This is a genomic window from Cupriavidus sp. SW-Y-13, from assembly GCF_009793345.1.
Taxonomy (GTDB): Bacteria; Pseudomonadota; Gammaproteobacteria; order Burkholderiales; family Burkholderiaceae; genus Cupriavidus.
Map to the genome: position 1 here is coordinate 343,747 of NZ_WHLX01000003.1, position 57,671 is coordinate 401,417.

The following is a 57,671-nucleotide window of genomic DNA, read 5'->3' on the forward strand; positions in this document are numbered from 1 at the left end:
GAAACGCGTCGTTGGGCAGAGGTTATCAAGGCGGGCGGCATCGAGCAGGAATGACACCTGCCAGCGCATCGCAGGCGTTACGCCTCATGCGCCAATCCAGGTTGCTCCGGGCCAAGCTCCGCCAAGAACAAGGCGCCGCATCAGTGCAACCAGCTCCCCGGCGACGAAGCTGCTCGCTGGGGAGGGGCGGCGACTGCTCGCCTGGGCGATGACGATGCGTCGAGAGAGATTCGGGGAGACGATGGGTGCCCCAGCGAGCGTGCCCGCTTCCAGTTCCCCGGATATGGCGGAACTGGGCAACACGGAGTAACCGAAACCTTGTGCAACGAGGGCCTTCTGTACGCTAAGCGCATTCGTTTCCATGGCCACCGTTGGCGTGATGCCTGCCACTGCGCATGCGTGCTCGACCACGCCTCGCAATCCGTGATGAGCGTTGGGTAAGACGAGGGGGATGTCCTTCAGGCCTTCGATCGTCTGCTCGCTACCACTCAGCGTTCCCGGTGCGCCGATGAGATACAGCTGCTCATCGAGCAGCGGTTCGACGGCAAGGTTCGAAGACACTATGGTGTCGTAGAGCAACGCGACTTCGACGTCGCCAGCCTCCAGCCACTCCAGTACGTTGCCTGCATACCCGGCGTTGATTCGGACGACCAATTGTGGGTGTTTGGCTTTCACCGCAGAGACGAGTTCCGTCGCGAGGAGCTCGCAGGTGCTGGGAAGCAGACCAATAGCCGCAGTGCCCGATAATTCGCGGCTTGCGGGCTTGATTTGCGCCTTCGCGCGGTCGAGTTCCTGGATGGCGCGACGACCGTACTCCGCCATCGTTCGACCGGCCTCGGTGAGCACCATGCCATGCCGCTCACGTTCAAACAGCTCCACGCCCAGCTCTTCTTCCAGGAGGCGCACATGCCTCGACACTGCGGGCTGAACGATGCGCAAGAGGTCTGCTGCCTTGGTGGCGCTACCCGTCTCGGCAATCGCAAGGAGGGCGCGCAGTTGCTTGATATCCATGGGGTCCCGTCCTATTCAGAATCGTGATGCTGGCATCAAATAATTGTATTTCATAGTCATCCACCAACAAAACTATGATAGCAGCGTTGTCCCCCTTATGAGTACCCACTGCCCACTATGACCAGTCCCAACTCCGAGCCGCTTGAGTGGCATGAGGCCATCTTCCAGACCCTCAAAGAAAACAATGTCCAACAGGTCGCGTATGTGCCCGATGCTGGCCATTCGCATGTCATCAAACGTGCCAAGGCTGACCCGGATATCCGGGACATCGTGCTTACCACTGAGGAAGAGGGCGTGGCTGTGGTCAGCGGCGCATGGCTCGGCGGTCAGCGAGCTGTGCTGCTGATGCAGAGCAGCGGCGTAGGCAATTGCGTGAACATGTTCTCGCTTCTCGATAGCTGCCGTTTCCCGTTCTTCACGCTCGTGACGATGCGAGGCGAATACGCCGAGTTCAACCCATGGCAAAACTCGATGGGACTCGCGACGGAAAAGGCGCTTGAGCTCATGGGTATCACGGTCTACCGAGTGAACTCCCCAGACGAGGCGGCGGAAATTGTGGACGCTGGCCTCGTGTCCGCGTTCGATGCCGGCAACCGCGTTGCAATCCTTCTGTCCCAGAGCCTGATTGGCCGCAAAAAGTGGATGCGCTGAACATGACGACCTCTTCCCCCAAGAACGGTATCGACCGCCGCAAGTTCGTGGCAGAACTTTTGAAGCAATTTCCCGAGGCGCTGGTCGTCTCCGGTCTCGGCTCGCCTTCCTACGATGTGTTTGCCGCCGGTGACCGCGCCAGCAACTTTTACCTGTGGGGTGCGATGGGTGGCTCCACATCCCTGGCGCTCGGCCTGGCCGTGGCGCAGCCCGAGAAGACCGTGATTGCCATCACGGGCGATGGTGAGCAGCTCATGGGTATCGGCAGCCTGGCCACGGCCGCGGCGCAGCGTCTCAACAATCTCTCTGTCGTTATCCTGGACAACGGACACTTCGGCGAAACAGGAATGCAGCAGAGCCATACCAGCCTGGGTACCAATCTCTCGCAAGTCGCAAAGGCTGTTGGTGTTCCGAAGACACTCGAGATTTCCGACATCGAGGAGTTGGACTCCCTGGTTGGTGAAATCCGGAAAGCAGATGGAATGACGGTCGCGCAGGTCTACATTTCGACCGAAGAACCCCAGCGCGCTCTGCCGTCGCGGGATGGTGTCTACGTCAAGAACCGCTTCCGCGAGCATCTTGGTTTGGCCCCTTTCTAAATATCAAGGCTGAAGAGAGCAAAGTGCCATGAAGCAGTATCCAATGTTCATTGATGGAGCCTTCGACAATGCGGCGGACGGCCGCTGGTTCGAGACCCACAATCCGTACACCGGGCAACCCTGGGCTGAAGTGGCTCGCGGAGGGACCGCAGATGTCGACCGTGCCGTGCGGGCGGCGGACAGGGCTTTCCGCTCGGGGCCGTGGGCGGAGATGACGGCTACGCAGCGTGGCGCTTTGCTTCGGAAACTCGGGGACCTCATCGCCGAGAATGCTGACCGCCTGGCCGAGTTTGAAGTGCAGGACAACGGCAAGCTGTTGGCGGAGATGGGCGCCCAGTTGAAGTATCTGCCACAGTGGTTCTACTATTTCGGCGGTCTCGCCGACAAGGTTGAAGGGGCGGTTATCCCCTTGGACAAGAAGGGCTACTTCAACTACACGCGCAAGGAACCCCTTGGAGTGGTTGCCGCCATCACGCCATGGAATTCGCCGCTGATGCTTTTGGCGTGGAAGATTGCGCCAGCGTTAGCCGCTGGCTGCACGGTTGTTGTCAAGCCTTCGGAGTTCACGTCGGTCTCTGCGCTCGAACTGGCAGTCCTCTTCCAGGACGCAGGATTTCCGCCGGGAGTGTTCAACGTTGTGACCGGGTTTGGCGGGGAGGTTGGCTCTCCGCTCGTGACGCATCCGTTGGTGAAGAAGGTGACGTTCACGGGCTCTGACGCAACGGGCAGGGTCATCAACCAGCAATGCGCTGCACAGTTCAAGCATGTGAGCCTGGAGTTGGGGGGCAAATCGCCCAACATCGTCTTCGAAGATGCCAATCTCGATGACGCCGTCAATGGCGCTGTTTCCGGCATTTTTGCTGCCAGCGGTCAGACGTGCATTGCGGGCTCTCGCCTTCTTCTCCAGGAAGACATTCATGACGCCTTCGTCGAGAAGCTCCTTGCATTGGCTAAGACTGCGAAACTGGGGAATCCGATGGAGGCCACGACGCAGGTTGGGCCAATTACGACAGCGGCGCAATACGAAAAGGTTCTGTCCTACATCGAGATTGCCAAGGCGGAAGGAGCAACGCTCTTGCTAGGTGGAAAGCCGGCAAGTCGTAGTGGTTGGTTTGTCGAGCCAACGATATTCTCCGATGTCGAGCCGAAGATGCGAATCGCTCAAGAAGAAGTGTTCGGCCCGGTCCTGTCGATTCTGAAATTCAGGACCGAAGACGACGCGGTGGCGATTGCGAATGACAGTTGCTACGGACTCGGCGCAGGCGTCTGGACACGTGACATCGGCCGCGCGTTTCGCATGTCAGAGCGAATTCAAGCCGGCACCGTCTGGGTCAATACGTATCGCGCTGTGAGCTTCATGTCGCCGTTCGGCGGCTACAAGGACTCTGGCCTTGGCCGGGAGAATGGGCTCTCGGCAATTGAGTCGTATCTTCAGACGAAGAGTGTATGGGTCAACACTGGCGCGCCCACCGGGAACCCATTCACGATTCGATAGAAAAAGCGCGACGGGGACGATTGTCAGTCCCCGAGTGCGCTACGGGGTCATCTGCGCTCCGCCAGCGGACTCCGCAGCTTCAATTAGCGTATCGATGAGAGCCTTCGCGCAGCTAGGCAAGCCCTCGAGCTCACGCACAATCACAGCACGTTCACGCACTGCCCACGCTTCGGGAAGCTCGACAATCGCGAGCTTCATCGTTCGGCGATGACGCAGAGCCGCTGACAGAGGAAGTACACCCACTCCGACGCCTGCTTCAATCATTCGGCAGGCCGCTTCAAAGCTTCTTACCTGAATGCGGATTTGCAGCTTGCTGCGTTGGTCGCGCACCAGGTCGGTAAGAAACGCATGTAGCGTGCTGCCTTCATGAAGGCTGACGTGCTCGAACTCAAGCGTATCTTCGAAGCGGACACCGCTCTTCTTCGATAGGGGGTGCCCGACGGGCGTCACGAGAACCAGCTTGTCCGTGCTGAAATGAATAACCTCCAGGCCTTCTGCCGTCATCGGGCCGGAGATGATGCCCAAATCGGCGCTGCCATCCAGTACACCTCGGACGATGTCTTTAGTGAGGCGTTCCTGCAGGTCTACGGTGACAGCATGCCGCTCGGCCATGAACCGGGCAAGGACCTCGGGCATGAATTCCGTGACCGCAGTGGTGTTGGCAAAGATGCGGATATGGCCGACGGAGTCTTTCGAAAACTCCTCGAACTCGCTCCTCACATGCTCAAACTGCCGTTCGATGACTCGGGCGTGGCGGAGAAGACGCTCTCCGGCAGGAGTAAGGGATAGGCCTTTGCTCTCTCGGTAGAAAAGCCGAGTTCCGAGTTGGTCCTCAAGCGCTTTCAGCCTTGCACTCGCTGCGGCAGGGGACAGAAATGCTTTCTTCGCCCCGCGGGACAAATTTTCCTCTTCCGCTATGCGCGCGAAGAGCCTTAGGTCGGCAAAGTCAAAGTGCATTGGTTCTCCTCCGTCGACACTTTACCAAGCGGCTGACGTGGTGCAAAGAGCGCCGCCCACTGTTTGTTCGGTTGCATTCGTTACAGGCGAATGACCGATTCGAAAATGCGAGATTTACCTGGGGCGGCAACGCTGCCATCCTGACTCGCATCGAACCGTTAGTGGCTGCATGCGCAGCGCTGAGCGTCACAACCTCTTGAAAAAGGCTGCTATGCGACCCCTTGATGGCATCACCGTCGTTTCACTGGAACATGCGATTGCTGCTCCGTTCTGTACGCGCCAATTGGCTGACCTTGGTGCGCGCGTCATCAAGGTTGAGCGGCCTAAAGTGGGAGACTTCGCTCGCGGATATGACGAACGGGTGGACGGCATCTCCTCTCATTTCTCGTGGACGAATCGCTCGAAGGAAAGTCTTGCCCTCGACCTGAAGCATCAGGAGGCGCCGGCCATCCTCGAGAAAATCCTCAACCAAGCCGACGTCCTGGTGCAGAACCTTGCCCCTGGCGCCGCTGACCGCCTTGGGCTGTCCTATGAGGCGCTGTCGCAGCGCTATCCGGGGATTATCGTGTGCGATATCTCGGGCTATGGCAATGACGGCCCATATCGCGACAAGAAAGCCTACGACCTGCTGATTCAGGCCGAGTCGGGCTTCATCTCTATCACCGGCACGGAAGAGGGCCCGTCGAAAGCCGGCTGCTCGATTGCCGACATTGCAGCCGGTATGTACGCCTACACCAGCATCCTGGCTGCCCTCTTGCAACGAGGAAAGACTGGCAAGGGTTCGCACATCGATGTGTCGATGCTGGAAAGCATGACGGAATGGATGGGGTTCCCGTTGTACTACGCTTTCGATGGCGCACCACCTCCGCCTCGGGCTGGCGCCTCGCACGCGACTATTTTCCCCTACGGACCTTTCCCCGCAGGCGACGGCAAGACCGTCATCCTGGGGCTTCAGAACGAACGGGAGTGGGAGGCCTTCTGTCGCGTCGTACTCCAGACGCCAGAGCTGGCCAAGGATGAACGATTCGTGATGAACTCGCTGCGCAGCAAGAATCGGTCAGAACTCACGCAACTGATTGTCGAAGCGTTTGCCCATCTGACCGTGGAGCAGGTCATCGCTCGTCTGGAGGAAGCGCAGATTGCAAGTGCACGTCTGAACGAGATGAAGGATGTGTGGGACCACCCGCAACTCAAGGCTCGTGAACGGTGGACGTCGGTGGAGTCGCCGGTTGGTGCGATTCCAGCATTGTTGCCGCCCGGCCTCTCGAATGCCTACGAGCCGAGAATGGATGCCATCCCCGCGTTGGGACAGCACAGCGAAAGCATTCTGCGTGCGCTGGGCTATACGACCGATGACATTGGCCGTCTCCAGGCAGAGGGCGCCATTTAGTTTTCTCCAGTATTGACCCTGCGGGTCTCCATCGCGCGTTCCGGGCGATGGAGACCTTTGCGGTTTCAGATTGCATTTGCAAGGATGCTTAAGTTGACCATTGCTCGCTCATATCTGTTCGTCCCCGGCAATCGCCCCGAACGTTTTCTGAAGGCTCATCATTCGGGCGCTGACCGTGTGATTCTTGATTTGGAGGATGCCGTAGCAGAGGCTGACAAGGACGATGCACGCAGGCAGGTATCCGAATACTTGGGGGCGGGAGGGACCGGCATCGTTCGAATTAATGCAACTGAAGACCGCTGGCTGGACGATGTGCTGGCCTGCGTCAAACCTGGGTTGCAAGGTCTCGTCTTGCCGAAAGCGGAAAGCAGCGAGCATGTTTCGCGCATCGTCAGCCAGCTTCCGTCCACTGTCAAAGTGCTGCCCCTCATCGAGACGGCTCACGGCATGAACCGAATCAATGAGATTGCGGCAACGCCGGGAGTCGAGCGGCTCGTGTTCGGTACTGTCGATTTCAGAACTGAGCTCGGCATTGAGGGCGATGACGAGTCGCTGCTGTACTTCCGTTCGATGATTGTGTTGGCATCGAAGGTGGCAGGAATTGCGGCACCGATTGATGGGGTGACAGTAGCAATCAATGACAAGGGGGAACTCGAGCGGGCTGCTACACGCGCTCGCCACCTTGGTTTTGCTGCGAAGCTTTGCATCCACCCGTCTCAGGTGGAGGACGTCAACAAGGCGTTTCGGCCGTCCGACGCTCAGCTCGCCTGGGCCGAGAAAGTGGTGCGGCTAGCAAAATCATCTCCCGGTGCCTTCAAGGTGGACGGCGAGATGGTAGACGCCCCGGTCATTGCCCGTGCTGTCGAGCTTCTCAAGCAGGGCGGCTGTTCGTCAATCTGAAGATATGTGGCGCTGGCTGTTGTGGCCGCATTCCACAGCAGCCTAACCCTACTCAGAGATACGTCCAATGACGTCGAGGACCGTCCCGTCGCGGTACTCGACGATGCCGACGATGTCGTCCGAACGGGACGGACTCGCTTCCCTCTTCTCTACCCCGCGGCTTGCCAAGTCAAACAGGTGCTGGATAGAAACGACACGCAATCCTGCGGAAAGCAGACGGTCGCGAATGTCGGGGCGAAGCGGATTGACTGCGACACCCGCCTCCGTGACCACCACATCGATGCTCTGACCAGGCGTCGTCGCGGTTCGCACGCGCTCGACGATTTTGGGAACAAGTCCTGCGCGCAGACGAGTAGTGACGATGGCGAGCGCCGCGCCTGCGGCCGTATCGCTATGTCCGCCTGACCCGCCGATGATTCGTCCGTCGCTCGCAGTGGTCACGTTCACATTGAAGTCGAGGTCTACCTCGGATGCGCCCAGAATCATCGCGCTCAACTGGCTTACGACGGCACCTTTGTTCCAAGGGTTGGCATACATAGAGGCAGACATCGCCTCGTGTCGTGGATTGTCCCGAAAGGAGTCGACTGCGCGCAAATCGAAACACTGAACGTCGAATAGGCTCCGAAAGAGACCCTTTTCGAGCATATCAACCAGGTAGCCCGTGATTCCGCCAGCAGCGAAACTGCCGGTGACTCCCTTGCGAAGCATGATGTCACTAAGAGACGCTGCGACGGCGAGCGAGATGCCGCCAGCGCCGGTCTGGAACCCGAAGTTCTCGTTAAGTAAGTCTGTCGCTTCAATGACTTTGGCGGCGGTGGCCGCGATTTCCAGTCCAATAGGTTCGTCGGTCGGTCGGGTAGTGCCAGACACAATTTGTGTGCGGTCGCCTATGGAGGCGACCGGTACAACATAGTCCACAAAGTCCTGGCTGATAGCGATAGGACAAGCGGGGTAGGGCACGAGGTTGTCCGTGACAGCAACAACCGTCGAAGCATAAGCAATATCGGTAAATGCGTAGCCCATCGCTCCGCATGCCGACGGTCCTTGAACGCCATTCAGGTTCCCCATGGCGTCCGCCGTCGGGGCTGCGACGAATGCTGCATCGATACGTAGGTCTCCGGACTCTATCAGCCTCGCGCGACCCCCATGCGTATGCATCACCATCAACGAGGAAAGCGCCCCGCGGCCCACCGCGTCGGCTACCGGCCCCGCAGCGTATGCGGTGTAGATTTGGCTGATGACGCCTGCCCGGATGAGTTCGACCCAAGGCGCGTGGACCGGAAAAATCGAGCTGGCGGCGACGGTGAGACCACGTAGTCCCATGGCCGCTGCCTCCGAGAGAACAGCGTTGGCCACAGCGTCGCCATTTCGGAGGTGATGATGGAAGGATATGACCGACCCATCTCGCACACAGGCGGCGTCAAGACCCTCGCGAATCGAGCGAAGCAGCTTTGGCGTGCCTCTCGGGAACACTCGCAGGCTCGCAGGTGCTCGTCGATGGACCTCTGGCGTTGCCGTGAGGCCGTTGAATGGTCTCAGACGATTGCCATTGGCCCATTCAGGGACAGACCGTCCGATGCTGTTTCTCATGGTCTCTCCCATTACCAACTGGATGCTCGAAGACGAGCCACGGTATCCAGAGATACGCCAAACCAATCTTGGAACGTTGCCTCAAGGTCCTTGTCTGCCCCCCATCCAACGCGGCGCTTCAAGTCTGCGACTGACAAATCGAGCTGGAAGGCGTCGAACAACGCTCTCATGAGCCGCTGCGTGCGGCAGAGGTGAGTCAGTGCGTCGCCTTGGGCGAACAGCGCTGCACGAATTTTGCGTGGCGTCGTATGCATCATGCTGGCGACGCGGTTCGCGCTCCACGTCTCCTGGGGATTCTGGAAAACGGTTCCAGAAATCAGAGCCCGGATTTGGTGAAGTTCCATTCTGGCGGTGTGGTCTATCCAGCCAATGCACGGATGAGCGCTTGCCGTGACTTCTTCGTCTCCGAGCGCAAGAACGCATGCTGTCGGCCGAAACAGGCTTCCGGTCAGAAGCAGGTCCACCTGCTCGAATGCAGGCACCGCAATCCGCTGCCCGACTCGCAATGTGCGGACATAGCCTCGCCGGGTCAACGACAGTTCGCCGCTGTCCGCGGTGATAGACATTGGGAAGGCGGGCACCAGGCGTTGGAGTGATACCCGGGAGCGGCAACGAATCTGTACTTGCATGGGCCTGGATGTGCGCGTTGTCATAGCTACATGCTGGTGGCGCAAGGCCTAGGAGTAAATCCGCGATTTCCGAATGCTGCATTCGGATTCCTTCGACTCACAACTGCTTTCCGTCCGGCCGAACGGCACGTTCCGAACTTTCGAATTTTCGTGAACACGTGCCGCGTGCATAGTGGAGTCCGAGCAGTTCTACCTGAGGAAAGCCATGGACGTTGAGCATTTGAAGCAGTGGGTCGGAAGGACGACGGAATCCCAAGACGAAATCACTGCATTTCCTGTTGCCGCACTATCTGCGACGCTCGACTACGACGTCCCATCGGTACGCCGAGGGCAAGCGATTTCTCCTCTCTGGCACTGGCTGTACTTTCTCCCTTTGCATCGCCGCTCCGAGATTGGTGCCGATGGTCATGCCAGTCGCGGCGGCTTCCTGCCTCCGGTGCCGTTGCCTCGCCGTATGTGGGCGGGTGGTCGTCTCACCTTCCATCAACCACTTCGCATCGGAAATCTCTCGAACAAGGTTTCGACGATTCTGGATGTCAACGCGAAATCTGGCCGTACCGGCTCGCTGGCTTTCGTGACAGTCGAGCACAAGTACTACGGACCCTCCGGCCTTGCCATTACGGAGGAGCACGACATCGTCTATCGGGAAGCCGCCGTTCCGGGCGCACCGGCTGCGGAGGCGGTGGCAGCTCCCACGGATGAGGACTGGGTGCAGCAAGTGGAGACGGATGCGGTTCTTCTGTTCCGCTACTCCGCACTCACATTCAATGGTCACCGCATCCACTACGACAAGCCGTACGTCAGCGATGTTGAGCACTATCCCGACTTGATTGTCCACGGCCCGCTGCAGGCTCTTCTGATGCTGGAACTGATCCGTCAGAATCTCCCGGATGAGACCGTCAAGACCTTTTCGTTCCGTGGGGTCCGCCCGACGTTTGTGCCGCAACGCATCGCCGTGTGTGGAAAGCGCTCGGAAGATGGCAAGACCATCCAACTCTGGATTCGTCATGAAGACGGAGCGCTCGCCATGACCGCGTCCGCAGAACTGGCTTAACTTTTTACAAGATTGGAGACAACCGTGCTCAACACCGTCGACGAATATCAAGAAATCCGTGAAGCCGTCCGCGACCTCTGCGGCCAATTCTCAGCTGAGTACTTCCGTAAAATTGATGAGGCTCGGGGCTATCCAGAGGAGTTCGTCAATGCACTGACGGAAGCTGGCTGGCTTGCTGCCCTCATTCCAGAAGAGTATGGCGGTTCCGGGCTTGGCCTGACGCAGGCTTCCGTGATTATGGAAGAAATCAACCGCGCGGGCGGTAACTCTGGCGCGTGCCACGGCCAGATGTACAACATGGGAACGCTGCTGCGCCACGGCTCCGCCGAGCAGAAGCAGTTGTACCTTCCGAAAATTGCCAGCGGCGAACTGCGTCTGCAGTCGATGGCCGTGACCGAGCCGACTACCGGAACGGACACCACGAAAATCAAGACCACCGCTGTACGCAAGGGCGACAAGTATGTCGTGAACGGTCAAAAGGTCTGGATTTCGCGCGTACAGCACTCGGACCTGATGATTCTCCTGGCGCGGACGACGCCGCTCGACCAAGTGAAGAAGAAGTCGGAAGGCATGTCAATCTTCGTGGTGGACTTGCGAGACGCGATTGGTAACGGCATGACCGTCCAACCCATCCTCAACATGGTCAATCACGAGACCAACGAACTGTTCTTCGACAATCTGGAGATTCCTGTCGAGAATCTGATTGGCGAAGAAGGGAAGGGGTTCAAGTACATTCTGGACGGCCTCAACGCCGAGCGCACCTTGATTGCAGCCGAGTGCATCGGCGACGGCTACTGGTTCATCGACAAGGTGACCAAGTACGTCAATGAGCGCGTAGTGTTCGGCAAGCCCATCGGGCAGAACCAGGGCGTGCAGTTCCCCATCGCTCGAGCTTTCGTGAATGTGGAAGCCGCCAGCCTGATGCGCTTTAAGGCGGCGAAGCTGTTCGATGCCCATCAGAACTGCGGCGCGGAAGCCAACATGGCTAAGCTCCTGGCTGCAGATGCCTCGTGGGAAGCTGCCAACGCCTGTCTGCAGTACCACGGTGGCTTTGGCTTCGCGGCCGAGTACGACGTTGAGCGCAAGTTCCGCGAGACGCGCCTCTATCAGGTTGCTCCCATTTCTACCAACCTGATTCTCTCGTACGTGGGCGAGCACATCTTGGGCATGCCGAGGTCATTCTGAGTTTTATAAACGTTGTTGTTTTGACCATTTTGGGACCTGCGGTAGGGCAGGTCCCTTTTCTGTTTACGGCACACATCAATCGGTCTGGAACATTCGGCTGAAATCGCATGTGCTCTGCGCCAACTCGATGATGGAAGAGAGCAGCACGCTCTTCCTCTCAATCTTGCAGACTGCGGCGTAATTCGCTGGCGGAAGCGCTGGGCTGATTTGAAGTACTTCAAGCGCGCCAGCTTCGACCATCGGGGCAAGGCAAGCCTTGGGAAGGTAGCTGACGCCCATCCCCGACACGGTCAGTCCTATGATTGCAACGACGCTATTGCTGTACAGGACGTTCTCCGATGTAACACCCTGGGCATGTAGCCATCTGTTGTAGAGTTGGCCCGTCCCCGAGCGGCTGTCCTGAGCCAGCAACCGCTGTTGAGCCAGTTCATGCATCTGATGCCGCTTGCGGCGGGGTACCAAACCGGGCTTGCACATCCAGGCGTTTTCCACAGCGCCGACGCGTGTCGCTGCAAATCGGTGGTCGTCAAAGACTTCAGGAACCACCATGAGGTCGACCTCGTCCGCGAGTAGTTTGTCGCGGAGCACCACGCTCACATCGACATGCGGCTCGATGATGACTCTTGGGTACGTTTCCTGAATCGCGCCAATGAGGCGCGGCAGCCAGGTCATCGCTGTCAGTTCCGTGACGCCCACGCGTACGTGGCGCTCCAGTACTTCGGGACGCTGGAACTGCTCGACTGCGGCATCTCTCTCCTCCAGTAACCGTTTCGCCAACAAATACATCTCTTCCCCCTTCTCGGTGAGTCGGGCTGAGCGCATCGAACGGTCGAATAGAGGGGTGTCGAATAGTGCTTCCAACTCCTGGATGCGTTTCGAAACTGCGGACTGGGTCGTGTGCATTCGGTTAGCGGCCTGGGCAAATCCGCCCAGATGCACCACCCAGTAAATCGCTTCGAGTTGCTTGAATGTCACATGTCGTCTCCTGAAATTTTCCCGGATACATCGCAAAAAGGAATGTTTATGGATTCCAATTTATCGCTTTTTCTTCCACAAATCGAGTACCAAAATGCATCCATACCTCGACTGCCTGCGATGGCGGCCCAAAAAAGAAGGTGCTCCCCACACAGCTGTGTCGATGCAGAAACACTTGGCATCACGTTGGTCATCCGTGGGGCTGCACGCGACGATTTCAATCCGCGGATAGCTTGGCTTCCCGGGCCCCATAGGCCGCAACTGCGGTAGGGGAGAACACGGAGACATCGGTATGTTGCTGACTGAAGAAGAAACTCAGATGTTGAATGGGGACAAAGGTCCCGCCGTCAAAAAGGCCATGGAAATCTTGGTGGCCTTGGGCGAGAGCTTCGGAGCCGCCCGGCTCATTCCGGTCAACAACGTACACATGGCTGGCTCTTCCGTGCTAGTCGCCGAAGAGGCGGGCACGCGATTCGTGGAAGACATCCGCAAGCAAGGCGGTACCTTTGTCACCCGCGTCACCACCAACCCGACGGCCGTCGACCCGACCCAATGGAAAGACATCGGCATTCCCGAGTCGGATGCAGTCCTGCAGACGCGGCTCACGGATGCCTACGCCGGCATGGGCGCGAACACCTGCAACACCTGTATTCCCTACCTGACCGGCAACTCGCCGCGTTTCGGTGAGCACATGGCCTGGGGCGAATCGTCGGCAGTGGTCTACGCGAACTCCGTCTGCGGTGCGCGCACCAACCGTGAAGGTGGTCCGAGCGGACTTGCATCGGCGCTGACCGGCCGTACGCCTGAATATGGCTTTCACCTGAAGGAAAACCGCTACGGTAAGTTCCTCATCAAGGTCGAAGTGCCTCTCAGCGATATGACGGACTACGGCACGCTCGGCTACTTCGCCGGCAAGATTGCTGGCCAGGACACTCCGGTGTTCACTGGCATCCCGACCACGCCGACGCTGGAAGAGCTCAAAGCGTTGAGCGCGGCGCTGGCCGCCTCGGGCGCAGTGAGCATGTTCCACGCGGTGGGCGTGACGCCGGAAGCCCCGACGCTCGAGGAAGCGTTCGGCGGCGGCGAACCAGAAAAGGTGCTGGTGTTCGGCCAGGCAGAGAAGGAGCAAGCTGAGGCCGCACTGAACAAGGAGCCTACCGACCACGTGGACTGGATTCTCGTTGGCTGTCCCAATGCGTCGGTCCAGGAAATCCGCGAAGTTGCAGAAGCGCTGGAAGGCAAGACGGTTCACAAGGACATCACCCTGTGGGTCACCACGGCGGGTGCGATGTACGCGATGGCTGAGCGCATGGGCTACATCAAGGCCATCGAAGATGCAGGCGGCGTCGTGGTGCGCGAAACCTGCCCGTTCCTGGCACGCAGTCGCGTGATTGCACCCGCAAAGGGCTACAAAACGCTCACGACCAACTCCGCAAAGATGGCGTTCTATGCGCCGGGTCAGTTTGGCCTGCCCACGCACTACGGGAATCTGCAACGAGTCATGAACGCCGCCGTCGCTGGCGTCTGGAGGTAAGCATCATGACGACCACGAAATTTGTCTTGCAGGGCCGCAAGATTGTCACTGGCAAGGCCAAGGGTGAAGCGGTGGTGACGAGCGAAGCCATCAGTTTCAATGGAGGCGTAGACAACTATACGGGCGTTGTCACGGAACCTGGACACGAGCTCGAAGGCGTGAACATTGCTGGCAAGGTGCTCGTGTTCCGCACCGGCAAGGGTTCCACGGGCGGCTCGTACAAGATTTACGACATGGTTTCTCGCGGCACCGCGCCTGTGGCATTCATCCAGGTGGACCCCGAGCCCATCACAACGATTGGCGCGATTATCGGGAGCATTCCCGTTGTTGCCGGCTTGGACCAGAACCCGACAACGGCAATCGCAACCGGCGACTACATCGAACTCGATGCCGACGCAGGCACTGTCTCTGTGACCAGCGAACGTGAGTAGGAGAAGTCCGAACGTTCCGCAGTTTTAAGCACCATTGCGACCCCCAATAACAAGCGATGGGCTGGCATTAAAGCCGATTTGCGGATGCGCTGACCTCTCAGCGCATTCGTAAAGAAAAAACCACCAATGGAGACAACCATGACTCGACGTTTCACCCACGTCGCTGTCGCCGCTTGCGCGGCGATTGCGAGCCTGACCGCAAATGCCAACGAATGGCCCGCTCAGAAGCCCATCACGCTGGTGGTGCCCTTGGCTGCTGGCGGCAGCACCGACTCGACCGCACGCCTGCTGGCCGAGAAGCTCGGCAAGGAAATCAAGCAGCAGATTATCGTGGAAAACCGCGCCGGTGCCGGCGGCAATATCGGCGCAGCCTACGTTGCGAAGGCGAATCCGGATGGCTACACGCTGTTGATGGCAACGAGCACGATTGCCTCCAACGTGACGCTCTACAAGAACATGGGTTTCGACCTGCGCAAGGACCTCATTCCGGTTTCGCAAGTTGCTCTGATTCCGAACGTGCTTGTGGTGAGCAACAACGTCCCAGCGAAAACGTTGCCTGAGTTCATCGAATACGTGGAGAAGAAAAAGGGGCCGATTACCTATGGCTCCGCGGGCAATGGCACTGCCTCCCATCTGTCGGGCGCGTTGTTCAATAGCATGGCCCATGGCGACATGCTGCACGTCCCTTACAAAGGTGGCGCACCGGCGAATGCTGACCTGATTGGCGGTCAGATTCAAGCCGTGTTCGCACCGATGGTCGAAATCCTACCGTTCATCGATGGTGGAAAGTTGCGTCCGCTAGCTGTCACCACGAAGAGCCGCTCGGCACGCCTGCCCAATGTGCCGTCCGTTTCGGAATCGTTACCTGGCTTCGAGGTGACGCTGTGGAACGGCGTTTTTGCTCCGGCCAATACGCCGCAGGCCATCGTCGACAAGCTGGCCGCCGGCATTCAGAAGGTGCTGCAAGACCCGGTAGTGCGCAAGAACCTGACGGACCAGGGCTCCACTCCGGTCGGCAATAAGCCGGCCGAGTTCAAGAAGATTGTTGATTCGGAAATCGACAAGTGGGGCAAGCTCGTCAAGCTGTCCGGCGCGAACATCGAATGACGAAGAGGCGACCAAAATGTCCCACGTCTCGATGATGTTCCCGCGCTATGCCCTGGTAGTCGTCGCAGTAGCGGCCCTGGCGGCCTGCGCGACTACGCCGTCAACGCAGAAACAGGCTTCGTACTACCTGTCGGTGCAGGACGGCCGCGCAGGCTTGAACGACGGCAAGCCGGTTGTTCGGAAGGCAGACGACTCCCTGGCGGTCGTTGAACTGTCCGGAGGTCAATTGCGGGTGGCGCAGCAAGTGACCATGCCGACATCGCTGGTGGGGCCGCCGAGCTCCATTGCCATCGCCCTTGGCGGGCGTGTAGCGCTGGTCAGTGCATCGACCCGTCGTGACCCGGCCGATGCGTCGAAAGTGGTGACCTACGACCTGGTGTCTATCGTGGCGCTAGACCCTAGCGGCGCTACGGGTCCGCGCGTCGTTGGAAGCGTCCACACCGGCGCCGGCGCATCGGGCATTTCCATCAACCGGGCGGGCAATCTAGCGCTTGTGGCCAATCGCACCGAGGGGTCGGTGTCGGTCCTCTCCATCGAGGGCGAGAAGGTGGAAGTCGTTGGCAAGGTTCAACTGGGGGAGAAGGCCGGTCCGGCACACGTCGCCTTCACGTCGGACGGACGTCGTGCGCTGGTTAGCCGGGACGGTGACAACCGGGTCAGCCTGCTGGCAATCGATGGCCGCTCGGTCACGCTGGAACAGCGCGAGGTCTACGCCGGCCTTCGTCCCTATGGGTTAGACATCTCGCCGGATGGTTCCTGGGCTGCGGTGACCAACCTTGGTGGCGGCCAGGGCGATGCCGACACTATCAGCCTAATTGACCTGCGAGCCAAGCAACCGCGCGTCGTCGACACGGTGACGGTCGGCCAGACACCGGAAGGCATCTTCTTCTCCCCTGATAGCCGGTCGCTTGGCGTGACGGTCATTGACGGCAGTAACAAGCCGCAGAACTCGCCTTTCCATGGGACTGCGCGCTACCGCTTGTTCACCATCGAAGACAGCCGCCTGCGTCCGACGGCACAGGTCGTCGGCGGGCAATGGCTGCAGGGCCATGCCTTCTCGCCGGACGGGAGCGCCGTGCTGGTGCAAGACGCTGCCAACCGTCAAATCCGGCTCTACCGCAACACGAGCGGGACGCTGGCCGATAGCGGCGAGCGACTGCAAATGTATGCGGCGCCTTCGGCACTGAAGCTCTGGCGCTAAAGGAACGGCACTGCAAATGGGCAATGTGTCCCGAGGCAAGAGCAACTACCTGGAACTGCTAATCAATAGAGGAACGAAAGTGAAGAGCAACCCTTCCTTGCTCGAGCGCCTTGCGCGGCTCGACACCAATACCGTCTCGGACGCACTCGACTTTCTGGGGATGCCCGGCGCCACGCATGGCCTGCGTCCGCTGTGGGACTGCCCGAAGATTGTCGGCCGTGCCAGCACGATTCAGCTCGGCCCGAAGGCTGACGCCAAGCCGACGGTCCACCTGATTTCTCCAGTCATCGACGCGGTGACGACTGACGACCGCATTCTCGTGATTTCAGGCGGCATCGACGGAATTTCCTGCTGGGGGGACATCCTTGCCAACGCCGCCGTGTCGAAGAAGGTTCGCGGTTCTGTCATCGACGGTTTCAGCCGTGACATCGAGGGCAGCGAATCGATTGGCTACCCGGTGTATGGCCGCGGTATCACGATGATTAGCGCGCGCAACCGCGTCATCCAGACCGGCTCCGGTGAGCCTGTGGAAGTTCGTGGCGTGACTGTGCACGAAGACGACTACGTCATCGCCGACCGCTGCGGCACGGTCTTCGTCCCGGCCGCACGTATCGAGGAAGTGCTCGACATGGGCGAGCGTATTGCCCGTCGCCAGGACGGCATGGTGGAAGCTGTGCGCGCAGGTCGCTCTGTCGCCGAAGTCATGCACGACAAGGAATTCGAAGCTATCAATCAAGGGGACACGAAATGAGCGCACCTGCCATGAATGCAGAAGACAAGGAGCTGATTGCTCTGTTCGAAGGTCTGGACACGCCGGGCGTGTCGGATGCTATGGACAAGCTGGGCCTTCCTGGCCAGTGCCTCGGCATTGCGCCGCTGGACAACTACAAGGGCACCATCATCGGCCCGGCTTTCACCGTCAAGTACGTTTCGGCAACAACCCCGGCTGGCTCGGTTGGCGATTTCATCGATGACGTGGCAGAAGGCGACATTGTCGTGCTGGACAACGATGGCCGCACCGACTGTACCGTGTGGGGTGACATCATGACCCAGTACGCCGGTCTGCGTCGCATCCGCGCCACCGTCATCGACGGCGTGTGCCGCGACGTGTCGAAGGCGCTGGGCGACAACTATCCGTTGTTCACGCGTGGCCGCTTCATGCGCACCGGCAAGGACCGCGTCCAGGTTGAAGGCGTGAATGTGCCTGTGTCTATCGGCACCGCTCGCGTCGCCGCACGGGATATCGTCGTCGCTGATGCCAATGGAGTGGTTGTGGTCCCGCGCGGTCGCGCCCGTGAAGTCGCGGACGTTGCTCGCGGCATCGAAGGTGTGGAATCGAAGATTCGCGAGCAAATCGCTCAAGGCAAGACCCTCGGCCAGGCGCGTGAAGCACTGGGCTACCACACGCTGCAAAGGAAGGCATGATGTCCGCATCGCAAAATCCCTACAGCGCCGCTCAGCTGGAGCAGGCACGCAAGCTGGGTACATCGACCCTGTTCGAAGCCTCCGGCATCGCCACGGCGTCCGTTGACCCGCTGGTCCGCACGATTTGGCCTGGAGCCTCCGTGGCTGGCCCTGCATATCCGCTGGAATGCTCGCCGGGCGACAACTTGGCCATTCACGTGGCTATGGAGAAGGTGCCGCGTGGTAGCGTACTGGTCGTGAAGACGGGCGGTTTCGTGGCCGGCTACTGGGGCGAGGTTCTGACGGTTGCCGCCGAGGCAGCTGGCGTAGTGGGCCTGGTTATCGATGGAGGTGTCCGCGACATTGCGGCGCTTACCGCCCGTCGGTTCCCCGTGTTCTCCCGTGGTATCTCGGTCCGCGGCACCATCAAGGCCAGCGTTCCGTCGGTCGGCCAGCCTCTGAGCTTCACTGGCACGCCTGTTGCGATTGGTGACCTCGTGGTCGCCGACGACGATGGTGTGGTGGTTATCCCCGCAGCGCACGTGAATGCAACGCTGGATAGCGGGCAGGGCCGCTTCGACAAGGAAGCGCGCATCATGGACGAGTTGACCAAGGGGCGTACGACGCTCGAGCTTCTGGGTCTCTCGGCTTGGAGGCAGGGCGCCTAATTCTCGGCCCCGCTAATATGAGCATTGGCCGCACTTTGAGCTCTGGCCAATGCTCGCGCTCTCCCTCAAATCGAGAGTGGGGCGTCCATGAGTACACTCGCTCTCAGTCGTCGTATGCGCGAGTCGACGAAGTACCCGCCGCCCTCTACGTAGCGTAGATATGCACGCTCGCAAACCTCGCACTCCGAGACGGTGCAGCGGTTGTAAGGAAAGTAGAGGGGAGCAATAGGAGCTTCGGCTGACCAGAGAGTGGTGCCCTGAGGGTGATATTCCTCATAGGTTGCTTCGGTGTATGCGTCTCGGACCAGGGTGCCGATGACGCGAAGCTGCTGCTCTGGGAAGGAGACGGGTACCGAAGTCCATTCATCGAGCTCAGGTGCACCGCACGCACAGTCTGCTGTTACGGCATCTGTGCGACGGGCGAGGGCTTGCAGGGCGTCGAACTGCAGGTAGGTTTCGTTTTCCACGGGGCGTTACGTAGAGGGACAGGCTTCTCGAAGCCAACCGAAGCATCATACCGCCGCTGCGGGAATCAACACAGTACTCTCCGCCCTGGCTGCCCACTGCGAAGCAGTTCCAGGTGAGACTATTGCGTTCGGATGTAGGCGTAGCGGATAGGTACGCGAGGGTTATTCCGGGAGCAAAGTGTAAGCTAAGAAAGAGGCTCAAGAAATAACCTAAGCATATCCTCATGTAGGGATATAGATATGATTTTGTGAGGATATCTTTCCTTCAGATATGAAAGGAATAGCCGCAGGCCCCTCAGCACGCTAAGCGCATCTGCTCCTTCCGTCATACCTAACTTGGATGATTCCGACAGTCATTCGAGTCACGCACTATCTTCGCCTGCGTGCCGGTCCTCTCAACTCTTCCCCACAGTGACCGGGTTTCCCTCCATCGCTGTCGTCTTCAGCCGACCAATGGAGCGGTCATCCCAACAGCCCCCTCTCTTGGAGGGCTGGCTACACGCCGGGTCGCCGTTGTGGTCGGCCGACGGATGACAGTTGAGTATATCGCCGGGAGTTAACTATATCTAATATTGATTTGGAATAACGATTTAATAAATTTTAGAAAATAAAATATTAACGAAAATTATATTATCAAGGTCGGCAGTCCAATACGTTTTACCGTTCCGCGAGAAGGGAGGGTGATTCACGCGATAGACAGAAGAGACGTAAGACGAATCAATACCAGAAAAGCTAGTATTTTTTCAAAAAAATGGCGTCCGGTCGCTTTGGAGACTTCACTCCCCGGACGCCTTCTGAAACTTTGAGCCAACAGACCGCTCAGGAGGTCTGGGCTTGGTCTCTAGTCGCGAAAGCCGTAGAGTCGCGCCGGATTCGTCGTCAGTATTGATTGCCGAGTGGTGGCTTCCGGGAACCACGTGGCTAGGAGATTCGCCAACGTCGCATCGTTTGGCTTCTCTACTTCAGTTGCATGTGGCCAATCTGTGCCCCAAATGAGCCTTGACGTGTGTAGCTCCTTGACAGCGGCAACGAAGTTGTCCAGCTCGCCCAGGTCGTGGCTGCCGCTTGGCACAGCCATGTATGCGCCTGACAGTTTGAGCCATCCGTGTCCACTGGCAAGCAGCTTGAGGACGGAACGTTCCATCAACGGGGCCAGTTCTCTGTCACAAAAGACTCGAGCAAAGTGGTCCACTACCACGTCGATGTCCAGCGCCAACAGCATGTCGACTTCGTTGAGAAAGTCCTCAGGCTTCATGTGAACCTGCAGGTGCCAACCGAGTCTTCGAAGCCGCGATGCCAGTGGTCGCGCCATGGCCACATCTGTTGCGCCTCGTTGAACGAGATTCAGCCGGGCGGCCACTACACCGGAGGCGGCGAGCTCTTCCAGTTCAGCATCTGGCGTCTCTGGTGTGACAACAGCTACGCCGCGCGCAGCATCACCGAATTGCGCTAGCGCTGCCAACATGGCCCGATGGTCGGTGCCATATGACGACGGTTGGACCACGACATTGCGAGTACTGCCGAGCCGTCGTTGAAGGCTTCTGTACTGTTCGACAGTGGCCGCCTCGTGTGTCAGAACGGCGTTGGCAGCAAATGGCAGCGATGAATCGAAGACATGCATATGGCAGTCGCATGCGTTCGCCGGCATGGTGAAGCCGGGCGCCTCGCCACCGGCTGAATGTGGGTTGGTCATCGGGTCACCATAGTTGCCATCACGTGGGTCCATTGGCGTCACTGCTTGACCGAAGCTACGGAGTTCCAGAATCGATAGGTACGCTCCAACTCGGCCTTTGCCTCCGGTATGGACGCCGATTCAACCAAGTCAAGGGACATGTCGCTGACCTGCTTCCGGACCTCGGGGTCGGCAAGGGTTTTCCGGAGAGCCGCATTGAATTTCTCTGCAATTGGCGCGGGGAGCTTCTTAGGGGCGAAGAAGGCATTGAAACTGTTCAGATTCAGGCCCGGCACGCCCGCCTCCGAGAAGGTAGGTACATCAGGCAGCAAAGGCGAGCGCTTTTCGCCCGTGACCGCCAATAGGCGAACCTTATTTGCACGTGACATCGTTACCGCTTCGGGAGAACCGGTAACACCTGAAGCGAGCTGTCCTCCAATCAGTTGCGGCATCATCTGCGCGGACCCGTTGAATGGGATGGCTTCCATCGCAATACCCGCCTTGTTGCCAATGGTGCCACCGATGCGGTCTGGCATGCCACCCATCAAAGGCACACCAAAATTGCGCTTGGAGGCGTCCTTCTTGGCAACGTCCATGAATTGCTGAAGTGTCGTTGCCGGGCTCGAGTTGGGCACTGATAGGGCCCACTGAAAACGTGCAACGGTGCCAACAGGCGAGAAATCACGCAAGGCGTCATAGCCGGCTGTGGGCGTGATAAGAGGAACAATCACCACCGAGTGGTCTAGCGCCAGCAGATAGACCGAGCCATCAGCGGGAGCATTCTTGACGTATGCGGAGCCAATCTGTCCGCTGGCGCCCGGACGGTTCTCGACGACGACCGTATGCCCCAATTCCTTGGCGAGCCCAGGTGCAAGAAGCCGAGCAAGGGCGTCGGTCGCACCGCCTGCTGCGAATGGCACGACGATTCGGACGGGGCCGCTGTATTCCGCGGCGCTGGCTGCCGTTGATACAGTAGCGCCGGCGGCGAGCGCTACCAGCATGCGCAAGATAAAGTGCATGAAATGTCTCCTGGAAATGGGAAGGGCGCTTCTGCGAGCGCTGAGCGAGAACAACGATGCGCCCGGGAGCGGGCGCATTGGCTTACTGAAGTCCGAAGCGGTTCAGCGTTTCACGCAGGTTCAGCAGCTCCACCATTGTCTTGCCTTCTTTCAGGGCAACTCGCATGGCTTCTTCCTTATCTTCCCGCTCGATGCTCTTGCTGATGACGCCTTCGACTTCATCAGGCGACACGGCTACCAAGCCATCCCGGTCGCCGACGATGATGTCACCCGGATTGACTTGCACGCCGCCGAAATGGATGGGCACGTTGACCTTGCCAGGTTGGTTTTTTCCTGTGCCTTTGATGGACAGGCCGCGGCAGAACACCGGGAATCCCATGTCGATGATGGCGTTCCCATCGCGTACCGAACCATTGACGACGAGACCGGCCAGGCCAAGCTCGAGCGCCGCCAAGGTCAGGATGTCGCCCCAAGGTCCGGCTTCCAAGAAGCCCTTGGCGTCCACAACAAGCACGTCGCCGGGCTTTGTCTTCGTGAGCGCATAGTGAATCATGAGGTTGTCACCCGGGCGGATGTCCACCGTGACAGCAGGGCCGGCCATACGCAACGTCGGGTCTAGCGGCTTAAGCCCCGAGTCCAGGGCGCCTTTTTGGCCTTGGGCTTCATGGATGGTTGCGGTGCCGAGGCCTTTCAGACGCTCGATTTGCTGTTCATTCGCCGACATGCTGTCTCCTGTGTGAATGCGGTAGTACCATTGCTTGGTGAGCGGATGGTACAAAATAAAAACAATAAGCGGCAAGAGGATATGGTGAATCTACGGGTATACGTGGGAATTTCCGGCATCTGAGGACGTTGTGTGTACAGCGAAAGTACAGTTGCTCGGTTTGAACGGCCGTGAGGGCTTGGCTAACCAATTCTCAGGCTTTGGTACGATGGCGGCGCGTCAGCAAGCGCTGCGGCCGGCGCGGGGCGCGCGGTTTTCGTGGTCGGGCACTAGGAAAAGAAAGAAAAGCGATGAAAAAGGGCAGCGAGCAGACTTACGAAGTGCTGAAGAAGCGCATTGTGGCTGGCCATTACACGGCCGGTACGCAGTTGAAGGAAGAGCACATAGCCGACGACATGGGGGTCAGCCGTACTCCGGTACGTGCCGCGCTTAAGCGCCTTATCGATGATGGGCTGGCAGTCCAGGAGGCAGGTCGAGGCGTGTTCGTAGCTGGGTGGACCAGATGGGACATTGAAGACATGTTCCGTCTGCGGATTCGCTTGGAGCCCTTCGCGGCTCGGCTTGCGGCCGAGCGAGCGAGTGCGGAAACCATTGCCCAGCTCAAAGACTGCAACGAACAGATGGCCGCGGCCATAGCGAACGCCGGCAACTCAGACGATGGCATCGCAGAAGTACAGGCTGCGAACAGCCGCTTCCATCGGCTGATGCTCGACGCTGCTGGGTCGCAGCGCCTGAGAACCATGCTGGAGACGATGATTGACATGCCCATCATCACTCGGTCCTTCTTCCTCTACGAGCATGAAGACCTGCTCCGAAGCCTTCAGCATCACCGGGATATCACCATGGCCGTCGAACTGCATGACGGCGACCTGGCCGAGCAAATGATGTCGGTCCATCTCCTGGTCTCGAACCAACGATTCATGAGTCGCCGCCTGGACAGTTTCCAGGGGCAGGATGTTTCGGTACAAAAATAGAACACTAAGCGTCCTTTGACCTACATCTGCCTCGCTTTCGAGCTGCAGATGACCACGTATACCCTCGTTTCTTTCGATTCGCGTTGTTCTGACTGTTTTTATTTTGTACTCTCCGGCTTGAACAGCTAGGAGACAGTCTTGAACATCGCAATCATTGGCTTAGGCGAAGTTGGTCGCTGCTACGTGACCGCACTCGCAACGATTCCCGGAACGACCTTTCAGCTTTGCGACGCGCGTTTGTCGCAAGGTGGCCGGGACTTGGCCAACAAACTTGAAGTCTCAGTGCACGAGAACGTTGGCCCATGGCTGGCAGAGGCGGACTGGGTACTCTCCTGCGTTTTCGGCGCCGTCTCTTTGGACGTGGCTGGCCAGTGCTTTGAGCACATGAAGCTGGGTTCTCGCTATGCCGACCTGACGACAGCGAGTCCCGCAGACAAGCGTGTGGCCTCTGTTCGGGCAAAGGCTAAGGGGTTGGGCTACGCCGATGTCGCAGTGATGGGGGCTATCTCGCTGGCGTGGGCGCGGACGCCGCTGCTCTGTTCGGGGGACAGCGCCGCCGAGTTCTCGAAACTCATCCAACAGGCGGGCGGCAATGCACGGATTGTCCAGGGAGGCGCAGCTGGTGATGCCATTTCCTTGAAGGTCTTGCGCAGCGTCTTCACCAAAGGCATGGAGGCCTTGTCGGTCGAGCTGTTGATGGCCGCGGAAAAGCAAGGCGTCCGAGACAAGCTGTATGGCGTCCTGAAGGACATCGACGACAGCCCGCTTGAGGATTTCATCAACATGCTCGTTCGCACGCACACGATTCATGCGAAGCGGCGGACCCATGAAGTCGCAGAAGCGCAGAAGGAACTGCAAGGTTCCGGACTGACCTCCCTTGTACTGCCCGGAGTGGAGGCACGCTTCGCGAATACGGCCGCAGCGATAGACGTTCAACCTGTGGGCGAGAACCCCACGTTGGAAGACGCGCTTCAGTGGCTGCTCAAGCAGACCGCTTAAACAAAAAACACTGCATTCCGGAGACAGTTACATGAACAAAATCTTGCTTGCCACGTCGGTGGCCATCCTTTCGACCACCTTCATTGCTCCCGCGGCTGTTGCGGCGGACAAGTATCCGAACAAGCCGGTTCGCATGCTCGTGGGCTTTCCTCCTGGCGGCTCTGCCGATATCAACGCGCGTATCGTTGCGCAAGGGCTGGCTTCCCAGCTATCTGCTTCAATCGTCCCCGACAACAAGCCCGGAGCAGGAGGCAACATTGCGGCTACCGAAGCGAAGCGAGCGGCGCCCGACGGCTACACCATTTTCTACAGTACCTCGGCTATCGTACTGGCGCCATCGCTTTACCAGAACGTGCAGTTCGACGCGTTCACTGATTTCGTGCCGATTAGCCTGACCGCCAACATCCCCCTGATTCTTGTCACCACGCCGAGCCTGCCGGTGAATAACGTCAAGGAGCTCGTGGCCAACGCCAAAGCGAATCCTGGCAAGCTGAACTATGCGTCTTCGGGGTCGGGTGCTCTGCTGCATCTGGGTGGGGCTCTTTTCGCCAAGGAGATGGGCATTCAGGCGACACATGTGCCTTACAAAGGTAGTGCGCCTGCGATTACCGACTTGATTTCTGGGGGCACGCAGTTCATGTTCCTACCGCTGAATGAGGCGGCACCTCATATCAAGGCGGGGAAACTGAAGGCGTTGGCCATTACCAGTGCCAAGCGCACGCCTATCCTGCCCGACGTACCCACCATCAAGGAAGCAACCGGACTGGACTCCCTCGTCATGGGCGCATGGCAAGGCATCCTTGTCCCGAAGGGCACGCCGGAAGCAATCGTGACGCGCCTGCGTGAGGCAACTGCGAAGACGCTGGAGGACAAGGCGGTTCGCACCAAGCTCCAAGAGCAGGGCTCCGAAATTCTTGGAGGGACGCCGCAACAGTACACGCAGTACATGAAGAGTGAGTCTGTGCGTTGGACTCGTGTCATCAAGGAATCTGGCGCGAAAGTCGAGTAACGCTGCCTAGTGAGTGATGTCGTGCAAGGTCCTAGCAACACAATTTGCGTGGTCGCTTATTCGAAGGCGGAGGCGATGCGTCTACTTCGCAGCTCACGCTGCGTGGAGATGGAGCTCGACTATGCAAGGGCCTGGCGCGACGTTGCGGAACTGGGGCGGATAGGCCTCGAATGCAACGTTCGTGTGATTTCGCGCGGGGTACAGCATGTCCACGTTGCCTCTATCTCCGCGCTCGAAGCCGGACTTAGTCGCGCGAAACTAACCTACCGGCAGCGGAACCTCTATTGTGGGTTTCGTTTGGATGGAGTGCCGGTCAACAGGCTGACGGAAATGTTGCAACGCGCGTTGTCGATTGGCGACCGCATACTTGGCGATGAGACCATGTTTGTGGAACCACACGAGCGCTGGTCCTAACTCTCCCGACCAATACGGGCGTTGCGTTCGCGAGGTACTTGTTTCCTGGCCTGAGCCAAGTTCTTCGCTGGATTGCCCCTAGTTCCACTGCGCATAAGGAACTGCTTTTTTTGATGGGCGGAGTTCACCGCCTTAAATCAGGTCGGAGGTGAACGCTCCGCCGAAGTTACACCAAGCTTCCTTCGGCCATGAGCTGCTCAATTCGGCCAGCAATCCTGGTTAGTTGCCCAGCAAGTTGGTCGACCATGGCCTTCTCTTCGGAAGAGTTGGTCGTCAAAAGCAGCAAGCTTCCATGGACTCTCTCGTCGAAGAATACAGGCACGCTGATTGAGAGCATGTTTGGGTTTATTTGCCCGACGGATGTCGCAAAGCCTGCCTTGCGCACTCTCGCCAGAGCAGAACGGAAGTCCTTCCATTCGCTGCCCAAGCCAGCCATCGCTATCTCTGAGGCATTGCTCAAATACAGCGAGCGAATCTGATGTGGGAGCAAGTGAGCCAGGATTGCATGCGAGCCGGCGCCCTTGAACAAGGGGAGCGCGGTACCGCGGGCTCGGTAGATGCGCATGTACTCCTTGCCATAGCGGATGGACTCCGGTCCGACGCTATGCACACAAAGCACCCTGTTCTGATAGAGCGTACATAGCATCAGAGCACGATTCTCACAAAGCTCCTCGGCGACCACCATAGCCGCTTTGCCCGCGATGAGAAACGGGTCGGAGACTTGGAGCAGTCGTTCGAGCTCAATGATTCGCGGACCCAACGCATACTCACCCTTGCCGCGCTGTACGAGAAGGCCGGAGTCGCACATGTCTTTAAGGTGCTTGTAACCGGTGGACTTTCCTACGCCCAAGAACGCTATCGCCTCGTCAATGTTGACGCTCGTCCGCTCGGCAGAAAACAGGTCCAGCACTGACAGCAACTTAGCAAACGGACCTACTCGCTGCGAACTCGTCGACTCGACATTCTCAGTGTCTGGACCTGCTTCTTCATCTGTCTCTTGAGGCAAAGGGGTGTTCATTTGATGTGTTTTCTCGTGCAGGCCGGGCTGGCGAGGCCTCGCCGAAATCCCGCGGAACATACCTGACTGAAGCTCCATCCGCGCGGCCCCATGGCTCGCGTCAGGCATCGTGGTGGAGCAAACGTCACAGAGGATGCCAGTGCATCTGCAAGCGCATTATAGGGGTTTTCCATTGGAAGAAAAATAATTATTCTCTCCACAAGAGAAAACATGTATCTTTGCTTCGTGGGCAGTGCAAGGGTTCGTACCCTTGTTCAGGACGTCTACATCGAACCGATTTTCATCCCGTTAGCAATGGAGCAAAGCATGTCGCGCACGCAAGTCGAAGCAGATTACGAGGAATACAAGGCAGCAGGCCGTATCTGGGGTCAGGTTCCAGTTGAGCGCTTTACCAAGGTCAAATTCGCCCGTACTCCCCAGTCGATTATCGAGCGCTATCGCGCGCTTCCGGACGCCACGACTACGGTGTCGGACATGCTGGACGGATACGGAATCCGCGGGGTTGTGGCGGCATCTCACCTCAAGCCGCTCATTCCTGGAAAAGTGGTCGTGGGCAACGCAGTTACGTTGCGGTCTATTCCGGAACGCAAGACGCCGACGCAGGGATACTACGACAAGGACCCCATCAAGATGTCCACCCGCGAGAACTACTACCCTTCCGAGCCAGGTGATGTGCTTGTGGCCGACTTCGGTGGCAATCCCGATGTGTCCAATATGGGCGGTCAGTCGTGTCTCGTCGCGAAATCCCAAGGATTTGCAGGCGCCATCGTCAATGGCGCGGTTCGCGACGTTCCGGCAATCCGGGAAATTGATTACCCCGTATGGTCCGTAGGGGTGACTCCCATCACCGGCAAGTACCGGATGGAAGCAATGGAAATCAACGGCCCGGTCGTGCTCCGCGACATCATTGTGCATGCAGGTGACCTCATCGTTGCCGATGACTCGGGTATCTGTGTGGTTCCTGCAGAACTCATCGAGAAACTCATTGATGAAGCCGAGCAAATCGGCAAAGCTGAGGACACCATGCGGGACCTCATCAAGAGCAAGGCCCCGCTTGACGAACTGCGCCCCTTGTTCCGCAAGCGCTACTCGTAAAGCGCTCCCTGTGCCTGGCCGTCCTTGCGTGGATGCACGACGACGGCCTTCGTTACTGCAGTTGACCAGGCGAGACTATGAAGTTCATCAAACTCTTGCGTATAGCTCTGGCCGCTAGCGCCTGCATTTGTGGTCTGGAGGCCAGCGCCTCAACGTATCCAAGTGGTCCCATCCGACTTGTGGTTCCTCTGGCAGCAGGTGGCGGGACCGACACGGTGGCGAGACTGATTGCGCAGAAACTCGGGCAACGTCTTGGGCAGCCCGTCGTTGTGGATAATCGACCTGGGGCGGGCGGCGCAATCGGAACGGTGGCAGTGGCACGGGCGCGGCCTGATGGACAGACATTGCTATTTGGTAGCAACGGTCCGATAGCCATTCTGCCAAGCTTCGACCCGTCCGTACCGTACAACGTGAGCAAGGACTTTGTCGCGGTATCCGGCGTCGCGTCTGTCCCATTTCTCATTGTCACGAACAAGGACCTGCCAATCAAAAGCATGTCCGACCTTCTCAAGTATGCGAAGGACCACCCGGGGCAGGTCAATTTCGCATCTCCTGGCGCAGGGACCACAAACCACTTGGTCGGCGAGTTGTTGAAATCCCTGACGGGCGTAGACATCGTGCATGTGCCGTACAAAGGTGCATCGCCGGCGATGAACGATGTTGTGAGCGGACAAATCCAGTTCATGTCTGGCGACCTCAACACTCTTCTGCCAATGGTTGAGTCTGGCAAGCTGAATGCGATTGCTGTCACATCGAAACAGCGAACGCAGATGCTTCCCAAGGTCCCAACTGTGGCGGAGAGTGGGGTGCCAAACTTTGAGGCGAGTGGCTGGTTCGGTGTTCTGGCTCCACGAGGAACGCCCGATGCCGTTGTGAAGAAGCTTTCCGCAGAGATTCATTCCATCGTCAATGAGAGAGATTTCGTGGAACGAATCGCCTCTCTGGGGGGCGTCCCGCTTGAACTGGGAAACAGCGACTTTGCAGCGTTCATCGGAAGAGAGCAGGGGAAGTGGCGGTCCGTGGTGACTAAGAACAGGATTGCCAAAGAGTAGCCGCCCTTGCTGCATACAAGAACTAGAAGCGAGCGCCGGTGGAAATGAGGTGCCGGGAGACCAAGAATCAGTCGTGTATGCGCGCTAGCAATCGTATGTTGCTAGTGCCCCTTTCAGGGACTCACTCTCTGACTGGCCGCCCTTAGAACGTCTCGGGCATCGACACACATTTCATACAGCCAATTGCACATGCAGCGCAGGCACGTGCAGGGCTTCGCTCGTCTTAAAAAAACGCTCAGACCTTGACATGCACTCTGAAAGTACGGAGGCCCTCAAGAGAGCAATGGAGGAGACAAACAGTGAAAGCAAAGCTTGCGACAACAGCTATTCTCGCCGGAATGGCAGGGACTGCCGCCGCTCAATCCAACGTGATTCTGTACGGTGTGGCAGATATGGGCATCGAGTATGCAAATCACCAGCCCAATGGTAATCACAGCACGGTTCGAGTGCAGTCCAGCAACATGTCGGGTTCACGTTGGGGATTGAGAGGCGCAGAAGAGCTCGGCGGCGGGAACAAGGCAGTCTTCGCTCTTGAAGGTGGCGTTAGCTTGGACGATGGAAAGAGCGCCCAAGGGGGGAGGCTCTTCGGTCGTCAGGCTTGGGTCGGCCTGCAGACGAGATACGGTGTGCTCACGTTAGGGCGTCAGACAACTCCCATGTTCGAATTGGGCGGGGCCTATGACCCCATGGCAATTGCCGGCCGATACTCCATCGGAGCGCAGGACGCGGCCCTTCAATCGCGCGCAGACAATTCCGTGAAATATGTGGGACGAATCGGCGGATTAACCGCGAAGGGGTTCTACAGTTTTGGTGTCGACGGGACTTCCGGCGTTAACGGCGAAGTGCCTGGCAACAGCAAAGTGGGACGTGAGTATTCATTTGCGCTCGGCTATGACGCCGGCCCCGTGAGCACGAACCTAGTCTACGACGAGGTCGCGGGCAACTCAGTCGCTACTGCCGACAGCAAGAGCCGGCGGGTTGCAGCGGCAGCAACATATCTATGGGGGCCGGTGAAATCGTTCGTGGGCTATCGGTACGCACGACTCATGACGCCCCCGACTAATGCAACGACCAATCTGTATTGGGCTGGTGCGACCTGGGACGTCAGCGCTGCGTGGAACCTCACCGCGGTGGCGTACTACCAGGATTTTCGGGATACTGGCGCGGACCCATGGATGTTTGTCTTTTCGGCCGACTACCAGCTCTCGAAGCGCACGGACTTGTTTCTCAATGTCGCTTACACACGGAACAAGGAAAACTCGAATCTCGGGGTTACAGGCTTCGGCACGACGAGTCCTGGCGCGAACCAAAGCGCCGCCGTTCTCGGTATTCGGCACAAGTTCTGAGGTACTAGCAACGCAACCGACTTCAGCGCGGCATCGAGTGTGGGTTCTCAGTTTGAGAGCCTGCCTTATGTGCTCAGCAGATTTGTCGTTTACCGAAGTCTGAGCTGTCCGTACGTATGACTGAACACCAGCTCAGTGCAAGCGGACACGAACTGTCGATTTGTCCGGAATAGCCGAAGCTAGAAGGCCCGCCTGCTTTCTAGCGGGCCTTTTCGTCGTTTCTCGAAGCGGGCGATTTGACCGATGTCCTGGTTATCGCCCGAACTGCCGAAGCGTTTCCACAGCTGACCGACCAGCGGGATTGTCAATTGCTTGCGCCCGACATGGCAGCGACCCTACTTGCCCCCTAGCTTGCAGGCTCTATCCTTCGATTGAGTCAGCGCAGCCCGTAAGAATCGAGGGTTGTTTGCAGTCCAAGCAGCTCGACCATCGTGGCGCCTTGTTCAAGCTTCTTCCGCATTTCAGCTTCCTTCTCCTCCCGGGCTTCGCTTGCGTCGATGACCGTTTGGAGTTCTTCCGCTGCTACGACGACAAGCCCGTCGCGGTCGCCGACGATGATGTCGCCGGGATTGATTGGAGCACCACCAACCACAACGGGCACGTTCAGGCGACCGGGCTGAACCTTGTTGGTCCCGCGGATGCTGAGACCGCGACAGAATACGGGGAAGCCCATTTCCACGATATTTGTCGCATCGCGAACGGCACCGTCGATGACCAGGCCGGCTATGCCGATTTTCTGTGCTGCGAACGTCAGCACATCACCCCATGGTCCGGCGTTGACGAATTGCTTGGCATCGACCACGAGGACATCTCCTGGGCGAGCTTTCGTCAACGCATAGTGAATCATCAGGTTGTCCCCGGGGCGGATGTCGATGGTCAGTGCGGGACCGGCGACTCGCATCGAAGGGTGCAAGGGCGCAATAGCGGAATCTACGGCGCCGCGCTGGCCCTGAGCTTCGTGGATGGTCGCGGTGCCCAGGCGCAAGAGACGTTCGAGCTGGTTTGCGGTTGGGTTTTGAGTCATTTCAGTGGATTCCGAATTCGTAGATGTTCAGTCGACCTTCGCGCCGGAGCGTTTGACCAGCGATTCCCAGTACGGCATTTCTTTCGTGATAAATGCACGGAACTGAGCAGGCGTGCCGTGAACGTCGCCAGACCCCAAGTCGCTAAGCTTCGATGCAATGTCGGGTTCGGTGAGGACCGCATTGAGTTCTGCATTCAGCTGCTGAATAAGCGGTGCAGGCGTTTCTGCAGGCACGAACAAGCCGTACCAGTTCTCGATGACGAAGCCAGGGAACCCTGATTCCTGCAGCGTCGGAACATCGGGCAGCGTCTTCGAACGCTTTGCACCGGTGGTTGCCAGCACACGAAGCTTTCCAGACTTGATGTGCGGGGCGATGGCCGTCGTCGTTTCGAACGCAATGGGTACTTGGCCGGCAATGACGTCGCTCAACGCGGGCCCCTGGCCACGATAGGGGACGTGCACCATATCGAGCTGACGCTCGAGCTTCAGCATTTCGCCTGCGAGATGTTGCGGGCTGCCGCTTCCGCCGGAGGCGTAGCTGTACTTTCCGGGAGCGGCCTTGGTCATGTCGACCAGTTGTCCCACAGTCTTCACAGGTAGCGACGCGTTGACGTAAAGGACGAGCGGAACCGACGCTACTTCGCCCACTGGAGCCAATGCTTGAGTCGGGTCGAGCTTCAGCTTGTAGAGGTTCCGGTTGATGACAATCCCGGTGTTGTTCCCGAGCAGTGCGGTGCAGCCATCCGGCTTGGCACGCGAGACGAACTCAGTGCCAATATTGCTGCTGGCGCCGCCCTTGTTGTCGACGATGACGGTGACGCCAAGTCGCTTGGATAGTCCGGGCGAAACAATGCGCGCGAGGATATCGGTGGTACCACCGGGCGGGTAAGGGGATACGAGCCGCAGGGTCGGGCAGGGATAAGCTTCGGCCGCCGCTGCCGCGACAGGAGTGAGTGCGCAGGCCAAGGTCGCCGCGAGCGCGGTCACGAGATACATCTTGCAGTTCATTTTGTCTCCGTTATATTTTTGTGACCCTGGGTTCAGTGACCGGTCCGCTGAAGCGTGTGGTACCCGAATTGGCGGCGTGCCTCCCCAAGCGGTGTGCCGGCCAACGCGGCTTCCAGAATCTTGCCTTCGACCTCGCGGGTGCGAAGAGCGCGCTCGAACACCTCTGCCGCGCGGGCTTGCGGTATGACGACGACGCCGTCGGCGTCTGCAACCACGTAGTCGCCTGGCGTCACTCGCACGTCGCCAAGGCTGACGACCTCACCAACAGTGCTGACCTGAACACGGTCTTTGCCGGTGCGCATGAAGCGACCCCGCGCGTAGAGCGGGTAGTTGACCTCTTGGGCTTCGGCAGTGTCACGGCAGACCCCATTGATGACGGTGCCGGCGATACCGCGATGTTCAGCAATCTTGCTCATGATGCCGCCCCATACGGTGCAGTCGACGCGGCCGGAATTGTCCAGAACGGCGACGGCGCCTTGAGGAATGTTGTCGAGGTAGTCGCCAACAGTGCCCGGCGTCGCGGTGTCGACAGGCACAAAAGCAACCGTGAAGGCGGGACCGAAAATGCGCGGTTCACCGGCTTGGAGGCCGATGCCGAGTGCGCTACCGGGCAGTTTGAAATAGTCGAGCGCGTCCGAGATTTCAGCTGTGCTAAGGGCACCAGCCGCTTCCAGCAGACTTTGCGCGGGGGTCGAAACACTGTCCATCGCTTAACTCCATATGTCGGTCGTTGGAGTTTCGAGTAAAGTCTTGGCTGAATCAAACAACGAAAATTGGACCTAGATTCATAAAAAATGAACTTGAAGCAACTGAGGTACTTCTGTGAGGTGGTCGATGCTGGTAGCGCGGTGGCAGCTGCCGGTCGCCTGTTCGTCGCGCCCACGGCAATCAGCATGCAGATATCGCAGTTGGAGTCGCAGTTGGGTGCGCCCGTGTTCGACCGGTCCAATCGGCCCATGACGCTAACGCCCACTGGTAAGTTTCTGTATCCCCGGGCGAAAGACCTTCTTTCCCAAATGCGCCAACTTGACGAGGAGGCGAGGGCCGTTGCTGCTGGCAACATTGGTTGGCTTGGAGTTGGATTCACCCGGTCAACAATCTTCTCCCTGCTCCCGGAGGCGGTCCGGCGCTTTCGGGAAAAGCTTCCCGGCATTCAACTGGACTTGCTCGAGCAACTGTCGGAGCATCAGCCAGAACTGCTACGTAGTGGTCGAATTGACGTTGGCGTTTCCCGCTACATCGGCGATTTCGACCGAGCCAGCGACTTGACCTATACCGAACTCTTCGAAGACCCGTTTGTTGCCGCAGTGCCCATCCAATCTCGGGCGGCGAAACGCAAGACGATTAAGGCCGCCGACTTGGACGATATGGCGCTCATCCAATATCCGAAAGACCCGCAGAGCCGGTACGCGAACCAGATGGTCGATTTACTTCGCCAGGCTGGAGGCAATCCTCGCGCGGGACATGAAGCCATCGAGATTCACACGGCACTGGGCCTGGTTGCCGCCGGACTGGGATTCACAGTGGTGGGTGCTTCGGTTGCAGCGGCGAACCGGAGTGACGTGGCCTTCGTTCGTATTTCGAATGTGCGGACGCAAGCCACGTTGGTGGCTGTGACGCGAGCTGGCGATGAGAGCCCGGCCGTGCGAGAGTTCGTCGCCTCACTGGCGCTCGCGCGCCCTCAGTAGTAAGCGCTTCAATGCGTCCGTTGCGCCGTTGCGTTGTCTGGGTTGAGTAGAAGGGGCAAGCAGCTGGGTATGCCGCTTGCCCTGAAAAATGCTGTAGCGGGGTTCGCACAGCTAATCTCAGCTAACGGCCGCGCCCGCCGGAACCTGAACGCCGAGGGCGTGTACCTAAAGTGAGCTTTGTGGATGGCCGGGAAGTGTCAACCGGCTCGCCCGTTTTACTTCAGGAGTCGAGGCAACCCGCAATCCAGATGGCATCCTCACGTGTTTGGCGCGCGGGGTGCTCTGCCGGTCTATGCTCCATTCTGCAGTCGACGACTTCTCGATGGACATCACTTTCCTCTTGAACGTCGGTCATCGCCGGTGGATTCGCATTGACGTAGATGACGCGCGAGACCACCGCCGCCACGACGATGAGCCCGATGGCGATGAGCGTCTGAGTGAAGAGCTTCGTCCAAATCTGCATGAGAACAATGGGTTTAGAGCGTGTCGTTGCTTCCAACCGGTTCAGCGCGATACACCGACCAATAATAATGCGAGTGTCGATGATGCCGAGCCGTTTTTCTCTCGGCGAAGAAGCGCACACGTCCATCTGCGCCGGCGTCGATTTCTACATCCAGATGTTCTTGAATGGCAGTGGCAGCAGGAGGAAGCTGCCGTATTGCCGTAGATACATATTGGCCTTCGATGCGCCCAAGTATCCCGTTAGCGCCCACAGTGGCGGGCTGACTTGACGAGTCACCACGTAGATGACAGCTCGCTGCTAACCGGCTGTTACCCATAACTTCTGCTCCTTCCTCGACGACGCTGTCGTAGACCGTTGTCTACGCGGTCCTATGTACGGCCACGTCCAACACGAACGCCTTGCCTGTCTCTGTGTATGGACGGCAAATGTCCATAGGCTCGCAAAGGAGCGACTGCCTGGCGACCCAAGATGGCGGCTTCCATATCGCCCAAAGCCGCCGTCTCTATGCCAAACGAGCCACATCTTGGACAGGTGTATCGGAATCCCCGAAGTTGGAGTGACCGAATCCGCTCAGCGGAACTGCCGCACAGGGGGCAATTTGCAGGTTCTGGGAGCATGGCCTCAGGGGTCGATACTGTATGGATATACAGTATAGCCGAGGTCTGAGGAAAAGGAAGCCCGCAGCATGATGCTGGCGGGCTGGGTGAATGTCATGGGGTCAATCACGACGTCGACATTTTCATGTGCTTGAGCTGCCATGTCTTCCCTACGTTAGGGTGTGTCGACTTGCAGCAGCTAGCCATGCGGTTGGACTAGCTTCGACGCGTATCGCTCTCTTATCCCTGGGCGGCAGAGAGAGTCGCTGCGTCTCTAGTCCGCCTTAGCCCCTGAGATGCGAACTTGCTCTGCAGCGCTGGGCATCTGCTTCTTCACGAACGTCCAGTACTCATCCACCCCCATCGGCTTGACGAGTAGAGAACCCTGCTCCGAGAACTGCTTTTGGAGTTCGGGGTCTCGCAATGCCTGGTTCAGCGCAGCATTCAACTTCTCGAGCGCCGGGCGCGGCGTGTTCGCGGGCGCCACCAGTCCATACCAGGAATCGGTATAGAACCCTTTCACCCCGGCCTCTTCGAACGTCGGGACATCCGGCAACACTGGCAGGCGCTGATGCGCAGCTACAGCAAGTGGCCGGACCTTGCCAGAGCGGATAAAGGGGAGGGCACCCGTTGTGATGATGAAGTCGACGCGTCCGGCCATGAGGTCGGTCATTGCGGGAGCAGTGCCTTTAAACGGAATGTGTGCAACATCCACGTTGGCGAGCTTTTTGAACACTGCGCCTGCCAGATGCTGGCTCGAGCCGACGCCACCGGAACCATAGTTCAGCTGACCAGGTTGAGCGCGTGCCTTGGCGACTAGCTCGGCTACTGAACGATATGGCGAGTCCTTGGGGACGAGCATGACGCCTGGCGAGGTGGTAATCAGGCCAATTGGTGCGAAGTCCTTGATGGGGTCGTAGTTCAGCCGACTGTAGAGTGCGGAGTTGAGTCCGTGCGAGGTCGCCGTGGCAAGCATGATGGTGCCGCCATCGGGTTTGGCGCGCGAAGCGATATCCGAGCCGATGTTGCCGCCTGCCCCAGCACGGTTGTCGATGACGATGGATTGTCCCAGCGTCTTGGACATCTGCGCAGATACGAGACGCGCGACGGAGTCCGAGGGCCCCCCGGCAGGCCAGCCGACCACCATGGTGATTGCACCGGACGGTAGTGCCGTCTGTGCCGACAGCAGCGTCGAGCAGACCAGTGCTGCGGTGCCGGTCACAATCCGGAAGAGCCGGCTCACTTTTCTTGCCATGGCATCTCCTTCCACAGTTGGCGGAAGCCTGCTTCGCCGCGTTCAAGTTCGGCGGCGTAGGCGGCTGGGGCGAGGTAGCGCAGCGGCGCAAACATGGCGTCAGCTTGCTGCTTGAACTGCGGGTCTGCCGCAACCTTGGCCATGGCATCGACGAGCTTCTTCTTGACTGGCTCCGGCAGGCCCTTGGGTGCTGCCAGGCCGCGCAACGATGCGAGCTCGATGTTGTAGCCCTGCTCGCGGAACGTAGAGACGTTCGGCGCAAGCACTGCGCGCGACAGTCCCATTTGTCCCAGGAACCTCAGCGGCGTGCCGCCTTTTAGATAGGCCAGTGCTTCTCCGACGTTGATGGCGCCAATCGTAATCTGTTGACCGGCCAGCGCGCCACGCACTTCGCCCGCGCCCTTGTAGCCCACATGCGTCATCTTCACGCCCGATGCCTTCTCGAACAACAGCATGGCAAGATGGTCGTCTGAGCCTACGCCTGTTGTGCCGACAGTGACGGCGCCGGGGTTTGCCTTGGCGTACTTCACGAGCGTCGCCAGGGAATCAATGTTGCTGGACTGATTGACGGTGAATGCGCCCGGGTCATCCACCAGATTGCCGATGAGGTCGTAGCTTTTCCAAGTGAACGTCGTCTTGCGCTCAATCGGAATCGTCAGCAGGTTCGGCGTGTTGATGAAGCCGATGGTGTAGCCATCCGGGGTGGCGCGCGCCAGCTCGGCAAAGCCGATGGCGCCGCCAGCGCCCGGCTTGTTCTGCACGACAATGGTTGCGCCCAGCTCCTTCTCCAGATGCCGTGCGAGCAGGCGGGCGACCAGGTCAGTGCCGCCGCCTGGAGCGTACGCCACAATCATCTCGATGGGTCGATTCGGCCAAACTGCGGCTTGCGCTTGGGATGAGGCTGGTGTCAGAGCGCCAACCATACCGACGAGCGCACTCGCGGCAAGGCAAAGGGATAGGCGCCGACGACGGGAGTCGGGTTTGCTGTGCATGGTTCTTGTCTCCTCACCGACCCTCATGTGGCCGGTGTAATTTTGTGATGACTGCGTTCGTGGTCAGTTAACGGTAACGAGCTACGCATGCCTCCATGCGTTGGCGCACCCTGGGCCAGACGTCGGGGTTCACCAGTCGTTCGGGCCTCTCGCCAGTTGCCAGCAATGCCAGGATTTGCGTCGCGGCCAGGGTAGCGTTTCTGCGACGGGCGTCATGCGTCACGCCTGCCGTGTGGAAGGTGGCGACGACGTTGTCGAGTGTCAGAAGCGGATGCTCTGGAGGAGGCGGTTCCTGGTCCCAGACGTCCAGGCCGGCGCCAGCGAGGTGTCCGCTAAACAACGCCTCATACAGGGCGGCCTCATCGTGAATGCCGCCTCTGGCGGTGCTGACGAAGATGCTGCCTGAACGCATTGCTGCAAAGGCCGCGGCGTTCATCATCCCGAGTGTGCTTGCGTCGCGCGGGCAGTGCAGGGACACGATATCGGAAGAGCGCAGCAACTCGTCGAACGAGACGTGCTCGGTACCGCGCTTTGCCTTCTCAGCGCTGTCGAGATACGGGTCATAGCCAATCACGCGCATGCCGAAGGCGCGGCCAAGCGCCGCAGCGCGGCTCCCGGCGTGTCCGACGCCAACCAGGCCCAGTGTCCGTCCACGCAGTTCGTGGCCCATCAGGTCTTCACGGCTGCCGGTGGTATGCGCTTTCATGCGTCGGTCCGACTCAGGAATGCGTCGCATCACAGAGAGCATCAACCCGACCGCCATTTCCGCCACTGAATCGGCGTTCCCACCGGCCTGGTTCATCACGGCCACACCTGCTGCCGTGCAGGCATCGATATCAATCGTGTCGCAACCGGAGCCGCTCGAGGACACAGCCAGAAGATTCGGGCAGCGAGCGAGAAGCTCGGCTGTCACGAACCAGCGCCGGGGCAACTCATCCTTGGCGGCCGTAATCTGATACACATGGGCTTCGGAGAGACGTGCCCATGCCTCTTCGTCTGCACCCTCGCGCTGGCATGTGTGCAGGGTGACATCTGAAGCTTCGCCGACTATGCGGTTGAAGGCGGGGTCCAGCCAATAGTCGAATCGAACGACCTGACGCTTTGGGGGAAGGGCCTCGCTCACAGGACCCCCTTGTCAGTCAACGAGCGGTCCACCCAGGTACGGTCGGCTCGGCCTTGGGCAATCGATTCCAGAACGCCAGCTTCCATTCGCTGTACTTCTTCCACGCGAACTGCAATCGCTTCGGCTTCCTCAGCAGGAACGACCAGCAGGCCATCTCCATCACCAATAATCAGGTCACCGGGCCGAACCACCATGCCATCGATGGAGACCGGAACGTGGAGTTCCCCCGGGCCATCCTTATACGGTCCACGATGCGAAACACCGCGTGCATAGACGGGCAGGGGCTCCTTGCCAATCGTGTCGCTGTCTCGAATCAAGCCATCGATGACGAAGCCGGCTGCCCCCCGCGAGATGGCGAGCGCAAGCATGATTTCGCCGATGATGGCATTGGGCCCGACCCCGCCTGCGTCGACAACGATGACGTCGCCAGGACCGGACAAGTCGATGGCCTTGTGGACCATAAGGTTGTCGCCCGGACGCGTGCGAACGGTCAGTGCCCGCCCAACCAGATTGCCGTCGCGGCGGTGGAAGGCGCGCAGCTGACTGGTCCCAGTCGTGCGGCTCATGGCATCGCTGACATTGGCGACCGGGAAATTGCGATATCGCTCCATCAACGACGTGCTGACGAGGTGCGTGGGACGCGGATGAATGCGAAAGCCGTGTGGCGAGGTCATTGTCTTGTCTCCTGTATCGACCGTGAAGGTTCTGTTGGGATGCGGTGAAGGTTGGTACTCAATGCGGAGGCGGTCGGTAGATGCACTGCGCATCCACATCCGTTGCGTGAGTGATACCCAGCATGGCCAGGTCTCTAGAAATTTCGGCTTGCATCAAGTTGATGCCGTGTGCGACCCCTTGGCGGGAACCCACGGCCGCTGCGTAAGCGAATGGCCGGCCAATGAATACGCAGCGGGCACCCAAGGCAAGTGCCTTGATGACGTCAGTGCCTCGGCGCACGCCGCTGTCGAGCATCACGGGCAACTGCGGAACGGCCTCAACGACCTCGGGCAAAGCGCGCATCGCGGCGACAACTCCGTCCAACTGACGGCCACCGTGGTTTGAGACGACGATACCGTCGGCGCCATGCTGTTGCGCCAAGCGCGCGTCTTCTGCGGTCAGGATGCCCTTGATTACTAGCTGCCCGTTCCAGCGGCGACGGATGTTAGCGAGGTGTTCCCAAGTGAAATGGGCACGATCCGAGAAATCGCGCTCCACATTTCGCGAGACGATGGGGGTGCCGCGGTGCGCGTAGGCGTTCTCGAAGTGCGGGATACCGTGGCGAACCAGGGTGCGAGTGAAGGTGCCGAGCAGCCAACGCGGATGCGTGATGCCCTGCCAGGCAAGGGCGGCGCTCGGGCGCAGCGGCGTGGAAAACCCGGCACGGATGTTGTTCTCGCGATTTCCCGCGACAGGTGTGTCGACGGTGATGACGAGTGTCTCGACCTTGGCTGCTTCGACGCGTGCCAGCAGCCCTTCGATTTGGCTCATGTCTCCGGGAAGGTAGGCTTGGAACCAGGTACCGGGGGCCGCTTCCATGACTTCTTCTAGGCAAATCAACGACGAGCCGCTCATGATGGCCGGTACGGACGCCTGGCTGGCAGCCTGTGCCATGACGACATCACCGCGGTACGCGAACAGGGCGGAAATCCCCATCGGTGCCAGGCCGAATGGCGCAGCATACTGGCGGCCGAACAGGCTGATGCTAAGGTCGCGCGACGATACGCCGACCAGCACGCGGGGCCGGAGTGCCAGGTCTTCGAAAGCCTGTCGGTTCTGCGTCAGGGTGATGTTGTCCTCGACTGCGCCGCTCACGTAGGCGTAGAGCGGCTTGGGCAGGCGTTTGCGCGCCAGCGGCTCGAAGTCCTTCAGCGACAGCACATGCCGCTTGAGCCATACCGCGCGCCTCACATCCATTGCAGACAACGGCTCTTTCCCTGTCTTCCTATCTTCGGAGGGGAGAGCAGCAGTCTGGGTAGCGTGGTGGAGAGGAGCGGTTGACATGACGCTAGTGGGCTCAGGGTGAAGTCAATCTAGCAACGACGACTTGCCAACAAAAGCGAAAAATAACGAATGTATAATTTCGCTTTTAGGAAAGTATCGGATGAAGCGACGGAGCGCACATGACTCTCAAGCAACTTGAAGCCTTCTACTGGGCGGCGACGTGCGTCAACTTCACGGTGGCGGCAGAACGTGTTCACCTGTCGGTGTCGTCGCTCTCCAAACGAATTGCCGAATTGGAGGCGTCGCTGGGCGTTGCGCTGTTCGACCGCAGTGGGCGAAGCGCCGAGCTGACGGCTCAGGGCGAACAGATGCTGCCGCAGATTCACGCGATGCTGCATGCCGCTGCGGAACTGCAGCAGTCGGCGGGGCAACGTCATGGTTTGAGTGGGCGGTGCCGTATTGGCCTGGGGGAACTGAGCGGGCTGACCTGGCTGCCGAAGCTGGTTCGCGAGGTGTCGTCACGCCATCCGGGTTTGCTGTTGGAGCCTCACGTCGACATCGGGCAGGTTCTAGAGCAGCGCTTGCATGATGGTGAGCTGGACATTGGAGTCCTGGCCGGACCGTCGACGCGCAGCAGCCTGGGGGCAGAGCGGATAGGTCAGGTGGATTTTGCTTGGGTAGCGAGCCAGTCCTTCCTAGAGCTGGCGGGAACGGACGACCCGCGGGTGTTGATGAGCGAGCAGACGTTGTTGACACTGCCGGTCGGTGCGGGCGGAACGCGGGTGCTCGACCAATGGCTGGCGCACCGAGGCCAGATGGTGGGCCGGCGCCTGATGTGCAACAGTTGGGGAGCCGTCGTAGGCATGGTCGTTGAGGGGCTGGGCTTCGGCTTTGCCCCCAGGCTATGGGCTGAGGCGCTCGTTGAACGCGGTGCACTGCGCATCCTCCCCGATAGCGATGCGTTGGAGCCGCTCCACTACGCCGTGCAATGGCGCCGCGATGACACACGGCCGTTGATTCTGGCGATGCGAGAGGTTATCCGCGGAGTCATCGACTTCCAGGCACCGCGCTGCTTCGTCTAGAGAATGCAACTTGGCGACGCGATTGCGGGCGCTCCAACTGCTGAGCCCAGTCTGCTTCAATAACCGCTTCGACAACCACAACGCCTTCGGCTTCCATCTCATATAGCTTCGATAGCGCCAGGGACGGGGAAGCCAGTCCCTTCCTGCATGCCACCTAGGTCGAACCGAAGCCTCCCTCAGCGTGTCGTAGCGACCAACATTGGCCTCGGGTTCGACTTGTAGTGCCAGCGTCTGCGGCGCGGTAATCGGTGAAATGGGCTCGCCCTGCAGCAGACCGCTTAGGATATTGAGGACCGTCTGCTTGTGAAGGGGGCCGGGCCGGTCTCAAGCGCAAGTTCAACGGCCGTCAGCTGCCTGCTCATCGTGCAGCAGAACCAGCGCCAACACCTCCACCATCTCGCGATCGCCACCGGTTCGCTTTAGCAAGATGCGCTGCAGACGCTTGAATCCTTCAGGAAGCTAGAGCGAATGGCGCTCCATAGTGTAGTCCCCGGGCTTGCGCTGCAGAACAACCAAATAGTGACGGCAGTCATAGATCGTGCTGCCATGGCCGTGGCTTCGCCTGATGCAGCGTACGTGCTCGGCGATGACTTGCCCTTCGGCAACGAACACCAGGCGAGGCATAAACACCAGCTGATCGGCCGATTTGCATATGAGGCCGGCACGCTGTAGGGGTTGCCGTGGCGCGCGAGGTGGGCGCGATCTGCACCAACTCGCCTAGGTACGCCCGGCGGTTGCACGGTTGGTGGACCGTCTCCTTGGCCAGGTCGTGCGTCACTGAAGAGTGGTGCGCAGATTAAATGCATTTAACCGCCAAGCCGTAAGCTAAACCGCAAATCGCGCCACATCCCGTACGAGGGCATGCCGAATTCGTTGCGGTCGAAATGCCAGAGGAAGAGTGGCGAACAATGTGAAGGACGGGTCGGGTAGCGGTAGCCACAGCGAAAAATCGCGATCTGCGTCGCGCTGTGCGGGAACTGGAGACTGAAAGCGCGGGCGTGTTCATGCAGAGCTGCTCCCTCCGAATTCCAAAAGTTCTTCCCTAGCCAAGGACTATTTCTTTTGTCGTCGATGATTGCACGCGATTGAAGCGAGCCTGCGTCGCTTGGGCTTTCGGCTGGGCCGACCGCTGCTGACGAAATCGCGCGACGGCATTGTCCCCGGCATTGCGTGCGGCTTGTTTTGCGTTGGCTTCTGAAACGTGAGTGGCGTGGCGCATCGACACGTTTGCCACGACGCATTCAACGCCTTCTCGGTACTCTGAGATCATGTAGGTTGCGAACCATATGCCAGGCTCTTGTTCGATCGGGTAGACGGTAACGGTGAACGGTGTTGTGTTGTGCTTCATATTGTTGGGTTGGGTGACGGCCCGGAATGCAGGACGAATGCCTCGACTTGGCATGAATGCCTGCGACCTTGGGGGAGGGCGTCGTAGTTAAGAGTCAGTGCTGGCGCCGCGAAATTAGCGCGTTCGAGCACTGCAATGTGGACCGTGCTTGCGCGTGTAAGACGCTTAGTACGCGATACACGTGGAGCGGACTTACCGCAGGTCGGAAGGTGGTGAGCGTGTCGCTCAAGAGGAGGGTGTACACACGACGAGCCGACGTTTGTATTCTGGCGTCTTTGCGGCCCGCGTTTGTGCGGTCGAGAGTGTCGACGCGCACCAAGAGTGGAGGAGTATATCAGCTACATGCATCGGCAGTTGCTGCAAAGCGCGAACAACCTGCACGACGGGCGCAGCAAGCGAGTCCAGTATGACCATACTTCGCATTACGGGGTCCATCAAGTGCCCTATGCCAATGGCCCGAGCAACATGTCAATGGCGAGCCGTCCGCGCTGCAAGCCAGCATGTTCAGCAGCATCATGCGAATGATAGGGCGCGGTGTGGTGAAGCGGGCCCCAAACGCACACGCCGCCCCGCGCGTCATCGATGCAGACGTCATACCCCCAGTGGGACCGAAGTGTCACCAAAAAGCTGCTCTCGCGATGCACTCGCACCCGCATTACCAAGCCGCGATAGGTCAGCAAGAGCGTGTCTCTGAGGTCCTTCATTGACGCCTCGGTTATTCGGTCATTGCGTCGGCAGCCCGGCATCGCGGCGGTTTGCGAAGCAGTTCCATGCTGACCCCATCTGCGCTTGGCGGATGTCAGTGTTTAGCCTACAGGCGCGCACGCGCACGCGCAAACTCGAAAGGAAAATATAAGTCTGCATGAGCGGTCAATAGGCGTACAGTGGGTAGCTCACCCACTGGAGCGCGGCATGGACAACTATCCGTCAGCAAATAGTAAGGGCTTCGACCTTTATCCCTTGGTCTACAAATATGAGCCGCCGCGCGAATGGCATGAGCGCCGTCCAGACCGAACCTACAGCGCATCTATTGTTATCTGTCGTGAGGGCATAGCACCGTCGGCCGAAAGTGGACGCGTTTTTTTGGTTCCAGGTGTGCAGTGGACAGATCTAGGGATGGCCAAGCGAGCCGCAGTTCAGCACGGTACAGACATCATCGACGGGCTTGTCAGAGGGGAGTCAACCGCTGGCCTTTGAGTCATGAGCGCCCACGTGGCCTTTGCTGCACGGACACTGGCGGCCTGAATGTGAGTGGATTTAGCTTTCCACCCGGTCTGAGCAGAAGAAATCCTGCATAGATGGTCGAGCGAAGCCACTTGGAGCATCCGAAAACCACCTTGTGCAGATTGAGTACTCGTGCGATTGCCCGTGAATTGTGTCGCCTCCTGGAGATCATACGCGAGGTCAAAGCTGATCGCGACTGTCGGCGGACGCGGAAGGTCCTTCCACAACCTCAGGATGGGGTGTACGGTGTACGGCAGTCAGACAATTTAAGCCTGTTAGGCTTACTTTCTTTTGCTGTCAATGAGCCGATGTACTGCGGCGATGACTTCCGGCGGCATGCAAGGCTTTTCGAAGACTGCATCAAACAGCTCGGGATGTTCACGCCCTAGATTCGCTTGAGCGGCCGTGAGCAGGATCAGCGGGAGGCTGGCAGTCTCGATGTTGGCGCGCAAAACCCGCGCGAGTTCAAATCCGGTCATCACCGGCATCATGAAGTCAGTGATGACGACATCTGGCTTGACTTCATAAATGACGCGAAGCCCTGCGGCCCCATCTGCAGCGATATGGGCCTCCAGCCCCTCGGCCGCGAGCACGAATGCCAATGCATCGGCATTCATAGTCTCGTCGTCGATGACGACTACGGTTGCCATGGTCAGGACTCGATTGTCGGTGTGCGCCCGGTTGAGGCAGAAAAAGCATCCGGTTCGTCCGAACGACCCAGTACCAAGCGATTTGCCACGCGGAGTCCACCGGGGCCAATGACAACATCGTGGAACGCCGCATCGAACGCGCTGTCGCGCATCTTGACCACGCCGATGAACCGGCGCAGCTCCCCTGAAACACCTGCCTGACGGAGCAGCACCAGGTTGTCCATGAGGCTGCTGTATTCTGGCAGGGGGTCGGTCCCCGATAGTCCGTTCAAATCGCGCACCTCGAGGGTGGCCACCGTGGACACGCCGAGCGCACGCAGTTCGTTGGCAAGGGCCGTGTAGAACTCTATGAGGCGGGCAGAGTAGACGGCCGACCGGTGAAAACCGGTCATGCCGTCGATGAACAGCCGCTGGATGCGGTGCTCGCGGACGGCGGCAAGCAATTGATGGCCGAGAAGATCCAGCAGGTTCTCCGTCATCGGATTCCAGAGAATGACAAGTGCACCTGATCGCTCGAGTCCTTCCACGTCTATGCCCAGTGCGCGCCCCTTGGCTCGCAGGCGTTGCGGGGATTCGTAGAAACCAAAATACAGCGCAGGCGCATCAGGGGTTGCGAGGCTCAGGAAATTAAGGCCAAAGGTTGTCTTGCCGCTGCCCGCCGGACCCATGAGCATTGTGACCGAGGCCGGCGGCAGTCCGCCGCCGAGCAACTGTCCCAATCCCTGCACGCCGGTATCCACACGGGCCTGCTCGAGCCACTCTTCCGCCGACGGCGTGCCGAGCAGAGCTTCCAGTCGCGGGTAGACGTCCATGCCGCAGTTGGAAATTCTGTACTGGTGCAGGCCCCCCAGTGCCGCACTGCCGCGCGACTTGGAAATGCGCATCTGGCGCACCGTACGGATGCCAGCGAGCTCTTCCTTGAGCTGGATAACGCCATCGACCATGGTGTGCTCGGGGCTGACGTCATCAGTGCGCGCGCTGGTGAGAAACAACACTGTGCAGCCAGTGAACGCGGCATGACTTTGCAGTTCTGCGACGAATGTCTTGACGTCCAGCGCAGACTCCGCCTTGTCCTTTGCAATGAGCAATCCGTCTAGTACAAGGGTCGTACAACGGTTGCGTGCGAGCTCGTTGCGCAGTGCCGTTACAAGGGCGGATAATCCTTGGTCCTGCAGCACCTTGAACAGGCTGATATAGAAGACGTCACGGCCGACGGCATCAGCCTCGTAGAAGTCGAACGTCGCAAGCGCCTGGAAAAGCCTCTCATGTGACTCAGCAAGAAGCGTGACATAGAGAATGCGCCCGCCGCGGCTTGCTTGATAGAAAGCGATCTGATTGGCGAGAATCGTCTTTCCGGCGCCAGGACTGCCCTGGACGATATAGGCAGCACCTTGAACTAGTCCGCCGCATAGGATTGTGTCAAGTCCCGGTACACCGCTTTGCACTCGGACGAGCTGTTGGGTCATGTGTGAATTCGTCAGGTCGGGGAAGGGCACTGTTCCGACGTAATTGGTGCGCGGCATCCCGTAGCCGCTGCGCTAGATCACACGAATTGTAGTTGAACTGAGAGTTACTGGCCTCTTTAACCTGCGGCGAGCTTTGGCCGACATGTTGCAGAGAAGGTCTGGGATTCGTCCGGCCGTCCTCCTCTGGACGCTTCACGCCGCGGCCGAGTGGCGTATTAAATACACTGTCCAATGTTGGCATTTACGTATCTTCTTGTGATAATTCTTGTCTCGGTTCGGCGCCCTGATCACCCATGCCCCCAACAACGCGAGGTCATTTCCCTCTTTGCCTCTCCGACGGCGCGGCCAAGGCAAGCGACGAGGAAAGCACGGCTATCATCGAGCAATATCGACGCATCCTTAACAGTGCGGTCGAAACGGCGATTATTACCGTGGACGCGCACGGAGCGGTGACCGGGTGGAGTGCGGGCGCCCAGCGACTTCTCGGATGGGCCGAGCACGAAATGCTCGGTAAATCGCTGAGTCTAATTTTTCCTGATGGGGAGAACGGCTCCCGGCAGTGGGCGCACGAACTCAGCATTGCAGCGGCTACCGGTACAGGTGGCGCTGAAGGTTGGCGTCGGCGTAAGGACGGGAAACTTATCTGGGCTGTGGGCGAGACCAAGCCCATGTCAGAAAATGACCCAAGCCGGGGATTCGTGAAGGTTCTGCGGGATCGCACGGCGCAGCGAGAAACCGAGACCATTCTGCGAGCGCGAACGCGGGCGCTAGAGATTCTCAATCGGGCCAGCACATCACTGGCGCGGGAAACGGATCTTGAAAAAGTCGTGCAACTCGTGACAGATGCCGGTGTGGCATTGACGGGAGCAGAATTTGGGGCGTTTTTTTACAACGTCACGGACGCTGCCGGGCAGAGTTATATGCTGTACAGCATATCTGGAGCCCCGCCGGAACGATTCTCCAAGTTCCCCATGCCGCGGAACACCGCGGTGTTCTCTCCTACCTTCAACGGAGAGGGCATTGTCCGCTCGGATGACATTACTCTGGACCCCCGCTATGGAAAAAACACGCCGAATGCCGGCATGCCGGCGGGCCATCTTCCGGTGCGAAGCTATCTGGCCGTGCCGGTCATTTCACGAGACGGCAGTGTTATTGGCGGACTGTTCTTCGGGCATTCGACGCCGGGCGTATTCACAGACGACTCGGAACGCAACCTGACTGGGTTGGCCGGCGAAGCGGCGGTGGCCATCGACAACGTTAGGCTGTTTGAGGCAATGCAGCGCGAAATCGCTGAACGCAGTAATGTCGAGGCTGCGTTGCGCGACTTGAACACGGATCTTGAAGAGCAGGTCCGCCGGCGGACGGAGGAACTCGTCAAGAACGCCGAAACACTACGGCAATCGCAAAAAATGGAGGCCTTGGGGCAACTGACAGGCGGCATTGCCCATGATTTCAACAATCTGCTCCAGGTCATTGTCGGCAATCTAGACATACTGACACTTGGATTGCCAGACAACTTACCGCGCTTGCGCCGCTCCACTGACCTCGCGAAGTCTGGCGCCATGCGTGCTGCGACGTTAACGCAACGATTACTGGCGTTTGCGCGCAAGCAACCTCTTGCGCCGCGCCCGCTCGATGCCAACGCCGTCATCCATGGCATGGCGGAGCTGTTGAGGCGAGCGCTTGGTGAGACGATCAAACTGGAATCCGTCGGCGCGGGCGAACTTTGGGCAACCGAGGCAGATCTGAGCGAGCTCGAGAATGTGCTCCTCAATTTGGCGGTAAATGCGCGTGATGCGATGCCAGACGGTGGCAAGCTGACCATCGAGACATCGAATGGGTACCTGGACGAAGCGTATGCAGCTCGCCATGGCGAGGTCAGTCCCGGCCAATATGTGCTCATCAGTGTTACCGATACGGGCGTCGGAATGGATGAGAAGGTCTTGGCACGCGTTTTCGAACCGTTCTTTACCACCAAGGAGGAAGGCAAGGGATCGGGACTAGGCCTGAGCCAGGTCTACGGATTTGTTAAGCAATCCGGAGGCCATGTGAAGCTCTATTCAGAGCGTGGCAGGGGTACTACTGTCAAGCTCTACTTGCCGCGGTTCTACGGCGACCTCCATGATCCCGTACTCCATAATTTCTCCAGCGCTCCGGTCGCTGCAGGAGAGACAGTGCTTGTGGTCGAAGACGATAGAGACGTGCGTGCTTTCGCCGTGACCGCGTTGCAGGAACTGGGCTACCACGTCATCGAATCTGTGGATGGGCCGTCCGCGATCGAAGTGCTGAAGCGAACCGGTGTCGACCTGCTGCTTTCGGATGTCGGACTCCCCGGGGGACTGACCGGGCTGGACGTAGTCACGCGCGCCAAAGAGATCCAGCCTGGTTTGAAAGCGTTGCTTACCACCGGATATGCCCGAAACGCGCTGATCCACAACGATCGTTTGGACCCCAGTATTCCTGTCATCACCAAGCCGTTCAGCCTCGACGAGTTGGCGAAAAAGGTGAGGGATGTCTTGGACCTCGCATAGTTTTACGTATCGGTTCGACAACTCGCGGATGGCCGAACGCGAGCTAAGACCTCCTGAGGAAACGCGTCATGCATTGCGGCAATGCGCTCTTTCACGCCTTGCCTTGCACGAATTGCTGGCGGCGACCGCGCATCTACTTGCTGCGGCGTTTGACCGAACGCTTGCGCGCAGTCTTAGGTGGCGTCAGCGCCGCGATCCACGCATCCGTTGCAGCATGTGTCATCGCGGCAGCGGCCTTGGCTGTCCGGCGCCTGCTCTCCGCGATAGTGCGTCCACGCGCCGCGCCGGCCGCCGCATTTGCACCGCTGAGCCACATGCTCAGCATCGGATTTTTTTTGAGCCAGGGATTTTTCATTTGCATTCCTTGTGGCGACGAGCAGCGGCTCTTGCCGAAATGCCGCAGGAACCATGCCAGCGGCTGATGTAGGTGGTCTACTGTCACCCGGGCGAACGCGCGTAAGGGCTGCAGCGCCGCAGATATTGCGGCGGCACCCTGCTGCGTCCCCTTGGCGCCCCAGCGGGCCGGGAGGTGCGCTAGCGCAGAAGATTCAAGCCGTCTCGCAGTTGACGGCCGAATGCGGATTTAATCGGCTATTTCTACGCCGACAACCCCCAATAGGGAGAGCAACCCATTAGCGCTCCCCATCCAACTCTTGACGACTGGCTTGGCTACCTTCCCTGTTCGCGAATTACGCTGATCTTTCCGTCCGGTTCCAGGTACATCTCCTTGACCTCTTTGTAAGACTGCACGCCATTTTCGCGAAGCTGCGAAGCGAGCTCGTCATCGGTAATCGCATGGCGCTCCAGATTGTCTGGGATTTTTCTTCCGTGATGGATCAGGAGAACTCGTCGAGGATTTACAAAACGCCGAATGATTTCGAATCGCCACGCGCCAAGATCCAGAAGACGGTTCCATGCAATCAGCGTGGCGACTAGGAGCGCCGCGTCCGTGATGCTGTTTCCTTTGCCTGCCATTCCGTTTTGGGCTGCATCCGCCACGATCACGACGATTAAGAGATCAGCAATTCCCAGCGATCCGATGTCGCGGCGCGCGACGAACCGGAACATCAGAAACAGGAACCAGTACATCAGCGTGCCACGTATCACAATCTCTACTGGAGAGATGCTGAAGGTAAGCAGAGATTTCCAATCTACGGAGAGGTCCATAAGGTTCCCAGCGCAAGGGTCGAACCTGAGTGAATGGTAGGAACGTTTCAACAGGGCGCCGGGCGGTGATCGTCCTATCTCGCTGTCAGCTACGTCTTACTTTTTAGCTCATCCCAGCGCCTGAGCGGCTGGCAGCCGGCCGCCAAAGGGTACTGAATAAGCGTTTGGATAGGGGCACCGGCGACAGTAGGTGACGTGGCGTCTTCCCACCGTGTAGAAAGGGGTAATGGGAAACAGAGTTCCCATTCAATCACTACTGCTGCGATAAGATTGCGTATCGCAATAGCATCACGTGCAGCACGGATTTGCGAGTACCTGACTGGCACGAACCGGCTGTCCAACAAAAACGCGATTTTTGGGCAGTCCGATGTAGGAGCAAAGGCAAAAGACTTAGGAAATTAGGGCAACGCCGCGCTGCGGTGTCAACGCTTCGGCGATCCCGTCAGCCAGCTAGGGGGCGGTGTTCTACCGATGGGTGGTATCCGCGGGACGTCGCGATCGCGCGCTGCTCGCGGCTGCGGCCACAATCGTCTCATCGACGAGTTCGTTGCGACATCCAAACGGCGGCGCCGGCGCTTGTGCGCTCGTGGGGCCTTGGCTCGGAATCGTGGTACTGCTGTCCGCCGCGATGATGGTGTTAGTTGCTGATTTGTCGGTCGAGCCTATCAACAGGGTCTACATCGGACCTCCTGGTGTTCTGTCCGAAACCAAGTCCATTATCTTGACCATCGACGATGTCAAGGGGATGCCAATCGGTCGCAATCCTCGCGACCCGCGGCACGTTGCCGCCCGCTATGGCGTCGCGTACATCCGCCAACAAGCCAGGAGGGAAATCGCCATCCATTGCTCGCGCCAACGCCGACATGCCGATGCTGTAGCTGCCTCCACAGGTCTGGCAAAGGTAGAGGTAGCCGTCAGCGCGGGGAGTCAATTCCTTTCGCTGCGCGGGCATGCCGCAAAAGGGGCAGGGCGTTCCGTCTATATGTCCTTCGCTCATCGATTTTTAACAGAGTATTTCGTTATGCGATGGGCGTCTCGACAACTTCAAACAGTCGATAGCCACACACCTGTTTCGCGTTGCACGGCAAATTTATACAACTCCACGGTCGTTAGGAGAACAAGGCAGCCGGCTCCGTACTGTGGCGACCAATAGGGATACCGTGAAACGGATGGTTGCGCAAGCTGGGGAAGGAGCCAATTTCCTTATCTCTACCCGTCGGGATTTACGGTGCTCCGTAGAACTTTACAGGACCGTTTCCTGGGCCCGCATGCAGCCCCCCGCAGGCGGCCCCGGTCGCGCTGTGGTCCAGGATCTCAATCCTGCGTGCCGCGCCGATGGTTTTCTCAAGTTTGTGGATAAACGTACCGAAATAAGCGGAGTACTTCCCAACAGTTCGTTGCCATGGCGGTTTCGGTGCCCCTCTTTGTAGCCGTTTGTGTGGCTATCTTTCTCTTAGCGCGCGGCGTCGCACGGTGGTTACGTCGTCGCAGACGTGTTACGGACCAGCTTCGTTACTTAGACGGCGTCGTGGCCGCGCGTCTTAGGGGTTGCGGCGCTGATGCTATCGAGCCGTAACTAGGGCTGGCCTGCCCACAGCAACCAGCACCTTCTGCCGCTCTACCCGACGCGGCAGCACTTTTCGCGGGCGTTTGGCTATGCTTGGATGGCCGTGACTGGGCAGCCGGTCGCCCCGGGCGCTGGTTCGTTGCACCGCAATCCATCGCTGGCCGACGGTTGTCAGGGGCGATTTGCCACGCGTTGTATACAAACATGCTGCTCCGCTGCACACTAAAGAAGCGGCATGCAGATGACGTAGCGCCCCGCGGTGGTGCGCAAAAATCGACGTTTGCCAAAATAAAGTCGTTTGCGGCATGATCACGGCGCGAACCGATCACCTATCAACATAATGACCGGTTTGACCAGCCTGCTGCGCTGCATTTCCAAGGCGTCGGCCAAAAAATTACAGACGGGACGGGTATGAGGACATACAAGATATTGGCCGCGATCGTGGCGGTCGCCACGCTGTCCTCCTGCGGCGGAGACAGCAACGGCAGTAGCGGGATGGCAGACATGGCGCTGCCGCAGACGCCGCCGGTCACAGCGCCTGTGGTGGCCCCGGACCCTGCTGCTCCTGTTTCACGGACGATCTCGGTTACGGTGGCCGGCTTGCTGGGCACCGGCCTTGTCCTGCAAAACAATGGAGCCGACAATCTCACCTTCGACGCGGATGGACAGGCGGCATTCGCCAGGCCTGTCGCTCAGGGCGGTGCGTACGCCGTTACCGTCGTAACGCAACCCACCTTGCCGGCGCAGATCTGTACGGTCGGCGCGGGAGCCGGGACCGCGGGATCCGCAACGATCGCGGTCACCGTGACCTGCGCGGCGCGCACGCGTCTTGCGATTGTAACGTCGCTGTTCAGCTCGGCTATCCTCGCCGGCGATCCGTCTACCGGCGCATTCACTTCGACGGGCTATAGCGTGCCAGTAGGAGGAATTCTCCCTGCCACACTGTCGCGTACCGGTGATTTTCTATATCTAACGGATATCTCGGCCAATGCCGTACGTGGCTACTCCCTGGATCCCGTGAGCGGAGCACCCACGCCGCTGCCCGCGTCGCCATTCTCGACCGGAGGTATCGCGCCGCAGGCCTCAGCCATGTCTCCGAACGGGAAATTCCTTTACGTGGCAAACAGAGACTCAAACACTCTTGCCATCTTCGCGGTGAACGAATCCACGGGCGACCTGATGTCGGCGGGACAGGTGCCGACGGGTGGCAATCCAATATCTGTCGCTGTCACGCCGAACGGGAAAACTCTCTACGTCTGTAACTACACCGCCAACACCATCTCGGTCTACAACATCGATGCCAACAATGGCATGCTGGCAGCAGGCATTGCGATTCCGACGCCGTCGCCGAGGTATACGGCGATCGACCCGGCCGGCAAGTTTCTGTATGTCACACGCGGAAACGACAATGTGGTCTACGGCTTCACGATCGACGCCGCGACAGGCGCTCTGACTCCCATGAGCTCGCCATTTCCAGCGGGAAATGGTACGACGAACCTTGTTGTCGAGCCTGCAGGAAAATATCTGTACGTGAGCAACGAGACTGACGGTACCGCTTCATCCTTCACCATCGACGCCACATCGGGTGCGCTGAGCGAGGTCTTGCCACGCGCCCCCACTGGCGGCCTTCCTGAAGGCATTGCCGTGAGTCCCACTGGCCAGTACCTGTATGTGGCCAGCCAGACCGCCCGCGCGGTCCAGCAATTCGCCATCGACGCCACGAACGGGAGCTTGTCGCAACGATCCGGTACGTCAATGAGTGCGCCGCCGATAGCGATTGTCATCAGGTAGCAAGGTTCGGTATAACGACTTCCAACTCGGCCGAGGTTTTGCTCTCACAGGGTAGCCATGACCTTCATCGCGTGTCCTAATTTTCCGGACACTGTCCGAAAAAGAGGAGCGTCCAACGGCGCGTAGGACGGCCCGGAAGTGACTTGCCAGCGACCGCGAACAACACCGCTGGCGACGAAAATATATTGTCGGTCGACGGCCCGTCAAATCCAGCGTTTGGCTTCCCCCTTTTTTCCGGGATTGCCGAGGCGCTCACAGTGTTTCCGGTGGAAGTTCCGGGCAATCTCGCCCCCCTGCCAGGGTGTCATACGGATGACACCGCTCGCGTCAAATGGCACCTTGCCAACTCGTCGTCCGCGCGATTTGTCGGGCCACTTTAACCATGACGTTCTTCCCGGCCTGTCAGGGTTTTTTTAGTGCGGTGATACGATGTGCTGGGTCTAATCCCGCTTTGCATCTGCGATCAGCATTTCGCTATTTCGCAGCGGCGTTCGGCCAGCTTTGGTGCCCCGCGAATGCGGTGGCACCGAGCTCTTGCTACGGTACGCGCATGGCGGGGGTCGCGAGCGCCTCGACGATGCCGAACCCCTGCCCACAGACTGCGAGAGATCGGCTTTCGTCAAAAAAGCTGTTGTGGACCAGATCGCGCACTGCGCCATCGCCATGCCGGCCACTCCGCACTTCTACCCTAAATGGTTCTACCGCCCTAATGTGCCGAGTCAAATCCGTGCTTCGGATCTAGCCAGAGGAATTCCGACTCCACAGGCGAGGCTCGCTTAGGGTGCCGGCGCCAAAACGTGCCTCTTAACACGGTGTGGAAAACTGGGTGCAATTCCGCCTTCCGCCGTTCTCTGATTCGTACCGGTAACGAACTCCCCATTTGTAGAAATTGGGCTCGCAGTGGAGCTTCCGCGAAGACGATGTCTCGGGGGCGAACAGTTCAATCCGCTAGTCTCGGCGGTCTTTTACGCCAGCGCGCGCTGTTATCGCTGAAGGACATTCTGCTGGAGAGGGATGGAACCCTGCAAGAACAGCGTGAACGCTCTATAAGGTATAGAGCTTGCGTTGCGTTCAGATGAATCGGGGGCAAAGTCCATGAGTCAATCTCGCCGCATGCATCAGCGGTCGTTCCTCATCCTGCTGGCCGGGGTTACGATCGCCTTCTTCTGGATTTTGCTCCCTTTCTACGGGGCGGTCTTCTGGGGGGCGGTGCTTGCGATCCTCTTCGCACCCGTGCAACGACGGCTCGTTACGCTGTTGCATGGGCGGAGAACCATAGCGGCGCTGCTAACGCTGCTCCTCGTACTCTTGTTGGTCATTCTCCCGCTCACTCTCGTCACCATATCGCTATTAAACGAAGGCTCGGAACTTTACGAGAAGATTCGCGAAGGGGAGCTCGACTTCGGCGTCTACTTCCAACAAGCTTTCGACGCACTGCCGCCATATTTGAGATCAACATTGCAGCGTTTTGACATCGGCGGTATATCCGATGTCCAAGACAAGCTCAGTACCGGCGTATTACACAGTACTCAGTTTGTTGCCACGCGTGCCTTGAGTATCGGCCAGAATGCGGTTCATCTCGTTATTGGGTTCGGGATCATGCTATACCTCTTGTTCTTCCTGCTGCGTGATGGCCCGACGCTCTCAAAAAGGCTGCGGCTTGTCGCACCGCTCAGTGCACCGCATCAGCAACATCTGATACGCAAGTTCACGACTGTCGTTCGAGCAACCGTTAAGGGCAATCTAGCAGTTGCGCTTGCACAGGGCATCCTGGGCGGAGCGATATTCGGTATTCTTGGGATTCAGGGTGCTCTCTTGTGGGGGGCGCTGATGGCTCTCCTTTCGCTGTTGCCCGCTATTGGAGCCGCTTTGATTTGGGCGCCGGTTTCGATCTATTTCTTGCTTACAGGCGAACTCCTTAGCGGCTCTATCCTGCTGGGATTTGGGGTTTTAGTTATTGGCCTGGTCGACAATATTCTGCGGCCGATTCTGGTCGGTAAGGATACCCAAATGCCGGATTACGTCATCTTGATTGCCACGCTGGGTGGTATGGCTCTGTTTGGACTGAATGGTTTCGTCATCGGGCCGCTAGTTGCGGCTTTGTTTATTGCAGCATGGGACTTGACAATCACCGCCGCTAGTCCGGCGAATGGATTGTCGGAGGACGATCGCGGTGGCACCTATTCCGCCTTACTGGCCGAATTGAAGCCATCCGAAGTAGGTGGCGTGTATGCGGGAGCCTCGTTGCACGGCTCATTCCTTCAGCGGGTGGAGCTATACCAGCCTCGCTATCTTCGCACGCGCTCCGACCGATCATTCAGAACCTAGCTTCCCTTCGCGAAACGTCCAACTATCCTCCCCGCAGGGTACCGTATAGCGTTCTTCACCTTACAAATACTGCAGTTATGAAGGTACCGAATCCGAAGCTGAGCGCACCTAGAATGCAAAAAAAGTATCGGCCGCGATATTCGAAGACAGGTGGACACGATGCTCGAGGAGCTCAAGAGCGAGCAGATTATCGTAGTCCTGAGAGTTCCCCGTATCTGTTCTCCAAGAGCGGTGTAGGCGGCAGGCTTTTGTTCGGCTTCGTGCATACTGCATGAAACGAAGCTAAAGGTCGAAGGGCTTAGGATGGTCTTGTCGTGTCGGTATGGTGCCGTTCGAGGGTATCAGCTCAGCAGCGTCAACCTGCTGACATGCCATGCGTGGTTTTATTCCAGACGGCGAACTCGCCCGCCAGCGTACAGACTTTTTTCCGCGTCTGTACCAGTGTCGTGTCTCTGGGTGCAATGATAGCGCAGTCCGCAGCGCCAATCGTAAATCGCTCGGCGTCTCACAACGACTGACCGGTAGGTCTCGGTGATCGTGTAAATGCGCAAACGTGCGTTTCTGCAAGGCTCTGTCGACAAAGGGACCGAAACAATGAAAGAAGATCTCGCTCAACTGCCACGCGAACTTGCTGATCAGTTTACGGCGCCGTTTCTTCGGTTTGTGCGTATCGAAGCAATGGCCGGGACAGTTTTACTGGTTTGCGTTCTGCTCGCACTATCGCTTGCTAATTCGAGTTGGTCCGCTTCGTATTCTGCGCTCTGGGAGATCAGAGTCGGGTTGTCGGTGGGAGATATCGAATTCTCACGTTCAGTTCAGCATTGGATTAACGATGGGTTGATGACACTATTCTTCTTTGTCGTTGCGCTTGAGCTTAAACGCGAAATGGTACTCGGTGAACTTCGAGATCCACGACTTACCACATTGCCGCTAGCCGGAGCGGTCGGCGGTATGCTGTTTCCCGTTGGACTGTTTCTTCTCCTGGTTGGGAGAGAGCCCAGCTCAGCCGGCTGGGGTACCGTCATGTCGACCGATACAGCTTTTGTCATCGGCTGCTTAGCGTTACTTGGTCGACGTGTTCCGGAAAGCATGAGGCTTTTCCTGTTAGCACTCGCAATCTTCGACGATATCGCGGCGATCCTCATCGTAGCCGTTAGTTACGGGGATGCCTTGGAATGGATACCGTTGGCCCTAGGAGGAGCGGGTGTTGGTGTCGTGGCGGTGATAGGCTGGCTTGGTGTCCGAAGTATTCTTATCTATTTCCTGATTGGCATTGCAATTTGGCTTGCGTTTGATGCCTCGGGAATTCACCCAACCTTAACAGGCGTGATACTGGGAATGATGACCCCCGCGCGTAGCTGGGTGAGCGACGACCGCCTGCATGCCATTCTTGACCGAGTCGTTGCGTATCCACCTAGCGGGCACCGCGAAGGGAATAAGGACGGACAATGGGCTCTTCGGCGTGCTGGTGTGGCCACGCGAGAGGCGTTTTCTCCGATCGAGCGTCTTGAACTTGCGCTTCACCCTTGGATTGCTTTCGCAATTATGCCGGTCTTTGCGTTGGCAAACGCTGGGGTAACGTTCAATGCTGAATATTTTGATACGACTCTAGCGCTGGCGGTTTTTCTCGCCTTCGTCGTGGGAAAACCTGTTGGAATCTTCTTGTTTAGCGTGCTTGCCGTTAAACTTCGGCTGGCTCATCGTCCCGCAGACTTATCGTGGGGTACTTTGGCAGCCGGTGGTGTTTTGGCAGGAATCGGCTTCACCATGGCTTTATTCATTGGCGGACTTGCGTTTAGTCGGGAACTTATTAGCTCAGTGAAGATTGGGATTTTGACCGCTTCTCTAGTTTCGGCTACT

At 58.7% G+C, this 57,671-nt stretch carries 52 protein-coding genes and 1 pseudogene (2 of these 53 only partly in view); 28 read left to right on the top strand and 25 right to left on the bottom strand.

The window, feature by feature from the left end; translation table 11 throughout:
* Window positions 1–54, top strand: partial view of a tripartite tricarboxylate transporter substrate binding protein gene (locus GA566_RS29105; protein WP_160475028.1) — the final stretch only. The gene continues 909 nt to the left of window position 1, outside the view; the window shows 54 of its 963 coding nt (coding positions 910–963); the start codon falls outside the window, past its left edge; its stop codon occupies window positions 52–54.
* Between the two features lie 30 nt (window positions 55–84).
* Here the strand turns inward: GA566_RS29105 and GA566_RS29110 are convergent, their stop codons facing one another.
* On the bottom strand, window positions 85–1,011 hold the full coding sequence (locus tag GA566_RS29110; RefSeq protein ID WP_160475029.1) for a LysR family transcriptional regulator: 927 nt from the start codon (window positions 1,009–1,011) through the stop codon (window positions 85–87).
* A 117-nt stretch (window positions 1,012–1,128) separates the two neighbouring features.
* Here GA566_RS29110 and GA566_RS29115 point away from each other — a divergent pair, with 117 nt between their 5' ends.
* Genes GA566_RS29115 through GA566_RS29125 form a run of 3 tightly spaced genes read left to right on the top strand, consistent with a single transcriptional unit; the run spans window position 1,129 to window position 3,756 of the window.
* Complete coding sequence (locus GA566_RS29115; protein WP_160475030.1) at window positions 1,129–1,662, top strand: thiamine pyrophosphate-binding protein; 534 nt, start codon at window positions 1,129–1,131, stop codon at window positions 1,660–1,662.
* A gap of 2 nt (window positions 1,663–1,664) precedes the next feature.
* Window positions 1,665–2,261, top strand: coding sequence for a thiamine pyrophosphate-dependent enzyme (locus GA566_RS29120; protein WP_160475031.1), 597 nt, complete (start codon window positions 1,665–1,667; stop codon window positions 2,259–2,261).
* A gap of 28 nt (window positions 2,262–2,289) precedes the next feature.
* Window positions 2,290–3,756 (top strand): aldehyde dehydrogenase, encoded by a 1,467-nt coding sequence (locus GA566_RS29125; protein WP_160475032.1) that lies wholly within the window; start codon window positions 2,290–2,292, stop codon window positions 3,754–3,756.
* A 39-nt stretch (window positions 3,757–3,795) separates the two neighbouring features.
* Here GA566_RS29125 and GA566_RS29130 read toward each other — a convergent pair whose 3' ends face one another.
* A complete protein-coding gene (locus GA566_RS29130; protein WP_160475033.1) occupies window positions 3,796–4,713 on the bottom strand; it encodes a LysR family transcriptional regulator in 918 nt (305 codons plus the stop codon).
* Window positions 4,714–4,924: 211 nt separating this feature from the next.
* Here GA566_RS29130 and GA566_RS29135 point away from each other — a divergent pair, with 211 nt between their 5' ends.
* Complete coding sequence (locus GA566_RS29135; protein WP_160475127.1) at window positions 4,925–6,103, top strand: CaiB/BaiF CoA-transferase family protein; 1,179 nt, start codon at window positions 4,925–4,927, stop codon at window positions 6,101–6,103.
* A gap of 93 nt (window positions 6,104–6,196) precedes the next feature.
* Window positions 6,197–7,003, top strand: a complete 807-nt coding sequence (locus tag GA566_RS29140) for a CoA ester lyase (RefSeq protein WP_237380901.1) — start codon at window positions 6,197–6,199, stop codon at window positions 7,001–7,003.
* Window positions 7,004–7,051: 48 nt separating this feature from the next.
* On the opposite strand, the gene citF is transcribed toward GA566_RS29140, so the two are convergent.
* Window positions 7,052–8,605, bottom strand: a complete 1,554-nt coding sequence (gene citF, locus GA566_RS29145) for a citrate lyase subunit alpha (protein WP_370459383.1) — start codon at window positions 8,603–8,605, stop codon at window positions 7,052–7,054.
* Window positions 8,605–9,159, bottom strand: coding sequence for a hypothetical protein (locus tag GA566_RS29150; RefSeq protein WP_160475036.1), 555 nt, complete (start codon window positions 9,157–9,159; stop codon window positions 8,605–8,607). Before GA566_RS29150 ends, citF begins: the two co-directional genes overlap by 1 nt.
* Before the next feature lie 268 nt (window positions 9,160–9,427).
* Here GA566_RS29150 and GA566_RS29155 point away from each other — a divergent pair, with 268 nt between their 5' ends.
* Both GA566_RS29155 and GA566_RS29160 read left to right on the top strand, forming a co-directional pair.
* A complete protein-coding gene (locus GA566_RS29155; RefSeq protein WP_160475037.1) occupies window positions 9,428–10,276 on the top strand; it encodes a MaoC family dehydratase N-terminal domain-containing protein in 849 nt (282 codons plus the stop codon).
* 24 nt (window positions 10,277–10,300) lie between these two features.
* Window positions 10,301–11,461: an acyl-CoA dehydrogenase family protein gene (locus GA566_RS29160; RefSeq protein ID WP_160475038.1), complete on the top strand. Its 1,161-nt coding sequence runs from the start codon at window positions 10,301–10,303 to the stop codon at window positions 11,459–11,461.
* Between the two features lie 75 nt (window positions 11,462–11,536).
* Here the strand turns inward: GA566_RS29160 and GA566_RS29165 are convergent, their stop codons facing one another.
* Together GA566_RS29165 and GA566_RS29170 are read right to left on the bottom strand one after the other, a co-directional pair.
* Window positions 11,537–12,436 (bottom strand): LysR family transcriptional regulator, encoded by a 900-nt coding sequence (locus GA566_RS29165; protein WP_160475039.1) that lies wholly within the window; start codon window positions 12,434–12,436, stop codon window positions 11,537–11,539.
* Window positions 12,433–12,630 (bottom strand): hypothetical protein, encoded by a 198-nt coding sequence (locus GA566_RS29170; protein WP_160475040.1) that lies wholly within the window; start codon window positions 12,628–12,630, stop codon window positions 12,433–12,435. Before GA566_RS29170 ends, GA566_RS29165 begins: the two co-directional genes overlap by 4 nt.
* Window positions 12,631–12,728: 98 nt before the next feature.
* Between GA566_RS29170 and GA566_RS29175 the strand changes: the two genes are divergently transcribed.
* From GA566_RS29175 to GA566_RS29205, 7 genes are all read left to right on the top strand, one after another.
* Window positions 12,729–13,970 (top strand): aconitase X catalytic domain-containing protein, encoded by a 1,242-nt coding sequence (locus GA566_RS29175; protein WP_160475041.1) that lies wholly within the window; start codon window positions 12,729–12,731, stop codon window positions 13,968–13,970.
* A gap of 5 nt (window positions 13,971–13,975) precedes the next feature.
* On the top strand, window positions 13,976–14,401 hold the full coding sequence (locus GA566_RS29180; RefSeq protein ID WP_160475042.1) for an aconitase X swivel domain-containing protein: 426 nt from the start codon (window positions 13,976–13,978) through the stop codon (window positions 14,399–14,401).
* Window positions 14,402–14,539: 138 nt separating this feature from the next.
* Entirely contained in the window at window positions 14,540–15,508 is a 969-nt protein-coding gene (locus tag GA566_RS29185; protein WP_160475043.1) for a tripartite tricarboxylate transporter substrate binding protein, read from the top strand.
* Between the two features lie 16 nt (window positions 15,509–15,524).
* Window positions 15,525–16,709, top strand: coding sequence for a YncE family protein (locus GA566_RS29190; RefSeq protein WP_160475044.1), 1,185 nt, complete (start codon window positions 15,525–15,527; stop codon window positions 16,707–16,709).
* 79 nt (window positions 16,710–16,788) lie between these two features.
* The gene (locus tag GA566_RS29195; protein WP_370459384.1) at window positions 16,789–17,460 is read left to right on the top strand and encodes an RraA family protein; all 672 of its coding nucleotides are present in this window, start codon (window positions 16,789–16,791) and stop codon (window positions 17,458–17,460) included.
* A gap of 11 nt (window positions 17,461–17,471) precedes the next feature.
* The gene (locus GA566_RS29200) at window positions 17,472–18,134 is read left to right on the top strand and encodes an RraA family protein (RefSeq protein ID WP_160475128.1); all 663 of its coding nucleotides are present in this window, start codon (window positions 17,472–17,474) and stop codon (window positions 18,132–18,134) included.
* Window positions 18,134–18,781, top strand: a complete 648-nt coding sequence (locus tag GA566_RS29205) for an RraA family protein (RefSeq protein ID WP_202126982.1) — start codon at window positions 18,134–18,136, stop codon at window positions 18,779–18,781. Before GA566_RS29200 ends, GA566_RS29205 begins: the two co-directional genes overlap by 1 nt.
* A 1,308-nt stretch (window positions 18,782–20,089) precedes the next feature.
* On the opposite strand, the gene GA566_RS29210 is transcribed toward GA566_RS29205, so the two are convergent.
* The 3 genes from GA566_RS29210 to GA566_RS29220 form a co-directional block, all read right to left on the bottom strand.
* Window positions 20,090–20,974, bottom strand: coding sequence for an amidohydrolase (locus tag GA566_RS29210; RefSeq protein WP_160475047.1), 885 nt, complete (start codon window positions 20,972–20,974; stop codon window positions 20,090–20,092).
* 5 nt (window positions 20,975–20,979) lie between these two features.
* Window positions 20,980–21,939: a tripartite tricarboxylate transporter substrate binding protein gene (locus tag GA566_RS29215; protein WP_237380902.1), complete on the bottom strand. Its 960-nt coding sequence runs from the start codon at window positions 21,937–21,939 to the stop codon at window positions 20,980–20,982.
* Between the two features lie 82 nt (window positions 21,940–22,021).
* A complete protein-coding gene (locus GA566_RS29220) occupies window positions 22,022–22,663 on the bottom strand; it encodes a 4-carboxy-4-hydroxy-2-oxoadipate aldolase/oxaloacetate decarboxylase (RefSeq protein ID WP_160475048.1) in 642 nt (213 codons plus the stop codon).
* A 290-nt stretch (window positions 22,664–22,953) separates the two neighbouring features.
* Between GA566_RS29220 and GA566_RS29225 the strand changes: the two genes are divergently transcribed.
* From GA566_RS29225 to GA566_RS29235, 3 genes are all read left to right on the top strand, one after another.
* Window positions 22,954–23,637, top strand: a complete 684-nt coding sequence (locus GA566_RS29225) for a GntR family transcriptional regulator (protein WP_160475049.1) — start codon at window positions 22,954–22,956, stop codon at window positions 23,635–23,637.
* Window positions 23,638–23,775: 138 nt separating this feature from the next.
* Window positions 23,776–24,636 carry an NAD(P)-dependent oxidoreductase gene (locus GA566_RS29230; RefSeq protein ID WP_160475050.1) on the top strand — a complete coding sequence of 287 codons (861 nt, stop codon included), beginning with the start codon at window positions 23,776–23,778 and terminating at the stop codon, window positions 24,634–24,636.
* Between the two features lie 31 nt (window positions 24,637–24,667).
* Window positions 24,668–25,645 (top strand): tripartite tricarboxylate transporter substrate binding protein, encoded by a 978-nt coding sequence (locus tag GA566_RS29235; RefSeq protein WP_160475051.1) that lies wholly within the window; start codon window positions 24,668–24,670, stop codon window positions 25,643–25,645.
* A gap of 580 nt (window positions 25,646–26,225) precedes the next feature.
* Here GA566_RS29235 and GA566_RS29240 read toward each other — a convergent pair.
* Entirely contained in the window at window positions 26,226–27,077 is an 852-nt protein-coding gene (locus tag GA566_RS29240; RefSeq protein WP_160475052.1) for an IclR family transcriptional regulator, read from the bottom strand.
* A gap of 210 nt (window positions 27,078–27,287) precedes the next feature.
* On the opposite strand from GA566_RS29240, the gene GA566_RS29245 reads away from it, so the two are divergent.
* The 3 genes from GA566_RS29245 (at window position 27,288) to GA566_RS29255 (ending at window position 30,570) form a co-directional block, all read left to right on the top strand.
* On the top strand, window positions 27,288–28,172 hold the full coding sequence (locus GA566_RS29245) for an RraA family protein (protein ID WP_237380904.1): 885 nt from the start codon (window positions 27,288–27,290) through the stop codon (window positions 28,170–28,172).
* A gap of 77 nt (window positions 28,173–28,249) precedes the next feature.
* On the top strand, window positions 28,250–29,224 hold the full coding sequence (locus tag GA566_RS29250) for a tripartite tricarboxylate transporter substrate binding protein (protein ID WP_160475053.1): 975 nt from the start codon (window positions 28,250–28,252) through the stop codon (window positions 29,222–29,224).
* A 299-nt stretch (window positions 29,225–29,523) separates the two neighbouring features.
* Window positions 29,524–30,570 carry a porin gene (locus GA566_RS29255; RefSeq protein WP_160475054.1) on the top strand — a complete coding sequence of 349 codons (1,047 nt, stop codon included), beginning with the start codon at window positions 29,524–29,526 and terminating at the stop codon, window positions 30,568–30,570.
* Between the two features lie 376 nt (window positions 30,571–30,946).
* On the opposite strand, the gene GA566_RS29260 is transcribed toward GA566_RS29255, so the two are convergent.
* Genes GA566_RS29260 through GA566_RS29270 form a run of 3 tightly spaced genes read right to left on the bottom strand, consistent with a single transcriptional unit; the run spans window position 30,947 to window position 33,309 of the window.
* Complete coding sequence (locus GA566_RS29260) at window positions 30,947–31,594, bottom strand: 4-carboxy-4-hydroxy-2-oxoadipate aldolase/oxaloacetate decarboxylase (protein ID WP_160475055.1); 648 nt, start codon at window positions 31,592–31,594, stop codon at window positions 30,947–30,949.
* 27 nt (window positions 31,595–31,621) lie between these two features.
* Window positions 31,622–32,602, bottom strand: coding sequence for a tripartite tricarboxylate transporter substrate binding protein (locus GA566_RS29265; protein WP_237380906.1), 981 nt, complete (start codon window positions 32,600–32,602; stop codon window positions 31,622–31,624).
* Window positions 32,603–32,634: 32 nt separating this feature from the next.
* Window positions 32,635–33,309, bottom strand: coding sequence for an RraA family protein (locus tag GA566_RS29270; protein WP_160475056.1), 675 nt, complete (start codon window positions 33,307–33,309; stop codon window positions 32,635–32,637).
* Between the two features lie 87 nt (window positions 33,310–33,396).
* Here GA566_RS29270 and GA566_RS29275 point away from each other — a divergent pair, with 87 nt between their 5' ends.
* Window positions 33,397–34,290 carry a LysR family transcriptional regulator gene (locus tag GA566_RS29275; RefSeq protein WP_160475057.1) on the top strand — a complete coding sequence of 298 codons (894 nt, stop codon included), beginning with the start codon at window positions 33,397–33,399 and terminating at the stop codon, window positions 34,288–34,290.
* A 220-nt stretch (window positions 34,291–34,510) separates the two neighbouring features.
* On the opposite strand, the gene GA566_RS29280 is transcribed toward GA566_RS29275, so the two are convergent.
* From GA566_RS29280 to GA566_RS29305, 6 genes are all read right to left on the bottom strand, one after another.
* Window positions 34,511–34,873 carry a hypothetical protein gene (locus GA566_RS29280; protein WP_160475058.1) on the bottom strand — a complete coding sequence of 121 codons (363 nt, stop codon included), beginning with the start codon at window positions 34,871–34,873 and terminating at the stop codon, window positions 34,511–34,513.
* A 750-nt stretch (window positions 34,874–35,623) separates the two neighbouring features.
* Window positions 35,624–36,604, bottom strand: coding sequence for a tripartite tricarboxylate transporter substrate binding protein (locus tag GA566_RS29285; protein ID WP_160475059.1), 981 nt, complete (start codon window positions 36,602–36,604; stop codon window positions 35,624–35,626).
* Window positions 36,589–37,596, bottom strand: a complete 1,008-nt coding sequence (locus tag GA566_RS29290) for a tripartite tricarboxylate transporter substrate binding protein (RefSeq protein WP_160475060.1) — start codon at window positions 37,594–37,596, stop codon at window positions 36,589–36,591. The genes GA566_RS29285 and GA566_RS29290 overlap by 16 nt, the downstream gene beginning before the upstream one ends.
* Window positions 37,597–37,663: 67 nt before the next feature.
* Entirely contained in the window at window positions 37,664–38,719 is a 1,056-nt protein-coding gene (locus GA566_RS29295) for an NAD(P)-dependent oxidoreductase (protein ID WP_160475061.1), read from the bottom strand.
* The gene (locus GA566_RS29300; protein WP_160475062.1) at window positions 38,716–39,393 is read right to left on the bottom strand and encodes an RraA family protein; all 678 of its coding nucleotides are present in this window, start codon (window positions 39,391–39,393) and stop codon (window positions 38,716–38,718) included. The genes GA566_RS29295 and GA566_RS29300 overlap by 4 nt, the downstream gene beginning before the upstream one ends.
* Before the next feature lie 58 nt (window positions 39,394–39,451).
* Complete coding sequence (locus tag GA566_RS29305; protein WP_370459385.1) at window positions 39,452–40,594, bottom strand: alpha-hydroxy acid oxidase; 1,143 nt, start codon at window positions 40,592–40,594, stop codon at window positions 39,452–39,454.
* Between the two features lie 242 nt (window positions 40,595–40,836).
* Here GA566_RS29305 and GA566_RS29310 point away from each other — a divergent pair, with 242 nt between their 5' ends.
* Window positions 40,837–41,739: a LysR family transcriptional regulator gene (locus GA566_RS29310; RefSeq protein ID WP_160475063.1), complete on the top strand. Its 903-nt coding sequence runs from the start codon at window positions 40,837–40,839 to the stop codon at window positions 41,737–41,739.
* Window positions 41,740–41,913: 174 nt separating this feature from the next.
* On the opposite strand, the pseudogene GA566_RS33445 reads toward GA566_RS29310, so the two are convergent.
* A pseudogene (locus tag GA566_RS33445) lies at window positions 41,914–42,416 on the bottom strand (IS21 family transposase); the annotation flags it as partial.
* A gap of 365 nt (window positions 42,417–42,781) precedes the next feature.
* Window positions 42,782–43,141, bottom strand: coding sequence for an isochorismatase (locus tag GA566_RS29315; protein ID WP_237380910.1), 360 nt, complete (start codon window positions 43,139–43,141; stop codon window positions 42,782–42,784).
* 858 nt (window positions 43,142–43,999) lie between these two features.
* On the opposite strand from GA566_RS29315, the gene GA566_RS29320 reads away from it, so the two are divergent.
* The gene (locus GA566_RS29320; RefSeq protein ID WP_160475064.1) at window positions 44,000–44,284 is read left to right on the top strand and encodes a hypothetical protein; all 285 of its coding nucleotides are present in this window, start codon (window positions 44,000–44,002) and stop codon (window positions 44,282–44,284) included.
* A 308-nt stretch (window positions 44,285–44,592) separates the two neighbouring features.
* Here GA566_RS29320 and GA566_RS29325 read toward each other — a convergent pair whose 3' ends face one another.
* On the bottom strand, window positions 44,593–44,961 hold the full coding sequence (locus GA566_RS29325) for a response regulator (RefSeq protein WP_160475065.1): 369 nt from the start codon (window positions 44,959–44,961) through the stop codon (window positions 44,593–44,595).
* A 2-nt stretch (window positions 44,962–44,963) separates the two neighbouring features.
* A complete protein-coding gene (locus GA566_RS29330) occupies window positions 44,964–46,427 on the bottom strand; it encodes an ATPase domain-containing protein (protein ID WP_160475066.1) in 1,464 nt (487 codons plus the stop codon).
* A 293-nt stretch (window positions 46,428–46,720) separates the two neighbouring features.
* Between GA566_RS29330 and GA566_RS29335 the strand changes: the two genes are divergently transcribed.
* On the top strand, window positions 46,721–48,958 hold the full coding sequence (locus GA566_RS29335; protein ID WP_160475067.1) for an ATP-binding protein: 2,238 nt from the start codon (window positions 46,721–46,723) through the stop codon (window positions 48,956–48,958).
* Between the two features lie 133 nt (window positions 48,959–49,091).
* Here the strand turns inward: GA566_RS29335 and GA566_RS29340 are convergent, their stop codons facing one another.
* Both GA566_RS29340 and GA566_RS29345 read right to left on the bottom strand, forming a co-directional pair.
* Window positions 49,092–49,313, bottom strand: a complete 222-nt coding sequence (locus tag GA566_RS29340) for a hypothetical protein (RefSeq protein ID WP_160475068.1) — start codon at window positions 49,311–49,313, stop codon at window positions 49,092–49,094.
* Window positions 49,314–49,627: 314 nt separating this feature from the next.
* Window positions 49,628–50,125: a DUF421 domain-containing protein gene (locus GA566_RS29345; protein ID WP_160475069.1), complete on the bottom strand. Its 498-nt coding sequence runs from the start codon at window positions 50,123–50,125 to the stop codon at window positions 49,628–49,630.
* Window positions 50,126–52,121: 1,996 nt separating this feature from the next.
* On the opposite strand from GA566_RS29345, the gene GA566_RS29350 reads away from it, so the two are divergent.
* From GA566_RS29350 to nhaA, 3 genes are all read left to right on the top strand, one after another.
* Complete coding sequence (locus GA566_RS29350) at window positions 52,122–53,483, top strand: beta-propeller fold lactonase family protein (protein WP_160475070.1); 1,362 nt, start codon at window positions 52,122–52,124, stop codon at window positions 53,481–53,483.
* 1,095 nt (window positions 53,484–54,578) lie between these two features.
* Complete coding sequence (locus GA566_RS29355) at window positions 54,579–55,811, top strand: AI-2E family transporter (RefSeq protein WP_160475071.1); 1,233 nt, start codon at window positions 54,579–54,581, stop codon at window positions 55,809–55,811.
* 594 nt (window positions 55,812–56,405) lie between these two features.
* Window positions 56,406–57,671, top strand: the 5' portion of a protein-coding gene (gene nhaA, locus GA566_RS29360; protein ID WP_160475072.1) for a Na+/H+ antiporter NhaA. Its footprint extends 105 nt past the window's final position; the window shows 1,266 of its 1,371 coding nt (coding positions 1–1,266); the start codon lies at window positions 56,406–56,408; its stop codon lies off the right edge, out of view.

Bases quoted from the DNA above. Each gene is read 5' to 3' on its own strand.
- GA566_RS29110 (WP_160475029.1), bottom strand. From the start codon at position 1,011: ATGGATATCAAGCAACTGCGCGCCCTCCTTGCGATTGCCGAGACGGGT.
- GA566_RS29115 (WP_160475030.1), top strand. From the start codon at position 1,129: ATGACCAGTCCCAACTCCGAGCCGCTTGAGTGGCATGAGGCCATCTTC.
- GA566_RS29120 (WP_160475031.1), top strand. From the start codon at position 1,665: ATGACGACCTCTTCCCCCAAGAACGGTATCGACCGCCGCAAGTTCGTG.
- GA566_RS29125 (WP_160475032.1), top strand. From the start codon at position 2,290: ATGAAGCAGTATCCAATGTTCATTGATGGAGCCTTCGACAATGCGGCG.
- GA566_RS29130 (WP_160475033.1), bottom strand. From the start codon at position 4,713: ATGCACTTTGACTTTGCCGACCTAAGGCTCTTCGCGCGCATAGCGGAA.
- GA566_RS29135 (WP_160475127.1), top strand. From the start codon at position 4,925: ATGCGACCCCTTGATGGCATCACCGTCGTTTCACTGGAACATGCGATT.
- citF (WP_370459383.1), bottom strand. From the start codon at position 8,605: ATGGGAGAGACCATGAGAAACAGCATCGGACGGTCTGTCCCTGAATGG.
- GA566_RS29150 (WP_160475036.1), bottom strand. From the start codon at position 9,159: ATGTCTATCACCGCGGACAGCGGCGAACTGTCGTTGACCCGGCGAGGC.
- GA566_RS29155 (WP_160475037.1), top strand. From the start codon at position 9,428: ATGGACGTTGAGCATTTGAAGCAGTGGGTCGGAAGGACGACGGAATCC.
- GA566_RS29170 (WP_160475040.1), bottom strand. From the start codon at position 12,630: ATGACCAACGTGATGCCAAGTGTTTCTGCATCGACACAGCTGTGTGGG.
- GA566_RS29175 (WP_160475041.1), top strand. From the start codon at position 12,729: ATGTTGCTGACTGAAGAAGAAACTCAGATGTTGAATGGGGACAAAGGT.
- GA566_RS29180 (WP_160475042.1), top strand. From the start codon at position 13,976: ATGACGACCACGAAATTTGTCTTGCAGGGCCGCAAGATTGTCACTGGC.
- GA566_RS29185 (WP_160475043.1), top strand. From the start codon at position 14,540: ATGACTCGACGTTTCACCCACGTCGCTGTCGCCGCTTGCGCGGCGATT.
- GA566_RS29190 (WP_160475044.1), top strand. From the start codon at position 15,525: ATGTCCCACGTCTCGATGATGTTCCCGCGCTATGCCCTGGTAGTCGTC.
- GA566_RS29200 (WP_160475128.1), top strand. From the start codon at position 17,472: ATGAATGCAGAAGACAAGGAGCTGATTGCTCTGTTCGAAGGTCTGGAC.
- GA566_RS29205 (WP_202126982.1), top strand. From the start codon at position 18,134: ATGTCCGCATCGCAAAATCCCTACAGCGCCGCTCAGCTGGAGCAGGCA.
- GA566_RS29210 (WP_160475047.1), bottom strand. From the start codon at position 20,974: ATGGACCCACGTGATGGCAACTATGGTGACCCGATGACCAACCCACAT.
- GA566_RS29215 (WP_237380902.1), bottom strand. From the start codon at position 21,939: ATGCACTTTATCTTGCGCATGCTGGTAGCGCTCGCCGCCGGCGCTACT.
- GA566_RS29220 (WP_160475048.1), bottom strand. From the start codon at position 22,663: ATGTCGGCGAATGAACAGCAAATCGAGCGTCTGAAAGGCCTCGGCACC.
- GA566_RS29225 (WP_160475049.1), top strand. From the start codon at position 22,954: ATGAAAAAGGGCAGCGAGCAGACTTACGAAGTGCTGAAGAAGCGCATT.
- GA566_RS29235 (WP_160475051.1), top strand. From the start codon at position 24,668: ATGAACAAAATCTTGCTTGCCACGTCGGTGGCCATCCTTTCGACCACC.
- GA566_RS29240 (WP_160475052.1), bottom strand. From the start codon at position 27,077: ATGAACACCCCTTTGCCTCAAGAGACAGATGAAGAAGCAGGTCCAGAC.
- GA566_RS29245 (WP_237380904.1), top strand. From the start codon at position 27,288: ATGTATCTTTGCTTCGTGGGCAGTGCAAGGGTTCGTACCCTTGTTCAG.
- GA566_RS29250 (WP_160475053.1), top strand. From the start codon at position 28,250: ATGAAGTTCATCAAACTCTTGCGTATAGCTCTGGCCGCTAGCGCCTGC.
- GA566_RS29260 (WP_160475055.1), bottom strand. From the start codon at position 31,594: ATGACTCAAAACCCAACCGCAAACCAGCTCGAACGTCTCTTGCGCCTG.
- GA566_RS29265 (WP_237380906.1), bottom strand. From the start codon at position 32,602: ATGAACTGCAAGATGTATCTCGTGACCGCGCTCGCGGCGACCTTGGCC.
- GA566_RS29270 (WP_160475056.1), bottom strand. From the start codon at position 33,309: ATGGACAGTGTTTCGACCCCCGCGCAAAGTCTGCTGGAAGCGGCTGGT.
- GA566_RS29275 (WP_160475057.1), top strand. From the start codon at position 33,397: ATGAACTTGAAGCAACTGAGGTACTTCTGTGAGGTGGTCGATGCTGGT.
- GA566_RS29285 (WP_160475059.1), bottom strand. From the start codon at position 36,604: ATGGCAAGAAAAGTGAGCCGGCTCTTCCGGATTGTGACCGGCACCGCA.
- GA566_RS29290 (WP_160475060.1), bottom strand. From the start codon at position 37,596: ATGCACAGCAAACCCGACTCCCGTCGTCGGCGCCTATCCCTTTGCCTT.
- GA566_RS29300 (WP_160475062.1), bottom strand. From the start codon at position 39,393: ATGACCTCGCCACACGGCTTTCGCATTCATCCGCGTCCCACGCACCTC.
- GA566_RS29310 (WP_160475063.1), top strand. From the start codon at position 40,837: ATGACTCTCAAGCAACTTGAAGCCTTCTACTGGGCGGCGACGTGCGTC.
- GA566_RS29315 (WP_237380910.1), bottom strand. From the start codon at position 43,141: ATGCCAAGTCGAGGCATTCGTCCTGCATTCCGGGCCGTCACCCAACCC.
- GA566_RS29320 (WP_160475064.1), top strand. From the start codon at position 44,000: ATGGACAACTATCCGTCAGCAAATAGTAAGGGCTTCGACCTTTATCCC.
- GA566_RS29325 (WP_160475065.1), bottom strand. From the start codon at position 44,961: ATGGCAACCGTAGTCGTCATCGACGACGAGACTATGAATGCCGATGCA.
- GA566_RS29330 (WP_160475066.1), bottom strand. From the start codon at position 46,427: ATGACCCAACAGCTCGTCCGAGTGCAAAGCGGTGTACCGGGACTTGAC.
- GA566_RS29335 (WP_160475067.1), top strand. From the start codon at position 46,721: ATGCCCCCAACAACGCGAGGTCATTTCCCTCTTTGCCTCTCCGACGGC.
- GA566_RS29340 (WP_160475068.1), bottom strand. From the start codon at position 49,313: ATGAAAAATCCCTGGCTCAAAAAAAATCCGATGCTGAGCATGTGGCTC.
- GA566_RS29345 (WP_160475069.1), bottom strand. From the start codon at position 50,125: ATGGACCTCTCCGTAGATTGGAAATCTCTGCTTACCTTCAGCATCTCT.
- GA566_RS29355 (WP_160475071.1), top strand. From the start codon at position 54,579: ATGAGTCAATCTCGCCGCATGCATCAGCGGTCGTTCCTCATCCTGCTG.